This is a genomic window from Candidatus Binataceae bacterium, from assembly GCA_036495685.1.
In the GTDB taxonomy this organism is placed as follows: Bacteria; Desulfobacterota; Binatia; order Binatales; family Binataceae; genus JAFAHS01.
The window spans coordinates 1-56,126 of the sequence record DASXMJ010000090.1 but is presented as its reverse complement, the minus strand read 5'-3'; the positions used below and the strand labels follow the sequence as shown (position 1 = coordinate 56,126).

Genomic DNA, 56,126 nt, shown 5'->3' with positions numbered 1-56,126 from the left:
CTGCCAGCACGACTCGTCATGGTCGGTGCACATAGGCAGTTCTTTACCATAGCTAATCGTGGAGATACGGCTGCCTTCAACGCCGAGAGTTTCCAGATAGTCTTTCGCCGCCTGGGCGCGCTTGGCGCCGAGTGCGATATTGTATTCTTCCGAACCCCGCTCATCACAATGACCCTCGACCTGTACCCGGGTTCTTGGATTGGACTGCAGCCAACTCGCATTCTGCTTCAGGACCGATCCGTCCTGCGGCTCGATGTTGTAGGTGTTGTAGCCGAAGTGAATATCGCTGAGCGGGCCACTCCCGCTGAGCGTTCCGGTATTCTTGAATTGTTCGAGGGAACCCTGGGAACCGATGTTGCTTTCACGGCCGACCCCGCTGCCCTCACCCTGTAGCCCTTTGGTCTTGGAGGAACATCCGGGGGCCAGAATGAGGCCTAGCGCGACCAGCCCTCCCAGGCTAGCTGCTCGCCAGCCTCTATTCACCCAACCACCACGACCACGCTGGTGAAGTGTCATTACCGTTTCCCTCCGTTAGAGACCCGATCAGTTTGCCTGTCTGAACCATCATAACAAAGATGTGGGGGTGCCCTTCGCGAGTCGAACTGAAGGCAAGGTAGCGTCCGTCCGGCGACCACGAGGGTGATTCGTTGGTCCCTCCGCCCTCGGTGAGCTGAGTTGGATCGCCGCCGGCGCTCGGGATCGTGAAGATGTCGAACCGCCCGCCGTTACGGCTTTGGTAGGCGATGCGATCGCCCTTGGGCGAAAAAGCGGGATTAGTGTTGTAGTTGCCCTTGTAGGTGATGCGCTGAGGCGATTCGCCGGAAAGCGGCATCATGTACACTTGCGGAGTGCCCGACCGATCCGAAGTGAACGCCAGCTTCGACCCATCCTGTGAAAAGTTCGGCGTGCAATTGATGCCTCCGGTGTCGGTGAGCCGCCGCATTTCGTGACCGTTGCGGTCCAAGAGGTAGAGATTGGTCGCGCCGGCGCGCTCGATTGATGCCACGACGAGCTGCCCGTCGGGAGAGAGCGCCCCGCCGATGATAATCCCGCGATTGGTGGTGATGCGCGATTCCACGCGTTGCTTGAGATCGGCCAGGTAAAGACCCGGCTCGCCGCTCTTGTACGAGAGATACAGCAGGAAGCGCGTGCTCTGATCCCAATCGGGAAACAGGTTGATAGTCGAGTTGTGGGTCTGTTGGTTCAAGTCCTGCCCGTCGATGCTCTGGGTATAAACCTCCTTGAATCGGCTCGTGCCGGTCGAAACGAAGGCGAGCTTACTGTCAAACGGCCCGCGCTGCCCGGTCATCGCCTCCAATGCCGCGTCGGCGAACCGCCGCGCCATCCGCGGCACCTCGTCCACGGCGCCGCTGAAACTCTTGCCCATCTTACGGCGCTGCTGCGCAACGTCGTACAAGTATACCGTGAGCTGGACCTTGGCACTGTTGACGGTGACCGCGCCCTTGACCAGGAAGTCGGTGTTTATCGAGGTCCAGTCCGCGAAATTGAACTGACCGAGCTCGTAGCCCGATTGCTGCGCGTCCTCGACGTAGGCGTGCGGATCGATGATGCGAAAATAGCCGGAAAGCTCAAAGTCCCGCGTCAGCGTTCTGGTGAAGGCGTTGGAAGCTTGATGATTGTCGTCGCCGGAAAGGTTCTTGAGCGGCGACACCGCCATCGCATACTGCCGCTCCTGCCCGATGATGCGCATCTGGATCTGCGCGCGAGCCGCAATCGGTAAAAACAGCGCAATCACCCCTGCCAGCCATGCACACAGATGGGGTAGGGTTCGCCGCTCGATATTTCGCCGACTTAGAGGCAATCGGGTAGGACTGCCACGCCACCGCGTCCGCACAACCTCACCTCTCCCGTTAAGGCCTAGGATCTAAGATCCCCAAGAGCGAACTGCGCTTCAATGCCCTGCATGAATTCGGAGCGATATTTGTCAGGCGGCGCGGGGAATGGTGCCGCGCGCCGAATTGCGCGGATTACCGACTCATCGAAGGCGGAATCTTTAGAGCCCGCCGCCAGCTTCACACCCGTCAGCGCACCATCCGGACCGATCGAGAAGTCGACCGTCGCGGTCAAATCCGAGGAGCCACCCATGAAGCTCCAAGCCTTCTTAATCTTATCCTGCACAGCCTGATAGTACAGTACAAAATCGGGGTCCTGCAGCATTCCTTCACTTCCAGCGCCAGGACCAACCCCGTAACCCTTGCCCTCACGCGGAATGGAGCCAACCACCGGGCCCGCGCCCGCGGGGCCGGACGTCGGCGGCGATGCGGTATCGGTGTCTTCGTCCTCGTCGTCGGTGTCTTCGTCCTCCTGGTCCTTGGACCGTCGCTTGAGCGATTCCGCAAGAAGTTGCGCGCGCAGCTTATTGAGCCGCTGCTGAACGCTCGGGGTCGGCTTTACCTCCACCTTGGCCATCAACATCGGTGTCGGGTTGGCGTTGGGGTGCCTCTTGGCCGTAGTTGGAACGGGAATCGGGTGTTTCCTGGGCACCGCCGTATGAAGCGCCGACGGCGCTTTGGTCGCTTCGACCGTCGGCACGGGGGTCGGTTCCGGAGTGGGCGTCGGAGTTTCGGTCGGGGTCGCTTCCTGGCTCTTCGTGTTGAGAGCGATGGCGTTTTTATCTTCGTCCGCCGGGGTTTTCTGCTCCGGGGGCTTTTGCTCCTCGACCGGGGGTTCCTCCTCGAGGGCTTCAGGTGGCTTGATCTCCGCGGTCCTGCGTGCGAGCCGCGGCAAATGACTACCCAGATCGCCCGCCGGCAGCGCATCAACGATTTTTACCGTGTACGCGGGCGGGGTCCGGTCTTCGGAATGGAGCCAGCGCGGCGCGAGGAAAAACACCACCACGAACAGGCCCACGTGCCCCAGCGCGGAAACCAGAATCGCTACTAGATAGCCCGCCCGCCCGGGGGCCTCAGTACGACTATTGGTCGGGCTTGCCACTGGTGTGTTGGTTTGCAGAAGAATCCGACGCGGCTTCTGTCGCAGGTTGCGTTACCATCCCGACGTTTTCGATGCCGGCTGCCTTGATCGCGGCCATCGTGCGGATCACTTCGCCGTAAGGAACCTGCTCGTCGGCGCGGATGAAAACCTGCCGGTCGGGGCGCTCTTTTGCTATCGCGGTCAGCTTGTCGGTCAAAGCGACCGCCGTGAGCTTGGTATCGTTCAGGTAAATCTGGTCGTCACGGGTGATCGAGACGACGAACTGCTCTTCCTTCCCGGGCAGCGCTTCGGCCTTGACCTTGGGCAGCGCGACCTGCACGCCTTGCTGGATAATTGGCGCGGTCACCATAAAAATCACCAGCAGCACCAGCATTACGTCGACCAGCGGCGTAACATTGATCTGCGATACGAATTGACCGCGCTGTCCGGGTTCAAAAGCCATTGGGGGCACTATGACAGGAAGTGGCGTTCGGCAATATTCAGGAATTCGGACGTGAAATTGTCCATCTCGGTCGCCAGCACGCGAATCCGCGCGACGAAATAATTGTAAAACATCTGCGCGGGAATGGCGGCGACCAGACCAACCGCGGTCGCGATCAGCGCCTCGGCGATGCCGGGTGCTACCGCCTGGATATTCGAAGAATGCGCCGCCGACAGGCCAATAAACGCGGTCATGATTCCCCAAACCGTGCCGAACAGTCCGATAAACGGACAGGTCGATCCGGAGGTGGCGAGAAAAGTCGTGCCGTATTCGAGCTTGGTCAGTTCGACGTTCGATTGCCGCTTCATCGAGCGGGTGACGTTTTCGATACCGCCCAGATCGGTGGAAAACGAACCTTCACCGCCGACCACCTGCTTCTTGGCACGGGTGAGCTGCAGCAGCTCTTGGTAGCCGGCGCGAAACACCTGCGCGACCGGACTGTGGCCGAAGCCAAGGCTCGCGGTGTGGATGGCGTTGAGGTTCTTGGATTCCCAGAAAATCGTGATAAAGCGCTCGGATTGGCGCCGCGCGCGGGAAACCTGCACCAGCTTGTAAAGAATGACTCCCCAGCAGCCGACGGAAAAAGCGATTAGAATCCACAGCACGGCCGCGACGACCGGCCCGGTCCCCACCACCAACTGCACCACACCCAGCTGCCCGGTCGCCTCGCTCATCTGAGGAAGCATAGCACCGCCATTCCGAAGATGCGGTTATTATAGGGTTTTCGCCCAAATCAAAACCAGTGACCCGAAGCAACCCTAGCCTGAGTCGATAAAACCAGGCCAAGATGAAACTGATAGCAGACTTGAAGCGAATGCCCCTCCTTATCTAAGGTTCCGGGCAGCACTTTCCGCTGAGTCTCGGAGGCAAATCACGTGGCGAGCAAGATTGGAATAAACGGCTTCGGCCGGATCGGTCGGATGTTCTTTCGGGCAGCGCTGGGTAAGCCGGAACTCGAGGTCGTCGCGGTCAACGATATCACCAATGCCGCGACGCTCGCTCATCTTCTCAAGCACGATTCGATACACGGCACCCTAAAGCAGGAGGTCAAGACCGAAGGTACTAGCATCGTAGTCGATGGTCGCCCGATCCAGGTGCTCGCCGAACGCGACCCCGCAAAACTGCCGTGGGCGAGGCTCGGGGTGCAGGCGGTGGTCGAATCGACCGGGCTGTTCACCGCGCGCGACAAGGCCGCGCTTCATATTGCTGCCGGCGCGAAGAAGGTCGTGATCAGCGCACCGGCCGATGGTGCCGACGTCACGCTGTGTCTCGGAGTGAACGAGGAGACTTACGACCGCGCGAAGCACGATGTCATCTCCAACGCATCGTGCACCACCAATTGCCTGGCTCCGGTGGCGAAAGTCCTGCACGAGAATTTCGGTGTCATCCACGGGCTCATGACCACCGTGCACAGCTACACCTCCGATCAGATGCTCCAGGACGGCCCGCATAATGATTTGCGACGGGCCCGCGCCGCCGCGCTGTCCATGGTTCCTACCTCGACCGGTGCGGCACGCGCGATCGGGCTAGTGCTGCCCGCGCTCAAAGGCAAGCTCGATGGAATTGCGGTGCGGGTGCCGACCGCGAACGTCTCGGTGGTCGACCTGACCGCGACCATCGAGAGGGACGCCGATGAGAGGGCGGTCAACGACGCGATGAAGAAAGCGGCCGAAGGCCCGCTCAAGGGCATTCTCGCGTACAGCGAGGCGCCGCTGGTGTCGGTCGATTTCAACGGCAACCCCGCATCGTCGATCTTTGATGCGCCGCTGACCAAGGTCTTGGGTGGCAAGCTGGTGAAAATTTTCTCCTGGTATGACAACGAGTGGGGATACTCCAACCGGCTCGCCGACGTAACGGCGTTTGTGGCGGCCAGACTCTAGCGGTCGCTTTCCGGGAACGTGAAGGAATCCGCTTTTTCGCCCGAGGGGCGCCGTTCGTTCTCAGCCGTGAACGAGGGGGCGGGCCGCGCACCTGGTAAACGGCGCTCCAACTCGAGCATCCGGTGCGGCCCATACCCGAGCAGCGATTTCAGCAACCAGCTAAGCCGCGCGCGGGTGCCTCACGCCGGCGCCGCAGTCACGGACGTGGGAAAAGTCAGGGTGCCTGTTCGCGGCCCGCGGCGGGCAGGTTAGGTCGCGGCCCATGCCGATATCATCGATCGCGCAGCTCAAACTCGCCGGCAAGCACGTGCTGTTGCGCTTCGACTTCAACGTGCCGCTCGCCGACCGCACGATTTCCGACACCGGTCGAATCGATGCCAGCCTCCCCACCATCCGCTACGTGATCGAGCAGGGAGGAAGCGCGGTGCTGTGCTCGCATCTTGGCCGCCCCAAGGAGCGCACTCCCGCGCTCTCTCTGAAACCAGTCGCCGATTACCTGAGCGAGGTCCTTGCGCGCAAGGTCGCGCTGGCGCCCGATTGCATTGGCGAGGTGACGGGCCGGATGATCAATGCGCTCAAACCCGGTGATGCGCTCCTGCTGGAGAATCTCCGCTTCCATGCTGAAGAAGAGGCCAACGATCGCGATTTCGCGCACGAGCTGGCGCGCGGCAAGCAAGCGTATGTGAATGACGCATTCGGCACCGCTCATCGCGCGCACGCATCGACCGTGGGCGTGACCGCGTTTATCGCTGAACGCGCGGCGGGCTTCCTGATGATGAGGGAGCTGGAGGCTCTTGGCGCGGTCATCGAAAATCCCGCGCGCCCCTCGCTCGCGATCATGGGCGGCGCCAAGGTGTCTGACAAAATCGGCGTGATCCGCAATCTGCTGACCAAGGTAGACGCAATCCTGATAGGCGGTGCGATGGCCTATACCTTCCTCAAGGCCAACGGCATCGTCACCGGCCGCTCGCGCGTCGAGGAAGACAAACTCGAACTCGCGCGTGACCTGGTTGCCGAGGCCGAGCGTAAAGGCGTCCGGATCATGCTGCCGAGCGACCACGTGGTCGCTTCGGCGCCCGAGGCCGGCGCCCTTATCCGCACGGTGACCGACATTCCAGGCGACCTGATGGGACTGGATATCGGGCCTACCACCATCGAGCAGTTCAAGAGCGAGATCGCGCACGCCAAGACGGTAATCTGGAATGGCCCGCTAGGATTCTTCGAACTGCCCGAGTTCGCGCACGGCACCCTTGCGGTCGGAGAGGCGCTGGCCAACACCGACGGCGTCAAGTCGATTATCGGTGGTGGAGACACCGCGGCAGCCCTAGCGCATGCACCGTGGGCCAGCCGCTTCACGCACATCTCGACCGGCGGCGGCGCGACGCTGGAGTATCTCGAAGGCCGTGTGCTGCCCGGGGTCAAAGCGCTGGAAAGCTGAAGCAGGGAAAACCGCGATGCGCAGGATATTAATAGCTGGCAACTGGAAGATGAATCTGACCGCGCTCGAGGCGCGTGCGCTGCTCGCAGCGTTGCGGAAGGATATCGATCGCGATGCGGCCGCGCTCGCTCGCGATCGCGACGTGTTGATCGCTCCACCCGCGGTGCTCATTCCGGCCGCGTCGCAAGCGCTCGCCGGCGCATCGATCGCGTTGGGGGCGCAGAACATGCACTTCGAAGACCAGGGCGCCTTCACTGGCGAAGTGTCGGCTCCGATGCTCAAGGGATTCGGAGTTACCCACGTCATTCTGGGCCACTCCGAGCGCCGCCACGTTTTTCGCGAGAACGACGACCTGATTAATCGAAAAGTACTGGCCGCGGCTCGTCACCGGCTGACTCCCATCCTCTGCGTTGGCGAAACCCAGCAGGAGCATGACGCGGGCCGCGCGCTGGAGGTTGTACTCACCCAGTTGCAAGCGGGGCTCGCGGGCGTGTACCCGCAACACCGCGGAGAGGTGACGGTTGCTTACGAGCCGGTATGGGCGATCGGCACCGGGCGCAACGCCACCCCGGAGCAGGCCGAGCATGTCCACGGCGCCATTCGCGAATCGCTCCGCGACCTGGTTGGGCAGGAAAAAGCCGACTCGATAAGGATTCTGTACGGCGGAAGCGTTACCGCCGAGAATGTTGACTCGCTCGTGTCCAAGCCGAATATTGACGGGGCTCTGGTCGGCGGGGCAAGCTTGAAGGCTGACTCGTTTGCCAGGATTGTTCGAGCCAAGGTCGGCTGACGCTCAGATGGCATCGGCAGTAATCACAATACACGTGCTGGTCAGCCTCGCGCTGGTCATCATCATTCTCCTCCAGCATGGCAAGGGTGCCGATGTGGGGGCAGTTTTTGGCGGGTCGAGCCAGACCGTCTTCGGCGCCGGCGGGGCGGGCAACGCGTTGACCAAGGCGACCGTGCTGCTTGCGACGATTTTCTTCGTGACCTCGCTTTTCCTGGCCTATGCGTCCACGCGCCGCGTCACCGGCAGCATCTTCTCGGGGCCATTCTCCGGCAGCCGAAGCGTGATGCCGGCAGCGCCGGTGTCGAAGGCGCCGGCACCGGGAAATCCGGGGGGTAGCGCGACGCCCGCCCCGGCCAGTCATTAGACCTGAGTCCGGGCAAGTGCGACGCTCCCTCAAGGATCGCCCGGATCTTTTCGATGTGCGCGGGTGGTGGAATGGCAGACACGCTAGTTTGAGGGGCTAGTGGTAGTGATACCGTGCGGGTTCAAGTCCCGCCCCGCGCACCAAACTTTTCCGTTCCTGCAAGTTACCACGTTCCCACAAACCGCACCGAGCCTGCTCGGGGATAGCGGCCATTTTTGCTGGCTCCCCTTCTGGGAAAGGCGCCCATCCACACAACCGAAGTCCACTTGCGGGGATCGCTCTCTACTTTTCCGCGAACTGGATGCTCTTGAGGAACGCATACGCCTCAGCGGTGCCCTCGGGGGTGCCGCCGGTCTCGCTGCGCTGCGTGGTGATGAACCTGACCAGCAGTCCAGGCTGATGCGGGTCGATGCATTCGAGGCTGTCTTCGTCGGTCGCGATCTGATTGGACACCGGGTTCGGCGTGTTCGCGTAGTGCAGGGTCATGAACGAGCGGCCGTGATAGCGCACGCAAGTCGCTCCGTGCCCCGGCGCCGGCGCAACCACCTTGTCGGCGTCGGGCAGTTCCTGGGCCCATTCCATCAGTTCATTGGAATTGGTGACGCGGCCGTCCGGATGAAATCCCAACACCAGGATCTGCGCTTCCCATTGCGGGCCACGCTTGGTGAATTCCACGATGGTCGGCGGGTCGCTCACATTCTCGAGGTACCATCCCTCCCCCTGCGGTCGTTCGAAGGAAAATTCTCCCACATGCATCTTCTCCGGGAGAGCCTCGCCGCTGGTCTGAAACGCATGTGTACACGCCACCGTCGTCGCCATCGCGAACAGCGCGACTAACACCCTCCTTAGCTCCCGACGAAATTCAATCATCCGCATGCTGTTTTCAGTCTGAGCGCATCCCTTCGCGGGAGTGCCCAGAAGCGACGCAGTCGCGACGGCTATATAACCCGAGCAACGGGTCGGAGCAATGAAGAGAAGGTTAAGTGGTGGGAGAGGGCGAGCACCCAATCGTCCTTAAGTGGGCACTGCTTGAGCCCGCGTTCCTAGAAAAGGCAGCAGGACCCGCCTGAAATTCCAACTAGGAACCAGCTACTAAACTCAACTGCCTGGGAACTTGCGCCGCGGGCCGAATCGCCACATTGGCCGACTCGTCGCGTTCCCGCGATAGTGCGAAGCCGTGCCGCTGGCGCAAGCGATCGAAGATCGCTCGCATCCGGTCGTCGTAAGCCGCGGGTGCGTAAACGTGGCGCCCGTAGAACTCATCGATACGCGGCGCGAGCTGCGGAAATCGTTCCCGGACGAAGGGAATGAATCTTCGCGCTGCCGCGGGCTTAAGATATAGCGACCGCCACCACAGACCGTCGGCACCAGCGCGCTTCGCTGCGCGAATCACGTTTTCGATGCGCGCCGGCTCGTCGGTGAGGCCCGGAATCATCGGCATCATCAGGATGTTGCAGCGGATGCCGGCGCGCGCGAGCTCATTGAGCGCGCGCAGCCTTAGGGCAGGCCGCGGTGCGCGTGGCTCCAGCAGCCGCTGCAATCGCCGGTCGAGCGTTATCAGGGAGATATTCACCTGCAGATGCGAACGCCGGTTTATCTTCATCAGCAGGTCAAGGTCGCGCGTAACCAGCGCGGACTTGGTGGTGATCGAGAGATTGAGCCCTGCCAGATTCGCAAACACTTCCAGCATCGAGCGGGTGAGCCGGAATTTGCGCTCGGCTGGCTGATACGGATCGGTCGCCGTGCCGATCGCGATGGCGTCCTCGCCGATCGGCGTGCGCGACAGCGTGCGCGCCAGGACCTCAGCCGCCATCCGCTTGACGAAGATGCGCCGCTCAAAATCCAGCGGATCGCGCAGCTCGAGGAAGTCGTGGGTGTAGCGCGCGTAGCAATAAACACACCCGAACTCGCATCCGCGATAGGGATTGATGGTCCAGCGAAACGGCATTCGCTCGCTCGTGCATCGGTTCAAAATCCGATGCACCGGCATCTCGATGAATTCCACTCCGCGGGTCTGTTCGAGTTCGCCCTCGGATTGTAGCTGGAGCGGCAAGGTGTCGGCGGCCTTCATAGACCTAGTTTCGCTTTTTTTTCGTCCCAGTCAAGCAGCACTCACTTGGCAGTGGCCACACCGGGTGTTCAGGTATCCCGAGTGTCCGTGTTGTCCGGGAAATCGAGTGTCGGGGGAAATCGGCTAAATCGGCCGAATATGGGCGTCTACTTGCTCAGGACAGAGCTACCAGATCGTAGGCAGGTGGCAACTTCTCGGCGATCGCCTTTACGCTCGCGCATTGCTCGGTAGCGCGAATCACGTAGCCGTCGTTGGTGACCCCAAGAAACCCGCCGCACTCGGGGTCGCACCGCAGGCGCATGATCATGCCGCGGCCCCACACATGTTCGGCCAAAATTGGCGTGAAGCTCTGCCCATGATCGGTGCTGCGAAAAAGCATCGCGTCGGCGCCGGCGTGTCCTATGGACCAGGTCGGCGGAGGTCCCGCCGCTGCGGCAGTGAAGATCGTCTCTGCATCAGTTCCCGCGATCAGCAGTGGCACCGTGTAGCTGCGATCCATACCGTCCGTGATGTGCTGCCAGGAGCCGCCGGCATTGTCGGATCGATAAAAGCCGTCCCCGGTAGTTGCATACAGCCGGCGCGAATCGCGCGGATCGATCGCGACCGTGTGAATATCGTCGTAGAGTCCCTCGTTGAGCGACTCGAAGTTGGCGCCCGCGTCGCGGGAGCGATACACGCCGCCTTCCTCGACCCCGACATACATCGTCGACGGGATGTGCGGGTCGAAGCTTATCGAACGCACGTGCGGTATGTGAGGCGGTGGGGGAAAGGTCCACCGGTCCCGGCCCGGAATTCTCAAAAAACCTGCGCACTCGCGGAACGACCGGCCGCGATCATCACTGCGAAACAGCCGCGCATGTGACGTGCCTACGAAGACCTGGTCCTTGACCACTGGCGACGCCCCCAGGGCCCAGACTTCCTCATCGCGCGCACCGCCCGGCGTGATATCGGTCCACGACCTGCCGCCATCGACCGAACGGGCCAGGGTACCGCGTCCGCGCACGTGTTCGGTCGCACCCGCATAGATCACCGCAGGTTCGGCGCAGTCCTGCGCCATACACCAGACAGCCGTGGGATCGGCCAGCACCATCAGCGGCAGCGGGCCGCGCGCCGGATCGAGAATGACCACTCCCTTGGAGGTTCCTACGCAGATTCGCATGGTCAGCCACCGTCATTCCGCGCCGAGCATTTGTGACGCAGTCGTCGAATCTCGCGAGCTGTGGACACACCTCGCTTGGACCAGTCTCGGCCACCGATTCTACGCGATGTCAAGACATGCGACAAAGCCAGTCACTTCAACTGTGCACGGGCCCGCAGTTCGCCCAGCTCGCCGGGCGCAACCTTCTTGGGGCTGGGGTCGATGCGCGCACGCTTGACTGCCAATTGCGCACCATCCCCCAGCGCGATGCGCATCGCGTCCGCCGCGATCGTCACGATGGTACCCGGCGCTCCGTCCGCGGGCGTGGCCTCCAGCGCAGCGTCGTATAGGCGTACGCGTTTGCCATTGAGCTCGGCATACGCACCTGGCTGCGGGTCACACCCGCGAACCAGGTTGAAGACTTCTCGCGCGGGTCTGGCAAAATCAATTTTTGCATGTTCATCGCGGCACGGTGGTTCGTAGGTCGCCTGGCTCTCGTCCTGCACCAGCGCCGGAGCTTTGCCCGCCTCGATCAAATCGACCGCCTCGATCATCGTTTCTATCCCCAGCGGGAAGAGCTTGTTGAAGTAGATCGAGCCGGTTGTGTCGCCCTCGCTTATGGGGACGCGCTTCTGGATCAGGATAGGCCCCGTGTCGATTCCTGCGTCGGGCCAGAACCAGGTGACGCCGGTCTCGCGATCGCCTTTTATGATTGCCCAATTGATTGCGCTCGCGCCTCGACGTCGCGGCAGTAGTGAAGGGTGGAAGCAAATCGACTTATGGCGTGGCAGATACAGGATTGGCTCCGGGACGATGATGGTCACGAAGGCGAGAATCGCGAGGTCGGCGTTGAGCGCTTTGAAATGTTCGAATGCCGCCGGGTCTCTTTTGAACGACCCTGGCTGTGACAGCGGAAGACCCAGCTCGAGGGCCTTCACCTTGAGTGGGTCCGCCCTGCCCGCGGGCGGGTCAGGCGGCGCGAACACGCGTACGATCTCGTCGCCATGTTTGACGAGCGCCTCGAGCGCTTTCTCCGCGAAAGCCGCCTGTCCGAGCAACGCTATGCGCAACGCACCTGCCCTCCGCAACCGGACGACCACGCTACCAAAAGCTGCGCGGCACTTGAAACCGCGGTCAGGGCTGCCTTTCCGCCCGATAAGCCGACCTCCCCAGAAATCGCGCGCTCTCGCGGGCTGAAAAGCGCATGGCTGCGCTCAGCGCGATCGCGACTGGCTCATCTCTCAATGCGTCCGCGATCTCCCGGGTCACCGGAACACGGCGCGCTCCCGTAAGGCGGGTGAGCGGGTCGCAGGAGACGGCCGTCACGACCCTTCAGTTGACTTCACCGTTAGTCACCCGCTTTGATGCTCTGACCCATGAAGCGGTTTCTCTTGCTCGTGCCCCTGATTCTCGTCGGCCTGTTCGCTCTAGCCGACGGATTTGCATCCGCGCAGAGCCGCGGGAATCCACGCCTTTTCATCGTGGTCGTTTGCGACGGCCTGCGGCCCGATTCAGTCATCCCGCGCGACATGCCTCATCTTTATGATCTCGCACGCGAGGGGGTTCGCTTCGACCGCCAGCATTCGCAATTCCCGACCGTCACGATGGTCAATGCGGCCACTCTGGCGACCGGCGCTTCGGCGGGAACCACCGGTATTCTCGGCGACACGATGTATCTTGGCCCGGCACTCGCGCAGCACGGTGCGAACCTCAGCCAAGAGCCGCTTAAGACCCTCGCGCAGGTCGTCGACCTAGAGGACACCCACACGCTTTCAGCACTGGATTCCCCGGGCGGGTTTGCCGGTTATCTGCTCGGGGTCGACAGCGTGGCACAGCAAGTGGAGCGCGAGAACGGGTTTCTCGCGATTGTCGGCAAGCGCGGACCGACTTTTCTGTTCGACACTCGAGCGGACACGGTCGTCGACGGACGCGACTTGCTGCGGCTACCGCAAGCCAACTACACGTTCTTGAGCGATGACGCCGCGTTCCCGCCGGTCCTCGACGACGTGCGCAATGCATTGCCGCCGACCACCCGTGAGGGTGTTTCGGATCGCGAACGCGACCGAGCGTTCGCGCGGTTCGTCGCGGACCGCGCGATTCCCGCCGCTAAACAATCCCTCGAGAACGGCCATCCCGCGCTGGTTACCCTGTGGCTGCACAATCCCGACGTTACCCAGCATCGCGCCGGGCTCGGCACCCTCCCCGCCATGGAAGCGCTGCGGGCGGCCGACGAAGATCTGATGACGGTCCGTGCGGCGGTGGCGGCTACAAGGCTCGACAATCGCACCGATATGATGGTGGTGTCGGATCACGGCTTTGCGACGATTCGCCTGCGGGTGTGGCTGGCCGCGCTACTGGTTTCAGCCGGGCTCAAGAAAGCGATCGACTCCAACGATGTGGTCATCGCGCCCAACGGCGGCAGCGATTTGCTCTATCTTTCCTCCACAGCATTCCCGACTCGCGAGGCAATTCGCGAGCGCTTACAGAAGATCGTCGATTTCTGCGAGGCGCAGGAATGGTGCGGCCCGATCTTTTCGCGGGAGTTGGCGATCGTTGCGCCCGCCGCCAAGCATGGTCGCCGGTACAAACCCGAGCCGCCTTACAAGGGCTGGATTGATGGGACCTTTGCGCAATCGGCGCTTGGCCTTCTGAACCAGGCTCGCTCGCCGGATTTGATTATCTCCTTTGCGGAATCCGCAGACACCGACAACAAGGGTCTCACCGGTCCCAACAACCTCGCGTTCGCATTGGCACTCAAGGGCCAGCAACCGATGCCCAACAAGTCGCAGGAATTGGTGCATCCGGTTAGGGGCCTGGTCTATTCGGATACCGGGAAAATCGACGGTTTCACGACCGGAATGGGTATGCACGGCGCGGCTGGGGTGCGCGAAATTCACAACTTTGCCGCGGCCATCGGTCCCGACTTCAAGCGGGGGTTTTCGGATGAGAATCCCACCGGAAATATCGACGTCGCCCCAACCATAGCCTCGGTACTCGGTTTGTTGCCCAACGTGGGACCCGGCTCGATCTCTCCCAGCGGGCGCGTCATGCGCGAAGCGCTCAAGGGCGAAAGCTCATACGCCGGCCCTGCACACGGGTTCACCATGAAGACCGAACTGGAACTGCAGGGTGTGAGGACGACCACTACGCTGCGTTTGACACGGCTCGGCGATCATCTCTACTTCGATGACTCCTCGGTAGAGCGCGAGCCCCTCGGCAGCTCGCCGTAGCGTCGGGATCGGAAGAGAGTGGTCTACCCGCTTTGCGCGCTGACCCTGGCTCAGAGCCGCCACTAACCGTGAATGCCTGTGAGGAAGGCGTCAGGGGTCGGGGTGAACGCGGCTCGGCGCGACCGCCCTGTCGAGTGCGGTAATGCGCCGGCCCCGCGTCTCCGGCAGCGTCCACACCATTGAAGCGCCTGCGGCCGAGAACACCGCGCCCAGCGCGAGGGTCGGGGCAAACCCCACCCGTGCGCCCATCGCCGCGATGAAGATCGGGGTGAAAAATTGAAAACCGCGGGTGACATTGAGCAGTAGCCCGAGCGCGGTATTGCGCACCCGCGTGGGCAACATCTCAGAGATCATCGGTGCCACGCCGCTCCATAGTCCGGTGCCGAAGCCCACCATGAACATCGCCACCGCGATCAGCCCGCGCACTCCCGACGCCGCGTCCCAAAAGATCGTCGGCGGCAGCAAGCCCACTGCCATCAGCACGCCGAACACAAAGTACGTCGGCCGGCGCCCGAACCGATCGGCAAGCAGACCAAAGATCGCATAACCGATAACCCCACCAACCTGCATGAAGATGACCAGCGCACTCACCCCTGCTGCACTGAGCCCGCGCTTCAGTTCCAGGTAGCCAGGCATCCAGGTGTAGGTGAACCAGTAGGCCTCCGAACTGAGTAACAGGGTGAAAAACAGCAGCGTGAATATCCGGCGATGTTCCCGGAGCGCGGAGGTCCAAGAGTCATCCACTGCGCCACCCCCGGTCACGCCCTCGGCTTTCGCGACGGCACGGATATGAAGCCACACATCGCTTTCCGGCAGATAGCGAATGACCGCCACCGCGACGATCAGGGCAGGCGCGGCAGAGAGCATAAACGTCGCGCGCCATCCGATGATCGGTGTAACCTGGCCGCTGACGACCGCCGCGAGCAGAATTCCCAGCGGTGCTCCAGTCTGCACATATGCGGCGTAGCGCGCGCGATACTGCGCCGGAACGCTCTCCGCGATCAAACTCTGCCCCGGTGCCCATCCACCACCCATCCCAAGGCCGGTGATCGATCGATAAACGATCAGTTCCACCAGCGAGCTGCTCGCGGCAGATAGCAGAGTACCAATTCCATAAATCGCGACGGTCACGACGATGGTCGGCTTGCGGCCAAAGCGATCGCCGGCGAAACCGAAGATTATTCCGCCCGCCGCCGTCATCAGCAGCGAGCTTCCGAGCGCCAGAGATGAAGCGCCCGGGCTCAGGCGCAGCTCCCGGGCGATTGGCACCAGCAAGAACGAATACAGAATCAGATCGTAGAAGTCGAAAATCCAGGCGAAGAAGCACAACACGATGATCCTGACGTGCGTCCTTCCCATCGGGAGTTCGTGCAGCAGAGTGTGCGGCTTTAAGGCGGTCGCCATGGTTGTGAGATCGTTCCCCCGCCGCGAGTCAAAACTCAGTCTGGCCCCGTTCCGACAGGTGTGGTTGGCTATCTTGCAGGGCGCTGGTTACCAAGGGAATAGGGAGCGCACCCGCCTGGCCGCCCCCATATAGCGCGTGGCGCAACGGAGAGTTGAATGCTGAAAAGAATTTTCCGCTGGTTCGTGCGGACCATAATTGTGATTGCGGTGCTGTTCGTGATCGTACTCGCCTCTGATTACGTCGCGCATCGAGTGCCCGCTGGCTCGGTGCTGGTCGTGACGCTGTCGGGACCGGTGGCCGAGCGCGGCTCGAACGGCGTATTGGGTCTGCTGAATTCGAATGGAACCCCGCTGAACTTTGTGCGACGCGCGATCGATCGGGGCGCCAAAGATCCCAGAATCATCGGTCTGGCGATCAAAGTCATCGATCCTGAAATGGAACTCGCGCAGGCGCAGGAGATTGCCGCAGAGGTTAGGAAGTTTCGCAAGACCGGCAAGTGGACCGCAGCCTACATTGAAACTGCGGGTGACGGCGACCCCGGCAATTTGCCCTACCTGGTCGCCGCCGCCGCGGATAATGTCTCGCTGATGCCGCGCGGCGAGTTGAATCTGATCGGGGTCGGATTGAGGGAGTTCTTCGGACGTGGAACGCTGGACTGGCTCGGCATCAAACCGAACATCGGTGCGATCGGCGAATACAAGACAGCCTTTAACGTCTTCACGAACAAGGAATTTACTGAACCGCAGCACCGGGACGATGACGCACTGGTCGGTGACCTGTTTGATCAGATCGTCGGGCAAATTGCGGATGAGCGCCATCTGGATGCGGCCACGATCAAGACCCTGGTTGACCAGGCGCCGATCAACGCAGCCAATAGCCTCAAGGCCAAACTGGTTGACAAGCTTGCCTACGAAGATGAGTTCACGGAGAAACTCAAGAACTGGGGCGGAGGACATCACCGGCTAGAGAACTACGACGACTACACCCGCGCGCGGCTGCTTGATGGGTTCCGCGGTGGCGACAAGATAGCCGTCATTTATGGGTCGGGAGCGATCGAGCATGGCGAGGGCGGGTTCGACCCGCTGCTTTCGCCCGACAGCAATTCCATGGGTTCCGATGAAATCGTCGATGCATTGAAGGATGCCCGCGAAGACGATGACGTCCGCGCGGTCGTCTTCCGCGTCGACTCGCCGGGGGGATCGACCCTGGCATCTGAGTTGATTCGCCGCGAGGTCGAGTTAACCGCGAGAAAAAAGCCGGTGGTGGTGAGTATGTCGGGCTACGCGGCTTCAGGCGGCTACTGGATTTCTGTGCCGGCCAAAGCAATTGTGGCCGAAGCGGGAACCATCACCGGTTCTATCGGCGTGTTGGGCGGCAAGTTCAATATCGCGCCGGCAACCGAGAAGTTCTATCTCAACTCGGGGTCGGTAACACGCGGTGCCAACTACGAAATGTTCGACTCCTTCACGGACTTCACGCCCGCGCAACAGAGGATTTTCGAGGAACAGATCCTCGGCGACGACTACGCCTATTTCCTGAAGGTGGTCGCCGCCGACCGGCACATGACGATCGGGCAGGTGAATGACGTAGCGCAAGGACGGGTGTGGACCGGCCTTAGGGCGAAGGAGCTCAAGCTCATCGACGCGGTCGGCACATTCGACGACGCGCTGGCGAAGGCGAAGGAATTTGCCGGAATGCCGGCCGGCGCGGAAGTAAAAATCGAAGAGCTTCCGGAACAGCCCGGGTTCCTCGAATCATTGCTCGCAGGCAGGGTCGCGGCGGCGTTCAGCCCAAGTCCGGCGCGGGCTGTAGCACCTGTCCTCCGGATGTTCCGTTCCATGCTCTTAGGCTACAGCCGCTTCCGCGCGGCGTACTGCCCGGTAGTTCCGGTGATGTAGATGAGCTTTCATACGGGCACTAAGCCCCCCTAGGAAGCTGCCACCACTCGGTCGCGGCGAGCTCCCTTTTAGAGCGCCGTCGGGATAAGGGTAGCCAGACGGATGGTTAGAGTCGCTTCCAATTCCCTCTTTACGAGGTAGCCTTGGCGTTCCGCTGGCGACGGGGGACGTCTATCTGGAGTAATGCCGATGGAAAATCACGTCGAAGAATTTCTCAACGGGCTGGGAGACGCCGAACGCGCAGGCGGGCGCGTACTTCACGAACTTACCGGGCAAGCCAGATCTCTGGAACTCAAGGAACTGCTCAAAAAAGTCGCGCATGACGAAGGTTACTACGCCGGCGAGCTGTCGCATCACGTGCGGCGGCTGGGCGGAAACGCATCGAACAAAACCGGCGACTTCGTGGAGAAGGTCAGAGCGGTCGGTGAGTTTCGCGGCAAGCTCGAGCTGCTAAATCGCGGCCAACGATGGGTTATTCGCAGGATCAACGAAAATCTGGCCACCGTTTCGGACCCCGAACTGAAGGCATTCCTGGTGGTGATGGCGCAAGGTCATGAGCTGAATATCGGTGCCCTGGAGCAGGCGCTTAAGGCCGGCGCCGCCTGACTATCACGGGGGGAACGTGCGGCACACGATTATCGGACTGCTAATGGTGGTGCTGACCGCGCTCGGCTTCTATTGGGTTGGGCGCCGCCGTTACAAATGCCCGTTCTGCGGCCGTGGCGTGCAGTGGAAAGATATCAATTGTCCGCACTGCGGCAACGATATGCAGCTGCGCCATCGTGCCGGCCCGGAAGCACTCCCCCGCGCGGCCGCCGACCTGCGGCGCAAACGCCCCCCGCACGGGTAGTTCTCTTCAGCGAGACCCAGGGTTCTACCATGCGGTGGATTTTTGAACCGCGCGTGATTCGGTCCCGAGTGCGATCTCTCTACGGACCTCGTTTCGACCCGCGCGGAGCATGACATCTCAACGGTTGCCAATCATGGGCAAAGTTGAAGAACGCCGCTGCGCCTGGCGGGTCATCCCTTGAGCGCCCGCGCCGCACGCGCAAGTAACCTTTCCACCTCAGCGCCGCTATTCACCGGAAACCGGATGAAGTCGTCAGCCACCTTCAGGTCAGCGAAAAATCCTGCCGGGTCTTCATGAAAATGCAGAAATGCCGACGAGCCGCGATAGAACGCTCCACGCTTGCGCTCGCGCAACCCGTCGAGTTTGCGCAACTTAGCGAGCACTGGTTCCAGTTGGTCCAGCGCCTCGGGTCCTGCGTGCTTCATCCGTTCCCCAATTCGATGACGTAGCCGTCCGGGTCGGAAAAATATGCGTATGGAAATCGGCCGCCATGCTTGCCTCGGCTCAGCAGCTGGCCACCAGCTCGTCGGAACTGGTCCACGGCTTCATCCAGATTCCCGGCCCCAATTGAAAATCCGAAATGCGACACTCCGCTGCCGCCGATCGGTTCGCCCGCACCTGCCTGGCAGAGGGTGATGGTATCCTGTGCGCCGGGTGAATGGAGGAAAACCATGGTCTTGCCTTCCCAGAATCCAATCTCCAGTCCCAGCGCTTCCTGGTAAAAGCGTGCCGAGCGCTGGATGTCGCTGACGTTCAGGTTGATGTGATTCAGCATGCGCGCGGTGACCATTGGGAGTTACCTCCTGGCCAGTCGCTAGACCGCCGGTGTTTTACGAGGCGGCCGCCGGCGAAACCGGCGCGGCCAGCAACACCTGCTCGCGATAGAGTTCCTCAATTTCCGCGGCCGTCATTCCCAGCACTTCGGACAGAATCGCCGTGTTGTCCGCACCCACCCGCGACGCTTTCAGATCGGTGCGATCCGGCCATCGCGAGAATTTCACCGGCATTCCGGGTAGGTCGAATTCTCCAAGTGCGTCGTGCTTGATCCGGCGAACAGTCTTCCGCTCGCGCAGATGCGGTTGCGCCATCGATTCCTCGAGCTTGAGCACCGGGGCGCACGGTACGCGCTGCGCATCCAACTCGCGCAGAGCAGAATCCCGATCCGGAAGGGACTGCAGCCACCGCTCGATAATCTCGCGTAGCGCTTCTTGGTTCTTCACTCGATCGCGATTGGTTTTGAAGCGCGAATCTTCGGCGAGGTCGGGACGCTTCATCGCGCGCCACAGCCGGGCAATCTCGTGTTGCTGGACCACCAGGAAGACGTAGCCTTCCTTGCTCCGATAGACCCCGGTCGGCGCGCCGGTCGGATGGAGTGCTCCATTGCGCTTCGGAGACCAGCGACCGGGGCGCAGTGACACTACCGGCACCGACAATTCGTGCATGTGGAAGTAGGTATCCAGCAGCGACGCATCCAGATACTGGCCTTCGCCCGTGCGCTCGCGATCGAGTAGCGCGAATCCCACCGCCATCGCGGCTGCCACCCCGGTCGAGATGTCGCCAATCGCCAGGGGCGGGGTGATCGGCGTGCGATCCGGTTCGCCCAGCTGATCGATTACTCCGGCGTATGACGCACCCAGATAGTCGTACCCGGGTTTATAGCTGAGTGGTCCGGTCTGGCCCGCGACCGAGACCGAACACATGACGATACGCGGGTTGATCTTGCTGAGAGCTTCGTAGCCGAAGCCCATTTTCGCAATCACGCCCGGTGCGAAATTTTCCACCACCACATCAATTTTCGGGATCATCGAGAGCAGCAGATCGCGTCCCCTTGGCTGGCGCAAATCGATCGCGAGGCTGCGCTTGGAATGGTTGTGCTGGACATAGTAGGTGCTGATTCCATCCCGCACGATTCCCAGCGCCCGCACACGGTCGCCTTCGGGCGAGCGCTCGACTTTGATCACATCGGCGCCCATCTCGCCAAGAATTCGGGTGCAGGTCGGCCCCGCCACAAAGTGGGTGAAATCAAGAACCCGATAACCCTCAAGCATCCGTGGCTTTTCCATGCATCACATCCTAGAGCCTGGGCTCCCACGATGTCCAAAGGCTCCGTGTTTCGGGAAGATCGGCTGTTTCTTAAACGGCGCCGCAGTCGCGGCGGGTCTGCCCCCTTCGTCTCTGCTCTTCGAAGTTGTGCTACTTCACGTACAGAAAGATCCCTTCGTAAATCAGCGCGGGCCTATCATTGCCAACCACGTGTACCGCCGTCTCCTGGGTTACCTGGGTAGCCTGTGGACGTGCCTCCACCGCGACCAGACGCGAATGCGCATGCACCTGCGCTCCCGCGGGAACCGGCGAGATGAAGCGCAGCTTGTTGGCGCCGTAGTTCACGACGTTGCGGAACCCGACCACCTGCCAATCATTCGAGTATTCGAACGCAGGGAGCAGGCTCAGCGTCAGAAATCCGTGTGCCACCGGACCCCCGAACGGACTCTCCTTCTTGCAGCGCTCGATATCGATATGAATCCACTGATGATCGCCGGTAACGTCGGCGAACTGGTTAATCTTCTGCTGGCTTACCTCGATCGGTTTGCACCAGCTGCCATACTCCTGGCTAATCTTCGACCGCAGCTTTTCCACATCATCAAAGCGTATGGTTTCCATTAGTTTTTCCCCTGGTCGATTTGTCACACGTGCGAAAGAACTTGCTCGTAAAGCGTGCGGGTCTGCGCTTCGTCGATCCCCATCGCCGTCGCGAATATGAATTGAGACACGCCCCAACTTTTGGCACGGCGCTTTAACTCCGCGATACACTCGTCGGGGGTACCAATTAGCGACATCGGTGATTGCAGCATCGCTTCGCCGCTGGGCATCCCAAAACCGGCCGCCATCATTTCGGCCGTCTGGCGCGTCGCTTCCTTCGAATCGGTTATCATGTAGTTGAAGATAAAGTTGCTGAATTTGATCGCCGCGAGATCGCGCCCGTGGCGTTTTGCTTCCTCGCGCACGAAATCGATCTTCTTGCGAAAGGACTCGTCGGTCATCTTCTTGACGTTGTCGAGCGAGATTTTTCCCTGCTTCCCTGCGTCCGGGATAAGGTTGACGTTGTCCGCGTACTTGGCCGCGATGCGCAACAGGCCATTGCCGCCGCCCCCGATGATAATCGGTGGATGCGGTTTCTGGATGGGTTTGGGCCACAGAATCGCATCGCGGAGCTGGTAAAACTCACCGCTGAAGGTGGTCCGCTCATTCCCCCACAACGACAGAATGCATTCCAGCGACTCGTCCAGCATCCTCAACCGCTCCCCGATCGGCGGAAACGGGATTCCCGTCATCTGAAATTCGGTCTCCGTCCATCCGGTACCTAGACCCGCGAGCAATCGGCCGTTGCTGATGTGGTCGAGCGCTACCAGACTCTGCGCGGTGATGGCGGGATGGCGAAACAGATTGCACAGCACCAGGTGGCCGATCTTGACCTTGCTGGTGGCCTCGGCCACGGTCGCCGCCACGATCATCGCATCGTACGCCAGCGCATGCGGGTCGTAGTGCCGCTCGGGACCCTCGATCACGATGTGATCGGGGAAGACGATCAGGCCGTAACCGAGCCCCTCGGCCGTTTGCGCGATGGAGCGCAGGCGCGCCGGTTCCAGGTTGGTTAGTTGCAGTCCAAACTCCATTGGATTTACTTCTCCGCTACTACTGGACCGTCTCGACCTCGATCGCGATCGACACCTCGTCACCGACCAACACGCCTCCCGTCTCCAGTGGCTTATTCCAGACTATGCCGAAATCCTTGCGATCGATCTGGGTGGTTGCCGATGCCCCGGCGCGAGTATTGCCAGTGGGGTCCTTGATCGGTGTGGCGGTTTCGACCTCGAGTACGACCGGTTTGGTCACGCCATGCAGCGTCAGGTCGCCGGTGACCTTCCATTTGTTGGGTCCGTCGGGCTCGACCTTAGTCGATTTGAAAGTGATGGTGGGATACTTGTCCACCTCCAGGAAAGCCGCACTTTTCAGGTGGGCGTCGCGCTTTTCGACCCGCGTATTGATCGAAGTCGCGTCGATCACAGCATTGATCTGCACCGAGCCGGGGTCATTGCCGCTGGCGGCGATCGTACCGGACACTTTTTCGAACTGACCTTTTACGTTGGAGATCATCATGTGCCGCACCGAGAATTCGACCGTCGTGTGGGCCGGATCGATATTCCAGGTCTCGGCGCGCGCGGCCGCCGCCGCGGCAACCAGACCAAGAAAAGCCAGCGCAAGGGATCTCCGCCAGGCCTTAAGTCGCATACCGACCTCCGTGTGCATTTGCCGCCCGTGACTCTAGTCGAGCGCGCTGCGCTTGACGAGAACCAAAGTTGCTTTTCGATACTGGCGGCTACCCGGGCAACTCCGCCGATGTGGCTGCGGAAATTCTCCGCGCTCCGGAGAGCACACCGCTACCTAATCTTGCGGCCCGGAAAGTGTCGCTCTCCTCACCGCGCCGACGACGCGCGGCCGACTGGACAGCGCCTCGGCTGCGAGGTGCGTCGTTGCGGCGGTAGGTCCAAGACGCGCGCCGCACCCACCCGACACTTTCGTTCGGGGCGAGAACCAGCCGTCCACCGGGTTCAGCCCGGGCGCCTTCCCAGGCCGCAGCGGCCGCCGCTACTTGCTTTGCACGATCGCGCCCTGCGCGCGAAGCCTTTCCAGCTCCACGCTGCTGAAGCCCCAATCACGCAGCGCTTCTTCGGTATGCTCGCCGGGACTTGCGGGTGGCCGCTGAATTTCCCCCGGCGTCCTGCTGAAGCGCGGGGCAGGACCCGGCTGGACCACCCCTTCCACTTCGACGAAAGTACCGCGCTGCCGGTTATGGGCATGCTTGGGCGCTTCTTCCATGCTCAGCACGGGCGCGAAGCACACGTCGCTGCCTTCCATAATCTTGCACCACTCGTCGCGCGTTTTGCTTTTGAAGATTTTCGTCAGCTGATTCTTCAGCGCCGGCCACGCGGTGCGATCCATCTGATTGGGCAGTTCCTGGCCCTTGAGCCCGGAAAGGTCGAGCAGCTCTTCATAGAACTTGCCTTCGATCGATCCGATCGATACAAACTTTCCGTCACTCGTCTCGTAGACTTCGTAGAAATGCGCCCCCGTGTCGAGCAGATTCTCGCCGCGATTGTTGGTCCACATTCCCGCCGCCTTGATCCCGTAGATCGCCGTCATGAGCGAGGATGCGCCATCGACCATGGCCGCATCCACCACCTGTCCTTTGCCCGACTTCTGCGCTTCCAGTAGTCCGGCGACTACGCCGAGCGCTAGGTAGAGAGCGCCGCCTCCGAAGTCACCGACCAGGTTGAGCGGCGGCAATGGCCGATCACCGGTACGCCCGATCGAGTGCAGCGCTCCGGTGAGCGCGATGTAGTTGATATCGTGGCCCGCCGCTTCGGCCAGCGGCCCTTCCTGGCCCCAGCCCGTCATTCGTCCGAACACCAGCCGCGGATTTCGCGCCAGGCATTGGTCGGGACTCAGTCCCAGCCGCTCCATGACGCCGGGCCGAAATCCCTCGATCAATGCGTCGGCTTTTTCGACCAGGCGCTTAACCGCGTCAATCGCCTCGGGCTTTTTGAGATCAAACGCAACCGAACGCCGACCGCGGTTGAGGAGGTCGAACTTCGTCCGCATCGAAATTCCGAGCCCCGCCGCAGACGTCCGGTCGATACGCAGGACGTCGGCGCCCATATCCGAGAGCAGCATCGCGCACATCGGTCCCGGCCCGATACCCGCAAATTCGATTACTCGATATCCGGTTAATGGTCCCATGATTCACCTCTATCGCGGCCCTAGCGGCGCGACAAATCGTCACCGTGTGCGGTACTTAGCGTGCCAGCCGCAGGATGAAAAGACCCGTAGAGCCGGGCGCTTCACCCTCCTTCAATCGGCGACTTCAACGTCCCGCGCCGTTCGCACAGTTCTGGAAATCGCGACCGAGCCGCGGCGCCCACTCACTTCCGCGCCGGCGTTTGGATCGAGCCACAGATAAATGAGTGAAGATCCGATCGCGAGGATCCCGGTGATCACAAACGGCAGCGTGAAGTCCTGCCACGACAGCGTTGCGACGCTGCGCCCGTGCAGGCTTACGTGAAGCAGCAGGGCCGCGGTCGCGACGCCGAGGCTGAGGAACAATTGTTGCGCCATGCTCGACGCGCTGCTTGCGTTGCTCATCAGTATCGGCGGGACGTCCGCGTAAGCGAGCGTGCCGAGCGCGGTGAACTGAAGGGAGCGAAAAAATCCACCTACCAACAGTGTAGCGATAATCAGCGAATGCGGCGTTGAAGGACGGAACAGCGCGTAGCTCATCATTATACAGGAGCTTACCAATCCGTTGCCGACCAACACGTTGCGAAACCCAAACCGCCGAATAATAGGCGGTGCAGTCGGCTTCATGAACAAGGCACCCGCCGCCCCGGTGAACGTGATCATCCCCGATGCGAACGGAGTAAGGCCAAACACGAGCTGCAGCAACATCGGCATCAGGAACGGCAGCGCGCCAATTCCCATCCGGAACAGCCCGCCGCCAACTGTCGCCGAGCTGAAAGTCGGAATCTTGAGCAACGCGAGATCGATGATCGGAAAGCGTGTACGCCGCGCGTGCAGCACATACGCTCCCGAGCACAGTCCACCTCCGGCGAGCAAACACATCACCAGGCCCACCGGGAGCACTCCGCGGCCCAGCATCTCGAAGCCGAAAACCAGTCCCGCAAGCCCCAGGCCGGTGAGGATAAAGCCGCTCAGGTCCAGCGGCGGGACATCCTCCTCGTGGATATTCTCGATGAACATCGTGACCAGCGTGATTCCCACGAAGCTGATGGGGACGTTGATGAAAAAAATCCAGCGCCAAGAGTAGTAGGTGACGATAAACCCACCCACGGGTGGCCCCACCACCGGGCCGAGCACCGCGGGCACCGTCAAATACGACATTGCCGCCACCAGTTCGGACTTGGGAATCGTCTTGAGCACGATCAGACGTCCGACCGGCACCATCATTGCCCCGCCGAAGCCTTGCACAATGCGCGCGGCGACCAGCTGTGAGAGCGATTGCGAGACGCCGCAGAGGATCGAGCCGAAGGTGAAAAGCACTATCGCGGTGCGGAACACTGTGCGCGAACCGTAGCGGTCCGCCATCCAGCCGCTGATCGGAATGAATACCGCCAGGCTCAGCAAGTACGACGTGATCGCGAGGTTCAGCCGGATCGGATCTTCATGCATGGAATGCGCGATCGCGGGCAAGGCGGTGGAGATAACCGTCGAGTCGAGCATCTCCATGAAGAGCGCGCAGCCGACGATAAGCGGCGCCAGAAACTGAAACGTGTCCGGGACCGGCTCTTTCGGACTTGCGGGTCCAAAAACGTCGCGCATTGCGACAGGGGCAGAATTAGCGTCATCCAATGCCACTAAGGTAAAAATCTCCCGGACGCGGCGGCCATCGCGCAGGACGCCACCGGCGAACGACTTCGAAAACCATATCAGATCACGCAGATACGAGTCGCACCGCCGCCCCCTCTCCGGACCGGGTCCGCGCCTAGGGCGCGGTCCGTTCGCACTCAGCTCACTGCAGATTTATTCAAGTCCGCCACATCAATCGCTCGATGCGACTATCGAGCGCGCCGAATCTGATCAAGCACCTTTGTGCCGGCGGGCGGATCAAGGTCAGTGCGCGTCGTTTCGGTTATTCGCGCCGCCGTCATGTAGAAGCCGATGGTCATGATCAGTTCGACAATTTCGCGCGGCGACAAAAACCCCAGTGCCTCCCTAACCACCGGCTCATCAGCCCTGACCTTTTCCACCACCTGCTCGGTTAACTGAAGCACGGTCCGTTCCAGATTGCTGAAACACGACCCCAATAACTTGCGATCCGCAATCGCATCCACCTGCTCTTGCGTCGCCCCAACCGAAATCGCGATTGGCACGTGCTGCACCCATTCGTACTCGCCGCCCTCCATCTTAACTGCCAGCAGGATCGCCAGTTCGCGCAACTTCGAGTCCAGCTTCTGCCGCCCCAAAATTGCCGCGCCCAGCCGCGAGAACGGAACGAAACAGGTCTCCGCGTTGGCCATCATCTTGAAAATGTTCAATTGCACCGGCGCCTGAGCGAGCGCGTTGTGCACCTCTTCGGGCAGCTTTCCGATGTCAGGGTATGGAACCAGACTCATAGCTTACCTCCGCGCTTAAACCTTCTGTCGAACTCGTCTGTAGAAGAAAGCTGCGAGATTGTAAAACAGCGGCGGTCCTCTCCTAACCAACCGACCTCCAGCCCGTCGAGAACTTCATTGAGAGGTTTTACAGCGTATCAATCGGATACACGGTCACAAGTAACCCTCGCAGCCGAGCGACCAACCAGACATTCGTTGGCGCTTGCACGAGGACGCAGAAGGAGTAAGGAGGAAGCAGCGCCGCGCTGGTCAAGGAGGTTTTCATTCATGGGTCTTCCTAACGGAGTTCATCACCTCGCGATCTGCACCAAGGACATCAAAGGCCAGATCGAATTTTTCACCCACGTCGTCGGGATGGAGCTGGTCGCGCTGTACTGGATGCATGGCGTCGACAACACCTTTCACGGTTTCCTCAAGTTGAACGACAGCTCTTCCATCGCATTCGTGGAATCGCCGGAGATCGGGGAGATCCAGGGCATCAACGGTGTCTCGCACGCGGGTTCTCCGGCAAGACCGGTCGCCGCCGGTGTGATGCAGCACGTCGCGCTCAACGTCGACACCGAAGAGGACCTCCTCACGATGCGTGATCGAGTGCGTTCGCACGGGCACTGGGTGATGGGTCCCCTAGACCACGGCTTCTGCAAATCGATCTATCTAGCCGCCCCCGAGGGGATCATGCTTGAGTTCTCAACCTCCGAGGGAAAAGCCATCAACGCAGATGCGTGGCTCGATCCAGAGGTGGTGCGCCTTGCCGGAATCACTCCGTCCGACCTGCGGCGTTATCGGAATCCGCCGCCGTTCCAAGGCGAGGGCGGCAAGGTCGCGCAGCCGCCGCCGAATTCGGGCAAGCCGATGATGGAGGGGATGGAGCGGCTTTACAACATGAGCGACGCGGAAGTCACCGCCAGGTTAAGTCAGTCGACCCCGCCGGTCGACGTGACCAAATAGCCGCTCTTGTCCCAACCGAAAAGGGCCGTGCTGAATGCTCCGGCAGCATCTGCACAGCGAAGGGCGATGACTTGTTGACGACGCTGGGGCTCAGCGTTTAGATTCATCCGCTTTTCACAAATCGGATTGAGCATCGCCATCTGCTATCCTGTAGAATGAGGCGGGAAATCGATGGCACGTCGGATGCTTGTTGGCGTGGAGAGTGGGTGCCCAGCCTTATTTTTTTGATGATGGGAAGGTTTGAGGATGATGAGAATTGATAACGAAGCAGCAGTGCGCGAACGCGCGTATTACATCTGGGAGCGTGAGGGGCGTCCGCAGGGGCGAGAGTTGCAGCACTGGCAGGCCGCGGTGCGCGAGCTGAGTCTCGAAGCGAATTCCTCGAACGGCAACGGCGCCAGACCGCGCGCTTCACGAAAAAGCCGGATCGGATCGATGGTGGCGAAAGCTAAAGATGCGCTCGACGGTACACCGACCGCCGCCAAGCCAGCACCGCGTAAACGCAAACAATCGACCAAAGCTAACAGCGATCCCAGCAAGCGATCGCCGCAGGCGCCGTAGTCCCGGCGACCCGCGACGCATTTGCGCAGGGCCGGCCGCGTAAACGGCCACCCGAGGTCGCCTCCCAGAGGCGCGGATGGCTCGCCGGCCCGCCAGCCGCCGCCTGCATACCCGCAAGCACGCGCGTCAGCGGCACGAAGACCCATTCCCGAAATTTGGCGCGACGTCGCGTGCGCTTTACAAAATTCAGAACACCACCGGCAATTCCAGGTACTCGCGATAAATGAAGTCGCGATGCTCCAACAACCCTTGCGAAAGCGCCGCGGTTACTGCCGGGTTAGTTTCCCTATAGAAGTCGCGAAAGCCGGTCGCCATCGGGCATAGCTCGGGCTCCAGCGGGCGCAGCAGGGCGGCAAACGCGGCCCAGTAGATATCCAGCGCTGACAATCGATCGCTGACCAGAAAGCGACTGCCTTTCGCCTTCTGCTGGGACAATCGCGCATCAAGCAGACGCAAAATCTCGGTCATCCGTGGAGGCGCAGCTTGCGCCGCTGCTGCGCTGTAACCATATTTTGTTCCAAACTTGAGCCAGAACCCTTTGACGTTATCGGGCGTAGCGGGATTGGTCACGGTTGAGTTAATCATCGTGAGTCGCTTCGACCATCCCAGGCCGTTCTCACCGCACAGCTCGTTTGCATAACCGAACATTAGCGTGCGTTCTTCGATCGAAGCGGGAACCAGCGGAGGATTCGCCGCAAGCCGTTCGGCAAGGTAGAGCTGCTCAATCCAGGTCGAACGCGGCCGCTCTTCATTCCAGATTGCGACCGGTGCGCTGCTTTGCGCCGTCCAATCAATCAACTCGCGATCGGTCCCATCATCGCCAACCGCCGCCACCGGAACATACGGGACCTTCTTGACGTAAAAGATTCCCTTGCACGCCTCGCGCCACGGACCGGGAACCGCGATCGCGCCGAGGATGAGCCGTAGTCCCGACATCTTGCGGGCTTCGGCGATGGTGGCATATTTCAAATTCACACTGTTGATCGCGATCTTCTCCGCCATAACCACACTCCTTGCGGCCGAATTCGACTCACAGAATAATTTCCGGCTTCGAGGTTTCGAGCAATGACCCGCCGACCGCGCGCGCCACCTGGTCGGGCGTCATGTAGGCGTGCGCCATCGCGGCCTGGAGGTCCTGGAAGCGCTGCTGTAACGGATGATCCAGGAAAACGGTGCGGCCGGTGGCGGCGTGAAAGAGCTCCGCGACCGCCTGACCGACCAGCTCGCATCCCCGGTTCAAGTTCCACCGCATCCGCGCCCGCAGTTCCATCGGTGCCGCTTTGCGTGCCTCAGCCATCTGGCTCAACTCGATCGCGTCGGCCCGCATCCGCATGATGGACGTATCCAGGTACCAGGTCGCCTCCGCCAGACGTTTCTGCATCAATGCGTCGTCGGCCGCGCGTCCACCGAAGCTCAGAGTGCGATCGCGCGTGTGCGCTATCCACAACTCCACAAAGCCGCGCGCTGAGCCGAGCGTCGCTGAGGCCAGCGCCATGTGGAATACCACCGACCACGGGAGGCGGTACAATGGCCCATCGTTGAGCTTCTGCCCGGGCAAGGGAAGGTTCGTCGCGTAGTCAAAGTGAGATTGGCTGCGATATTCGGGGACAAACGCCTCTGCGACCACGATATCCTTGCTGCCGGTTCCCTGGAGCCCAGCGACGTGCCAGTTGTCATCGATTTGGTATTGGTCGCGCCGCAAAAGAAACGATCGAAAATCGCGGACCGGTTTCCCCGCGACCTCGCGCGATCCGCAGATCGCTCCTAGCATGACCCCGCGGCAGTGATCACAGCCGGACGAAAATGACCAACGCCCCGAGACCTTGTAACCGCCGGCAACTTTCTCGGCCTTGCCGGTCGGGTTGTATGACGACGAATGCATCGTCGCCGCATCCTCGCTCCACAACTCGCGTTGAGCTGCATCATCGAAGAGCGCGAGTTGCCACGGATGCACTCCGATAACACCGGCCACCCATCCCGCCGCGGGTGAGACGCGCGACAGTTCGAGCATCGCGTCGACAAAGTCGATCAACGAAACCTCACCGCCGCCCCAGCGGGCCGGCTGAAGCGACGCACGAAACCACCGTCGAGCAGAATTTTCCAGGTCTGATCGCTGAGCCGCCGCAATTCGCGATCCACGGCGGCCGTTTCCGCAAGCTGCGGCGCGAGCCGTTTTGCCTCGGAGAGCAAATTCATGGTTCAGCCCTCATCGTACTAGCCGAGCACCTGCGGGAAAAAGCGGCCGCTCAATTTGTCACCGCGAACCAATCCATGACCCTTGGGCAGCGGCATCCGCGCCTTGACTGGCGCATAGATCACATCGCCACCCAGCCACCGGGTGGCAAACGCGCGCGGCCGTCGCGGCGATGAATTCCCGCGCGAGCCGTGTAGGGTCAGTGGATAGAAGAGCAGAACGTCGCCCGGCTCCATGTCCCAAATTGACCAAATCGTAGTCCGCACGGTGCGCATCGATGTCCGGCGGATCTTCCAAGTTGCTGGCCAGCAGCGCCGGATGATAGTCGGGTGAGACCGCCTTGAAGCGCCGGTTCCAGCGATGCGACCCGCGCACGTATTCGAGCCCGCTCGACTCCCGCGTGACCGGATCTACCGGCACCCAGATTGAACAAATCTGCGTGCCCTCGATCGGCCAGAACGTCAAATCGTGATGCCACAGGGTTGGTAGGTTGGTGCGGGGTTCCTTTACGAAGACCTGGTCGTAAAAGAAGGTAACCGTCCGCGAGCCCATGACCTGTTGCGCGAGCCGCGCGGCCGGCGATTCGAAGAGAAACCTGCGGTATCCGTCGTCGACCAGCCACACGAAAATGTCGTTCAGGTATCTTGGCGCGGGTTTGGACAACACCTTCCCGGTCTCGCTCGGCGCTTGTTTAGTGCGTTCGATCGCCGCTGCCGCAACTTCGATCCACCGTGCCGGCAGCATCTGGCGGACGCAGATGACGCCATCACTACCAAATGCTTCGACCTCGTCTTTGCTCAATGCACGAACCGGCTCTTCGGGGAGTGACTGCACGGCTCAGATTTCCGTCGCTCGGCAGTTGCGCTCAGGAAAGCGGCTCCGCAAGGGCGACTGCCTCGATCGCACCGATACGGTCGATTTCCACCCGCACCTTGTCGCCCGGTTTGAGAAACTGCGATGGGCTCATCGCCATGCCTACTCCCCCCGGAGTGCCGGTGAAGATCACGTCGCCCTGCTCGAGGGTCATCGCGCGACTGAGGTGCGCGATCTGATCGAAGACGTTGAAGATCAGGTGGCGGGTATTGGAATTCTGCCGACGTTCCCCGTTGACGAAGCAGCGAATTCCCATGGTGTGCGGATCGCCTAGTTCCTCGGGTGTGACGATCCATGGACCAATCGGCGCGTGTGTATCAAACGACTTGCCGAGCACCCACTGCGTCGTTTGGAGTTGCCAGTCTCGCACCGAAACATCATTACCCGCACAATAACCAAAGATTACTTCCGAGGCGCGCTCTTTGCTCACGTGCTTGCAGCGTCGTCCGATGATCACGACCAACTCAGCCTCGTAATCGGTCTGCGCGGAAGCGCGCGGAAGTTGAATCGGATCAAACGGTCCGTTGATCGCGGTCACCGCCTTGGTAAACCAGATCTGATGGGGCGGCATCTTCTGTCGCGCTTCCTGCACGTGGTCGGCGTAGTTGAGCCCGATTGCCATGATCTTGCCCGGCCTCGCAATCGGCGCGAGCAGATGGACGGTCGCCAGCGATTCATCCGGCGCCGAGTCAGCGAGCAGTTGCGATACCGTGGAACCGACCTCGGGCCACATCTTGATCAGATCGATGATGTTGTCAGCCACCGCCGGCAATCGCTTGCCAAGTTCGACGAGGCCATCGCCCTTGACTGCACCCAGTTTGATTTCTCCCTTGGCCGAATACCTGGCGAGCTTCATTGTTCAACCCTCCTGGTCAGCTCACCATGGGCGGCGCCGGCGGCCCCCACTGCGAGCCCGCTTTGTCTTGGACCTTCATACCCACGCGAGCTCCTCGCCGTCTATCCAAGAATCGTTTCGACCGCCGCCTTCATGATGCGAGCCGCTTTGGAGCGGTCCACTCCGAGTCCGCGCAGAGGTCTCGTGCGAATGTAGCGGTCCGGTCCGGCGTCAGATCCATCACACGGTTCAAACCCGCCATGATAACGCCGACGATAGCCGCGATCGCGCTAGCTTCCGACGGGGCCCCGATGCGGCGATGGTTGAGGCCTGCTGCGACGTCGCCGCGGACGCCCGCATTCACCGGCGCCGCGGGATCGGTCGCGTGGGGAAAAAACCGCATCATGGCCGCAGCCTGCTGCGGCTCGCGCAGCCCAAAGCGCATCACGCAACAAAGCGCTCGCGCCACTCGGGCGATCGGGTCCTCGACCTGGGCGTTGGCCCGCGCGATTTCAATCTTCCATCCGGACCCGGCCGCGCTGCAAGCTCGCGCGCGAGAGCATCCTTGTCGGCGAAGTAGTTGTAGAAGGTACCCTTGGCCACATCCGCTCGCATCGCGATCTCATCGACGCTGAGCGCGTCGAGATTGCGCGAAGCCAGCAGCGTGTGGGTCGCGTCAAGCAGTGCCTGGCGCGTCTCAAGTTTCCGGCGATCCCTGCGGCTGAGAGTGGAGCGCCGACTGCTTACTCCCGAGCCTTTCAAGGTTGATGCTAGGGCCATTGCCTGGGTTCGTGACGTCACCGTTCAAAGTGGACGATATAGTCACTTTTGGAAATAGTCGTCATCAATGTCAAGCGCCAGACCGCCGATCACACGGTACGAATTCCACGGAGCGCCCTGCCTACGCTGAGTGCATGCGGTCCGACTAGGTAGAAGTGTGCTACTGATCGGGTCCAGTGGATCAGGAAAACGATAAATTCGTGGGTCGTACGTATCTGGGGCGGGAGCCCATTCTGGTGACCGCCGAGCGTATCGCCAGTTTCTGCGCCGCGGTCGGCGAGACCAATCCGCTCTACGTGGACGAAGCGGCGGCGGCCAGGGGACCGTATGGCGGGATCATCGCGCCCCCTGCATTTGTCGCCGGCTTCCGCTACGGCGACGAGGTTTTCGAGCGGATTCCGGTTTTTAGTCGCGGTGGGTTGATGGCCGGAATCGATTTCGAACTCGAACAGCCGCTTCGGCCGGGCGATTCGATTCGGGTATCATCCGTGGTGAAGGAAATTTACGAAAAAACGGGGCGTACGGGCACGATGGTGTTCGCGGTGGTGCGCTCGACACTGATCAATCAAAAGGGCGAGGTGGTCGCGCGCATTGACCATCGCATGATGAACCGGCCGGGCCGCGAAAAAAGCGGAACCGTGATGGACGAAAAGTAACTCGAGTCCGTCCCTTTCAGGTACGCTCTGCCGGCGCGATGGGCAGAAACCGTGCGCGAGGTTACCAGCGACCTTGCTTGCATCGCGGACCGGCACCAGGAGCGGGCCGCTATTCTTCAATCAAAGTGATCGAAAGACTCCCGAGCATCGCTTGCGCCTGGGTTCTGCTGCCCACGCTGTTCTGTGCCAGCACGGCATTCGCCGCATCGCCTCTCAAGCCGCCTGGCCACTACTACCTACCCGACGCGGCCGCATCCGAGACCGTCACGGTTAGCAAGCCCGGAACCGAACAAGCCGAGATCATCGTCGTTACGCAGCCAGTCGCGACTAAGGAAAGCGGGCCACAGGAAACGATCAAGATGTTTGGCGAAGTCTATGCGTTCTCACCACAAACGATCGTTGTTCATCGCGATAAGCCAACCGCAATTACGTTCTGGAATCTCCAGTCTGATGATGATCACGACTTCGCACTACTGGGCGCCGATCTGAGCATCCTAATGTACGTCGACTTGCCGCCGCTCAAGAAAACCTCCTACGTGTTCACGTTCCATCGCGAGGGCTTATTCGACTTCAAGTGCATGCAGCATCAACCCACAATGGGCGGACAGATAATGGTTCTGCCGCCTGCAAGAAGCGAGTAGAAGCGGTGATCAGTTTTCCGAGAATATTAGATCTCAACTGGAGGAAGCGGCAGGTTACGCGGTCACCTTGGATTCACGATCGGTGAGTTTTGGTGGACCGCCCACCCTTGGATGGCCGTCGTCGACCAGTGCCAGGGATACCTAGGCGCGATGACACGACGCCCTTTTCGAGGCTCGCGCGGTAGCCGATGACCGGATGGTAATGACGCGCCGCTTCAGTTCTCTCACCTGCGTTCTTTGCAGCTTCACTCCCCCTTCATAGTCGTTTCAGGACACACCTTGAGCAACGGTAGCGTCGGTCGGACTCTGACCATCCTCTTCGGCGGACACCGCCAAGCTTTCTGAAAGGGAACCGGGCCCAGATCTGACGTCGTTAAGGGTGACCATTCTGCAAGAAAAATCTTAAGCCACATGAAGTCTGGCTAACACGCCATCTCAACCCCGGTGAAATCTTCGGACACGCGTTCGTGTAAGAATCGCCGCGACGTGCACCACGCCAACCTAGGTGCCGTTCCCCCCTCCGCCCTTTCGCCATTTTTCGGTAAATTTTACTAGGTGACGATCTCCTCACCTTACGTTCCGTGTTCTGAAGGCTCGCCTACGCACGCCTGTCTCGTGCCAAACTGGCGACCGAATCCATGGCACGTCCGATGCTTCTCTATCCAGCGTCGAATCGTTCACAGGAGTGGTTTGATGGATGAAAGCAAACGACCTGCGCCGACGCGCTGGAAATTTGAGAAAGCGGAGAGTGCCCGAGAGGAGACCCACTGGAATACTGGCGTCGGGGCGAGGGCGGCGGCAGCTTGCGCCGGCCGCCAAGAAGGCAAACGGAGGCGGGCGACGGTAGGTAGATAGAACGATGAACTCCGGCGCGCTTAATGAATTTGCAAGAGTCGGGCGAAGAAGCGTGATGCGGGAGGCTAAAAGATGGTAGCCAAACTCAATTTTCTGGCGATTGTCCTAGCCACATTGGCTTTAACGGTCGCTGCATGTCAGAGCGGACAATCAATCGTTCCACACAAACTCGTCGCAACCGGCAACAGACATTCCATAGCGTTGTATCCCGATGAACAGACCTATGTGAAAGTTTCGCGGATGCAGCAGCAAGGCGGAATCGAAGGAATGGCCGGCGATGTGCGCAAGAACTTTACCGCCTTGGACATCGATGACCAGACCCCGGTGACAATTGTATCGAGTGACCAAAACGGCGCCGTTGTCGAAATTGCCCAAGGGCCAATGAAAGGCCAGTCGGGGTTCGTGGCGAAACGAAACGTCGACTAGCCGTGTCGGCCCGTGGATCACTTTGCCCAGAACCTAAAGGAAGGAATGATTACCGATGCGCTACATGATTGCATGGCTGCTGGGAGTACCGATCTCGGTGTTGGTCCTCTGGTTCCTCGTGGTCCATATGCTCTGAGTGACCAGTCCCCCGAGTAGATCGATATGTCCTCGGTACTAATGTTCGTATTTGTCGCTCCTACTAATCGCGATACTCATAGGGCCGTGCAATTTCAGCTGGGTACTACCCGTCAGGAACCCGCGGCACGGTCCTGGTCATCGTCTTGATTCTGGTTCTTCTCGGCACCATCTAGGCGCACAGTATAGGGCGTCGTGGCGCGGCCTGGGCCGAACAACGGCGTCGCGATCAAGAGGCCGCGCTTTTTCTTTTCCCTCTCCTTAGTCTCTGCCATCCTTGGCGGTGAACTCGCGCCGTGGAGGATAGCAATGACCAACAAGCGAAAGGTCTTGATCGCTGGTGCATCCGGTCTGGTTGGCTACGGCGCGGTGAAGCATTTCGGCGCGCGCGACGATTGGGAGGTCATAGCCGTCTCGCGTCGTCCCCCGCTCGATCGCCACGGCGCGGACTTCATTTCCGTAGACCTGATGGATGAGAAGCGCTGCCGCGAAGTCTTTGGCGCGATGGGCGATGTGACCCATGTTGTATATGCCGCCCTGTTCGAGAAAATCTCCACCGGGTTGATCCGCGGATGGCGCGAGCGCGATCAGATGGAAACCAACTTGACCATGCTGCGAAACCTGTTCGAGCCGCTCTCCGGCGTTGCGCGTGATCTGCGCCAAGTGTCCCTGCTGCAAGGCACTAAGGCCTACGGTGCGCACGTCGCGCCAATTCCAATACCGGCGCGGGAGGGCAATCCGCGCCACCAGCACGAAAACTTCTATTGGCTGCAGGAGGACTACCTGCGCGCGAAGCAAAACGGGAAGAACTGGAGCTGGACGATCCTGCGCCCGCAGATCGTTTTCGGGGAGGCGATCGGCGGCAATCTTAATGTCCTTCCCGCGCTCGGGGTTTATGCGGCGCTGCGCAAAGAAGCCGGGCTTCCGTTGTCGTTTCCCGGCGGCACGCCCGGGGTTGTGGAAGCGATCGATGCCGACCTCCTTGCACATTCGATGGAATGGGCAGCGACCAATCCTGCCTGCGCTAACCAGATTTTCAACATCACCAACGGCGACGTGTTGGTGTGGACCGAAGTCTGGCCCGTCATCGCGGACGCGTTCGGCATGCGGGTCGGTGCGCCGGAGCCGCATTCCCTGCGCGAAGAAATGCCGGCGCGCGCTGCCGAGTGGAGCGCGATAGTTAACAAATACAATCTGCGCGCGCCCACGGATCTCGCCGCTTTGGTCGGCGGATCTTTTGAGTTTACTGATTCGGTGTTCGCGTATGGTTTCACTCAGTCGCCGCCTCCGATGCTCGTGAGCACCATCAAAGGCCGCCAGGCGGGATTCAGCGAGTGCATCGACACCGAAGCAATGTTCCGCAAATGGATAGGCCGCTGGCAGGACCTCCGCCTCCTCCCGCCACGCTAGCCGTGAGAGCGCCTCCGGTCGGCGAGGAGTCGAGGTCGTCCTAAAGGAGCCTCCAAGCGACGCGTTGTTGGAGTCTCTTGGGAGAAAGGCATCGCGGCGTACGGAGAAATTGCCCCACACCCCGTCGGAAGCCACTCTAACGCGGCATGCCCGCGCGATGATGCCCCCAAATGCTGGGCGCGTGATGTTTCTGAACGTGCCAGATGCGGTCGTCTATTTCGCGTCCGCCCCATCCGTACTCCACCTCGAAACCCGAGGGTGTCCGCATGTAGAAAGACAGCATATGGTCGTTGGTGTGCCGTCCCAGCGAGGCCGCGATTTCGATCCCCGCCTCCTGCACCAGGTACATCGTCGCCCCCACGTCATCGATCGAATGGCATTGCAGCATGAAGTGCAACAGTTTTTTCGGCATCGGAATCGGAATGAGAGCGAGCGTGTGGTGGCGCGGGTTGCAGTGCATGAAAGCCATCGAGAATCCGAACGCGCCGAACTTCATGTCGATAAAATCGCTGACTCGAAACCCCAGGGTGTCGCAGTAGAAGCGAACGCTTTTGTCGACATCGCTGGTCGCAACTACGATATGTCCAAGGCCTTGCGCGCCGGTTTTGAACCCTGAAATCGCGCGTGGCGAATGGAACGGTTTCTCGAATTCAACTGACGGCCCGTAGAATGCCTCGCTGGCGATGCCATTCGGATCGACAAAGCGAACCAGCTCCGCAACCCCGCGCGATGCGGTCAGTTCAGCCGACGCGGATTCCACCGTGACGCCCGCGCTGCGCAAGCGCGCGGCGATTTCCCGAAGCGCCGCTGCATCGGCGACCTCCCAACCGATATAGGCCAGATCGTCCGCGTCATCGCGATGGAGTGAAAAGCGGTATGCGTACTCATCCATCTTGAGCCGTAGCGTACCGTCCTCCCTGATGCCCGCGCTCTGCAGGCCTAGAATCTGCGTGGCGAATTTCTCCCATCCGGCCACGTCTCTCACTCCGAGTCCGAGATATCCAAGGCTACTGATTCCGCTCATACGATCGGTCCTCCGCACCGATTGTCTACCCTAAATCTAGCAATATCCAACTGCTGCAGACGGACTGGCCCGACACCGTCCTCTCCGGCCACGCCTCGAAGCAACAGAGTGCTCCGGGCGGGCCGGCCGAGCCAGCAGCCGAACTAGCTAAGGAGCGCGCGGACCTGAAACCACGCGCGGCTTGCAGCGCTTTACGGCGGTCTTAGAGATGCGCAACAGTGCGAAGACGATCTGAGTGTTCAGGAAACCGGAGAAGAAGCCATGGATCTCAAGCTCAAGGGTAAGAAGGCATTGGTTTTCGGCGGCAGCAAGGGAATCGGACGCGGTATCGCCGACGCGCTCGCGGCGGAGGGGGTGGACGTGGCGCTGGTCGCACGATCGAAAGAGACCCTCGACAAGTCTGCGGGCGAAATCAACGCGCGGGGTGGCGGGCGCGCGTTCGGATTACCGGCCGATCTCGCGGATTGGCCAAGTGTCGAAAGCGCGGTTCGTTCCGCACGTCAGCAGCTCGGAGCCATCGACATCCTGGTGAACAATTCCGGCGGGCCGCCACCCTCGGGCGCGCTCGGCGTGAAGCCCGAGGTATGGGAAGCGCAGTTCCGCGCGATGGTGCTGGCGCTGTTTCGTATCACCGACCTGCTGGTCCCTGAAATGCGCGAGCGCAAATGGGGAAGAATCCTCAACGTCGCGTCGTTCAGCGTGATCGAACCGATTCCCCACCTGGGAATTTCCAACTCGCTGCGCGGTGCTGTTGCCGGATGGGCCAAAACGCTCGCGAGCGAAGTCGCGCGAGATGGCATAACCGTTAACATGCTGCTGCCAGGAACCATCGCGACTGACCGGATGATCCAGCTCAATCGCGCCGCGGCCGAGCGCGGCGGCATCTCAACCGAAGAGGCGGTCAAGCGCGCCGGTGCGGCGGTTCCAGTCGGGAGACTAGGAACGGTCGAGGAATTCGGGGCTGTGGCGGCATTTCTCGCTAGCCCCCTGGCATCATACGTAACCGGATCGATGATCCGAATCGACGGCGGCCTGGTGAGGTCAGTGTAAGAGCAGAGAATCCGCGGATTCCGGAGGTCCAAGCTTTCCGCACCACGGAAACTTGGGAATTTTACTGCTGGCTTGATAATTCGGCATTTTCGGACTAACCATCCGGCAGGCCCGACGCGAAGGAGACACATCATGCCGCTTCCCCAGGACATTCGCCCGTTCAATTCCGAGTTGATGGACACGCTAGTCGAAGCAGGAAAGATGGATTGGATTCCCTCCGCCGATGATCCCAAACGGGCGTTCATGAAAATTCTCTGGACCGGTTCGGAGTCCGGCACCTGGGCGGTCTTGCTCAAATGGCTCAAAGGCTACGTCGCCCCGCAGCACAAGCACCTCAGCCCGTCGCATACCTTTATTCTCTCGGGCAAGCTCCAGGTCCGTACCGGACTACTGAACGCGGGCGACTACGTCTACGAGGCCAACGGGATGGTGCACGGCGCGACCACCGCCCTCGAAGACACCGAATATCTGTTTATCTGCAACGGCCCGGTGCTGTTCTTCAACGACAATGGCTTCACTTCCTACCTTAGCTGGGAAGAACTGCGCCGTATCCAGGCGCAATACGATGCCGAAAAGAAGTCTGCGGCGTAGGACCATAAAAGTAAGATCCGCGGACTAGGATTGGTCGCGCCGCTCTCCGGGTTGGCGCCGAATTCTCCATTCACAAATCGCTACTGGGTCGTAATCGGAGTGCCTATTGCTGTTCTGTCGCAAACCGGCGTCGCCACTGCGGGATTACGTCGGGATTGCGAAGGTAGGGTGGAAGTTCTCCCTGGAGGATTCGCGAGACGTTTTCGATCGCCGCCGTCGGCAATGCGTTGATGCTCTCCTGGGTGTGCCCGATCGCGTGCGGTGTCAGAATCGCGTTCGGTAGCGCTCGCAAGGCACTGTCTGGTGGCAGAGGCTCTTCCGCAAACGTGTCTATCGCGATTCTCAGGCTGGGACGCTCGCGTGCGACCCGCACCAGCGCCGCCTCATCTACAATTCCGCCGCGCGCCGTATTAATCAGGACCGCATCAGGTTTCATCAGCCGCAAGCGCTCGAAATTAAGCATGCCCCGGGTCTCGGCACTAAGCGGCGCCAGCACGCAAACCACATCGCTGGTCTGCAACAATTCCTCTAGGCTGACCCGTTTTACCCCGGAGGGCAACGGGGTACGCACTCGCGGAACGTAGGTCTGCACTTGAATTTCCCATCCAGCCAGACGCGCTGCGATCCCGCGGGCAATCTGGCCGCATCCAATCATTCCAAGCGTCCGGCCTCGTATCATTCTGCCCGGAACCTGCGCGGGATGGGGCCGGTTCTCGTGTAACTGCTGTTGCCACCAGTGCAGGGAATAGAACGAAACCAGGATAAGCATGATGGTCGATTCGGACATGCTGAGGACGTTTTCCGGCACCTGGCCATTGGCGACCATGATTCCGAGCTCGGTCGCCGCAACTTCGTCGATCCCCTCCGTTCCAATGAATGGCGACACGATCCCGAGCAGTTGCGGGGCTTTCTTCATCAGGGCCTTCCCGCACGGGAAGTTGCTGAGCACTACGAAAGCCTCGGCATCTTTCAACACCGCGTCCGACACCCGGTCGAATTCCGTGAAGTCGGTGAAATGAGTAACCTGATATCCGCGCGCGCGCAGTCCCGCGACAATCGGGTCGAAAATGAAATTGAGCCCCGCCGGAGCGAGTGAAACAACCTTGCGCTGCCTGCTCATGTCCCCCTTTGTCTAGCAGACCCGGGAGGCGAATCTATACCGAGCGGGGGTTCGCACGCGCTCGGAAAAGAAATCAGAGCCCCGGCAACCTCGGGGTCTCCTGCCAGGCGCGACGCGCACGGGTCGCATCAAGGTAAGCGTGTACCTTCGGAAAATCGGCGAAGCTGAAGCCGGCTTTCTCGAGCACGTTGAAGGTCGGGCCGTAGTCGCAATCGACCAGCGAGAAATCCGCGCCGAGCATCCATTTGTGGTTGGCGAGATGATGCTCGACGACCTCAATCGTGGGGGGCAACGCCTTCTCGCCGCGCGCGATCGCGGCTTCATCGGGTGTCCCGCCCGCCAATTTTACTGCGATCCGATTGTACGCTACCTCGGTGGCGGGGGGAGAAATCGCGCTGGTCAGGAAGAAGAGCCAGCGGAGCGCGTCCGCCCGCCCCGCGGTGGTAGTAGGCCACAGCCTCCCCGTCTTTTCGCCCAGATAAGCGAGGATTGCGTGCGATTCCCACAGGTTCAGATCCCCATCAACCAGCACGGGTACCCGCCCGTACGGATTCAGGGCGAGGAATTCGCTCGTGCGCTGCTCGCGCTTGATCAGATCGACCGGCACCGTCTCGCACTCGAGCCCAAGCTCGTTGAGCGCAAAGCGAACTTTTTGCGGGTTGGGTGATGGAAAATAGTAAAGTTTCATAGTGAATCGCCTCCTGGCGGCCTAATACGTAACTCTCAGGTTACGTGTTTGTCAACCCCTGCTCCGAGCTCATTCCTTTGAAAAGCCCTTCGAAGCTTCCGTTCGGAATGGAACCAGCTGCATCTATCACGGCCCGCTCCATAAAGGTGCTTGGTTCGCGCGACCCAGTCCCTACCGCCTGACGATCAGCGACGTCCCCTCAGATTTGGGCCGGATTCCCGATTTACCTGGAACCCGGGTCTATCCGGAGGAAGGAGCTCGAATTTCCTAGGCGTTCGCTTATGACCTAAGAACTTAAGCGCTGGTCATGGCGGGCCCGAGACCAACCAATCCGAGCCTCCACCTACCAGACAAACGGAACCATCCGGTACCGCACTTGACGCGTATAGTCCTCGTAACCAGGCAACTCGCGCCGCAAGAACTGCTCCTCGAAAATAATCCGAACCGCGACCAACACAATTGGTACGATCGAAAGTAACGCGGCCGCGTACGAACCAAGCCAAATCGCCATTCCCGGTGTCAGTAGCATCACGCTCGTGTACATCGGATGCCGCACGATCGCATAGGCCCCGGTCTTGATCGTTTCCTGATGCCTTTCCTCCTGGTGCTTTACCACTGGCGCGGCAAAGGTGTTCTCGCGCATCGCGATCGCGATTAGCAGCCATCCGCCCACGAACAGACCTAGGCCCGCGAAAGCGACGATGGGCGGCGGTGGCGGGAGCGCATGAAAGCGGAACACGTCCAATGGGATGAACAAAATCACCGCGAAAAACGAGAGCACAAAGATGTTCGCTACGATCTTATCGGCCAACGGCTGTCCCTTCTGAAGCGGGCTGCCGTAGCGCTCGTTGAGCAGCGCCTCGTTGGTCGCGAATACCCACACCATGGTTGCCGCACTGCAGGCCAAGACCACCGCGAGAAAAACCCAGGCTTGCCACCACGCGACCGTTCCGGCCGGCAGGAAGAGCAGGGCACCCCAAAGAATCACGGGTGCGATCGCACCGCCGATCAATTTGAGTATTAACATTGTGGACCTCACTGCGGAGGGCGTCTCACAGGCTATGACGCCAGGCCGAAGCCCTGGGTGAAAATGCGGTACAGCGCCCAGACGAACAGAACCGTCAGAAACGCGAGCTCGCGCCACGGCTTCTCGGGATTTGCCTGAATCGCATACGACATCAGCTTGATCGCCGACACCGGCGGCTCCGGCGCTTTGTCCGCAGGCAGGGGCGCGCAAAAACGATGAAAATAGACCTGGATCAGAGTGGACCCGACCAGAAGTCCCGTCGTACAAGCTCAGGTACTCAACGCCCGACCAGAACAGCAGCGCTACTAGGACCACCATGAGAACCAGCACGACGCTATCGAACGCCTTGATGGCGCGCGCATCATTCGCGTACGCGGAGCGAATCGCGCCGATCCTGCGCTCGTAGCTTTGATAGAAGAAATCGAAAAACTTAAGCAGCGCGTATGCGATATACAGAGCCAGCAGAATTTTCATTCTCAACAACGCCACGACGGTCACCTCCGCTTGATTGCTCGAACGGTTCTTCTGCCGCCAAAATTCAGATGCCGCTTACGTTCGCGCCAACGGTCGAGCAGCGAATGCAATTCCGCTTGGATAAATTCGAAAAACGCGAGCGTCTCCGCCATCCGCGCGCCCGCTCCCGTGTTGCGGCCCAAGAGCTCGATCCCTTCCCGCAGGCTCTGTTCGCAGCGCGACAGCACCCGGTCACGCCGCGCCATCGCCTCGTACCAGACGTCGCTGTGAACCCGGTAGCGCTCGCGCCGTGACCCCGGCTCGTGCTCGCGGCTGACTAGATTCACCTGCGTGAGATAGCGGACTGCTCCGGAAATCGCGGCCGGACTGATTCGCAGCAACCCGACCAGTTCCGAGGCGGTCATCGTTCCGGAATCACTGGCCAGCAGCGCGGCAAATAGCCGCGCGGGCATACGCGGAAACCCGCTCTCGGTAAGCACCGCGGCAAACTTCTCGACGAATTGCGAAACCACCTCGGCCTTGCGGGTAGACGGGACTCTAGAAACCACGGTCTCTTCGATATCAGATTTTTATAACTTTCACAAGATTGTGAATATCATAAAGCTGAAACCTCCGTGGACGACCGTGCCGCCGGAGCCCTAAGGAATTTCTCTCGGGTCTCGCGCTCTCAACGCGCCCAAGTGTGGTAAGTCTTGGAAGAGGGCCGATACTCGTCGATTCGGTGGTTGCCGGTATCGACCAGTAGAATGCGATCCGGCGAGTCGACCGCAATTCCCGCCGGCTCGCGGCTCGGCACGCAGATTGGATCGACGCAGGTAAATTTCCCGCCGTCAAAATCTGCGACCATCCGGGTGTCCAAATCCAGCGCACGGATCGTACTGTTGTAGGTGTCGGCCACCAGCACCCGGTCGCCGTCGCAGGCCACCCCCAGTGGATGTTGCAAGCGCGCGTGCCGAAAGTCACCGTTCACCCATCCGAAATCGAACAGGCCCGCTCCCACCAGCGTGATCAGGCGCGGATCATCTGAAAGCGTGATCACGCGCAGCGCCGAGCTCTCGCTGTCTGCGAGGTAGAGATTCTTGCCATCCGCGCTGAGCGCCAGTCCGCTCGGCTGCGCCAGGGCCGCCTCCGAGGCGCGTCCGTCCGTAAGCGCTTCCTCGCCGGTGCCGGCAAAGCGCGCCACCTGGTTGGTCTGCAGATCAAGCACACCTATCTGATGAGTTCCGGCATTCGCGAAAAAGAGCTGGTTGCCCTTGATTTCCAGATCCCAGGGCGAGGCGAGGGCCGTGGTAGGCCCCGGCCGCGCTTTTCCCAGCGGCAAACCTCGCCTTCCAGTTCCCGCCAGTGTCGTCACCGCGCCACTCGCCAAATCGATGCGCCGGATCGCGTGATTCTCGGTATCCGCCACGTAGAGTGTGTCGCTCGAAGCTGCCAGTCCCTGCGGATGGTTTAAACGCGCCTGTTCCCGGGCTCCATCCAGCAACCCCGCCTGGCCGCTCCCATAGCGCCCTAGCTCTTTGCCACTATCGTCGAGCAACACGATCTGATTGTGTCCGCCGTCAGCCAGCGCCCAACGCTTCTGCCCGCCGGGGACCTTTTTTAGCTTTCCGGGAAAAAGAAAACGCCCCTTGGGTTCTGCCACCAGCTGGAGGTCCAACCTTGCCGGTTTCAAGGTTCCGCCCTGCTGATCGTTCTTCACCAGGTTGTCGATCGCCTCGAGCAGCCGATCCGGATCAGGCTCGCCGGGTATTTTGCCAACCACCTCGCCGTCGGCGCCAATGACTATAAGGGTGGGCCACGCCTGGACCCCGTAATTGCGCCAGATCGTCATTTGAGGATCGTGAATAATCGGATGACGAATCTCGTAACGGCTGATCGCATCTTTCACGCTGGCCGCGTTCTTCTCGTTGGCAAACTTTGGCGAATGCACCCCGATAACCACGACCTGCTCGGGGAACTTCTCTTCCACCCGCCGCAGCGTGGGAATGATATGCATGCAGTTGATGCATCCTTCGGTCCAGAAATCGAGAATGACGACCCGGCCGCGCAGACTTGCTATCGGCAGCGGCGCTGCGACGTTGAACCATTCCAGGCCGGGGCGTGCAATTTCGGGTGCGCTCATGTCGCCGTAGCCGCGGTTTTCGCCATTTGCCATCGCAATCACCAACACCAGTAATCCGGACAGCATCCGGACCGACGGTCTCACAGCGCTAATCGATTTTTGCACTTAACGCTCGACCAGGCTGCAGGAATATGTCTTGAGCACCAGCCACACCGGCCGCTGAGGCGCGAGCTTAAGTTCCTCCGCGGACGCGGGCGTTACATGGACCTCCAAGATTACCCCGGAATCGACCATCACGACCACCGTAACCCCCGCGCGGCGAACCTCGATGACCCGCCCTTCAAAAGTGTTGCGCGCACTCAGGCGATGGGGACGCTCTCCAGCCAACATTATATCTCCCGCTCGGACCGCGATGCGTACCGGGGCACCGACCGCGGTGCCGGTCAGGGGCACTTCAAGAACCAGTTGATTTCTTCCCACCCGGCACAGCATGGTGCCCTGCGCTTCGCTCAAGGAGACGACGGTTGCATCAAACACATTCTCGAATCCCACTATCTGGGCGATCGTCTCGCTGCGGGGCCACTTCAGGATCTGGTGCGGCATTCCCTGCGCGATCAACTTCCCGCCTTCCAACACGAGCACGCGCTCGCCCAGCGCGAATGCTTCCTGCGGCGCGTGGGTTACGTAGAGGATCGGAATGCGATGCGCCGAGTTCCAACGTCTCAAATCATCCAGGATTTTCGACTTGGTCGAGAGATCGAGCGCCGTCAGCGGTTCATCCAGCAGCAGCAGCACCGGGTCGGTCACCAGCGCGCGCGCCAGCGCGACCCGCTGACGTTCACCCCCGGAAATCTCCCCCGGCTTTCGGTCGCGCAGCTGAGTAATGCGAAACGATTCGAGCAGCGACCGCATGCGGCGCTCGCGTTCGGGCGCGGCGAGCTTAGCTATCCCGTACTTGACGTTTTGCTCGACGCTAAGGTGGGGAAACAGCGCGAGGCTCTGAAACAGATAAGCGAGCCGGCGCTGCGCCACGGGTATATCGATTTGCGCGGCGGCATCGAACAGGACACTTTCACCAATCGCGATTCGCCCCGAGTCGGGCCGCGCGAACCCTGCGATGCAATCCAGCAGGGTCGTCTTGCCACTGCCGGAAGGTCCCAGAACCATCGTGAAGCCGGGACGGGCCTCGAAATCTGCCGCCAAGGAAAAGGTGCTCGAGGTTCTCCGCGCGACGTTGACGGACACAACCGAGTCAGGAATTTGCAAACCCTCGCCCGCTAAGAACGTTTACTGTCGCCTGCCGTTTCCTCCCAGAGAACGGGTCAGCGGATAAATTTAGTCGCCTGTCGCTGGATTCCATCCCGCTTTTGCGCCAAGTCGTGCACAATACCCCTCAACGATGCAACGGCCACACCGCCCAGACCCTGCGGTTGAGTGCGTAGGTCAGCGACAAGGCGATGAAGGCGAAGGCCAGCAGGAGCATGGCCATGTGGTTGGCCGCCGAATAGTTCAGTGCCTGCACGTTGTCGTAAATCGCGATCGAAATCGTCTGGGTCGCACCGGGAATGTTGCCGCCGACCATCAGCACCACCCCGAATTCGCCCAACGTGTGCGCAAAGCTGAGCACGATTCCAGTCACCACACCGCCCACTGACAGCGGAAGCACGATCCTGAAGAAAGTACGCCACCCTGATGCCCCCAGGATCGATGACGCGTTGATCAGGCTGCGGTCCACCTGCGCAAACGCGCTGGCCATCGGCTGCACCATGAAGGGGAGGCTATAGATGACCGATGCGATCACGAGCCCCGTGAAGGTGAAAGGCAGTCCGTGTCCGAAAATATCGCTATACCATCGTCCGATCGGGCTGTTGGAGCCGAGCGCGACCAGGATGTAGAAGCCGAGCACGGTCGGCGGCAGCACCAGCGGCAGCGCAACAACCGACTCGACCATGAATTTCCAGCGCCACTTCGTAAAACTCAACCACCATGCGATCGGTATGCCGATCGCGAACAGCACGCTGCACACCACGGCCGCCAGCTTGAAAGTCAGAACTATGGGACGCCATTCGATCATTTCTGATGCCCGGGGTCCGCCACGGCGGTCGGTAGGACAAAGCCATATTCTTCCATTTTCGCGACGGTTGCGGGTTGTTTCATGAACTCCAGGAACCGCTTCGCCAATGCTAGCTGCTTGGTCGCCCTGATTACGCACGCAGCTTGGATAATCGGCGGATAGTAATTGGGTGGAATTATCACGAAGTGTCCGCGCTCCCTCATTGGCGGCGCGAGTGCGAGCGAAAGCGCCAGAATTCCCACGTCGGCATTGCCCGACTGCACGAACTGGGCCGTCTGCGCGATATCTTCACCCATCACCACTTTGCCCTGGACCTTGTCATAGATAGCGTCGTGCCGCATCGCGGCCACCGCCGCCCGCCCGTAGGGCGCATGCTCGGGGTTCGCGATCGCTATTTTGCGTATGCTCGGGTCCAGCAGCGCGTTGAGACCGCGGCCCAGGTCGACCTTCGAGGCGGCAGGCACCCAGATAACGATTTTACCGGCGGCATACTTGTAGATGGTTCCTGGCTCGACCAAGCCAGCCGCTTCGAGCTTTTGCGGGTATTGGACATCTGCCGAGAAGAAGACGTCATAGGGAGCACCGTTCTTGATTTGGGAAAAGAAATTACCCGACGAACCGTATGAGATGCGCAGTTGGTCCGTGCTCTGCTGCTGGAACTGGGCCGACACGCCTTTGAACGCGAACGTGAGATCGGCAGCGGCCGCGACCGTGAGAGTCTCGGCGTGCGCTGCGAGTGGAGACCAGCACAGCAGGATCACGCCGACGACAAGGATCATCATGCGTGGCAATCGGAATTCGTTATTCTTCATGTCAGACTGTCACAGCGCTCCGTAGCGTTTCGCGCGATCGTCACCATATGCCATTATTCTTGCGATGTGACAATTATGCTGGCCCAAACGCACAGGAGGAATTTTCTATGGCACTCAGTGCGCGCAATCATTTGAAGGGTGAAGTCACCGAGGTCCTGCTCGGGACGATAACCGCGCTAATCACGGTCAAAGTCGGAGACAACCTCGTCGAATCGGTCATCACCAAGCACAGCGCCGAGGAGATGAAGCTCAAAAAGGGCGACAAGGTCACCGCGGTGATAAAGGCGACCGAAGTGATGATTCAGAAAGACTGAGGTGCGTCCTGCCCTCATGCGAACCGCGCGCTGCGCGACGGTCCTCCTGATCGTGGCGTGCGCGACGGTGGCGGGGTTCGCGCGCGGCGCGTCCGCTCCGTCACTCGAGGTCAGCAGCGACATCCACGCCCCACTCGCACTCGGCGCGGCAGATTTGGCGGCGCTGCCACATGCGAAAGTCAGCGTCAGCGACGAGCACGGAACCAGGGTCGTGTATGAAGGCGTGCCAGCAGTGGAAATTCTTAGGCGCGCAGGAGCTCCATTGGGCAAGGAGCTGCGCGGACCGAACATGACGATGTGCGTCGTCGCAGGCGGCTCTGACGGCTATCAGGCCGTGTTCGCGTTAGCGGAATTTGATCCCGGCTTCACCGACCAGGTCATTCTCGTGGCCGACAATCGTGATGGCCAGCCGCTGAATTCCCGCGAAGGCCCGCTACGTCTGATCGTGCCCAGCGACAAGCGTCCCGCCCGCTGGGTTAGGACCTTGACAACCCTGAGGGTGAAGAACGCTCGCTAGAAATTGCCGCTGGAGATCCGCCGTGGAGAACGACACTCCCCGCCGCGGCGCGAAGCGTCTCTTTCGGTTCTTAAACTTGGTCGCTGGATGGCTGGGTCTTCGTTCGTCAAGCAGCACTGCCTGGCTACTAGCATTGCCGGACAAAGCTCACGACCAATTCGATTGCGGTGCGAAGATTCTCCACCTCGCTGCGGCCGCTGCTCTTGCGCGGCTTGAACGAATGATCGCCGTCAGTGATCCATTCAATCCGTATTTCGCGTGACAACTTGTACCGCGCAACTTCCTCACGACCTCCGAAACTGTCGCGCTCGCCCTGCACGATCAGCGCCGGAGTTGTCAGTGCTTCCAAGTGCTTGGTGCGCATCCTGGCGGGATCTCCCGGCGGGTGAAATGGGTAGCCGAGGCATACCAGCCCGCGCACCGCCACTTCATCCGCGAGCATGCTGGCGATCCGAGCGCCCATCGACTTCCCGCCAACTATCAGACGGTCAGGCCCTCCCAGCTCTTGGATCGCGTCGCGCCACGATTGAAGTAGAACCGCTGGCGTATCAGGGGCGCCGCGTCGGCCTGTCTCGCGCCGCCGCCGCATGTAGGGAAACTCGAATCTCGCCACCCGGATTCCGGATGCGGCGACTCCTTGGGCCACAATCCGCATGAAGGGCGAATCCATCGGTGCCCCCGCGCCATGCGCAAGCGCGAGCGTCCGACCGCCGGTCATCGGGCCGTCGAAAAGGAAATCCAAGCGCGTCGGCGCTAGCTCTTCCGCGGCTCAGTCACTTCGCGAAACGCGCGGATCGCTTCCACCGCGGTGGGCACGCCGCTGTATTGGGAGAGATGGAAAATGAGCTCCTTGATCTCCGCCAGCTTGATACCCAGGTTCAACGCGCCGCGCATATGAATTCGCAGTTCGGGCCCGCGTCCCAGCGCCATGAGCGCGGCCATCGTGATAAAGGATCGGGTTTTCACCTCAAGCCCGGGGCGGGTCCAGATCCCGCCGAACAGCTGCTCGTTGAGAAAATTGGCAAAGTCAGCGTCGAACTCCTTCAGAAATTCGTGCCCCGCTTGCGCCTGTTTCTCGCCGAAGAGCTTGGCCCGCAATTCGAGCCCTTTCTTTTCAAGTTCGCTCGCCATGAGTGACTACCTCCTCACTTTTTCGATCGGGTGATCAGCCCGCCTGCTTCGCACCTTCAGCGCCATCCCATTTCGTCATCCTGAGCGGAGTCCGCCGAGTCAAGGGATCGGGGCCGCGCCCGTATGTGAACCACACTTTGCGGTGGACGAAGGAGCAACGCACCCCGAAAGCCTTGTGTCAGAATTTGCCCTACGGAAGATGTTTTGTTGCCCGGGCGGTGAGAACCTTGTCTCTGATACCGTTACGTCCGAATCTTTACATTTGCGCGGTTCTCCTGCACAGTCACCGCCACCGTCATATCTTTTTCGCCGAGCCCGTTTGCGATTGCCGATAACAGGTCCTGCTCGACCAGCGCCGCAATCGGCATCGGGACATTGAGCTCCCTCCCGATCTCGGTCGCCAGCCCCAGGTCCTTCTTGGCCAGCCGCAGCGCAAAGGTCACGCGATCGAAGTTGCCGCGGAAAACCATCCTCGGCATTGTCCCCTTAAGGAGCATGCCCTGGCCATAGGCGCCGTCCTGCACGACCTTTAGCAACGCCTCCGGCGCGACCCCTGCCTTAATGCCCATAGTAAAGGCCTCAGCCAGCAGCTGGGTTGAACATAGCGCGATCATGTTGTGCACCAGTTTGGCGACCGCACCGGAGCCGTTCTCGCCGATGTAAGAAACCTTGTCCCCAATCGCGTCAAGCGCTGGCTTGATCCTCTCAAACGCCGCCCGATCCCCTCCGACCATCACCGCGAGCGTAGCGTTGCGCGCACCGGGAATTCCCCCGCTAACGGGCGCGTCGAGTACTTCGATGCCCCTCGCTTTGAAGGCGGCTCCAATCCGGCGAATCACGGTGGGCGAGTTGGTCGAGAGATCCGCATACACCGCACCGCGCGCGAGTTTGGTCAGAATTCCGCCTTCGCCGACGGCGACTTCCTCGACTTCCTTGGGTCCCGGCAGCGACGTGAATACAACTTCGCTCTCAGCGGCGACGGCCGCCGGCGAGTCGGCCCATCTTGCCCCAGCTGCCAGATGCGGATCTGCAACCGCGCGCCGGATGTCATAAACGGTCAACGAATGTCCAGACTTTATCATGTTCAGCGCCATCGGGCCGCCCATGTTGCCCAATCCGATGAATCCGATTCGCATCTTCGCGTCTCCTTGGAAGTTGGCGGACTCCGTCGATCAAGAACGGAGGGTTGAGTTTCTTTTAGCGGAAGATGCCTGCCGCCGTCACGCGCTCAGCGCGGCGATACATTGCTCGCGGATCCGCCAGATCTCGTCGTAGTCGTACCCCACGACATTGCGTCGCTGAGCTAGCCATCGACGGATAAAATCTTGGTGGAGGTGCACTTTATATTCTCCGACCTGCGGCGGAGTGATCTCCTCCTCGTATAAAAAATGCACGATCGGTTCGGCCGGCCCTTCGGCGAGAGCGCGCGTTACATCGATACGAATCCCGTGGTAGCGCAGATAGCAATGCGCCTCCGGCACGCACCCAAGCGAATACTTTGCAAGCACGCGGCCCACCCCGGGCGTATTGCGCTCGCTCATCTCGTAGATTCCCACGACCAGCGCAATTTCGATCTGCTGCTCCATCGCCAGCAGCTTGAGCAGCGCGTGCTTGGTGCTGCACGTGCCGCGGCTTTCGCGCAGCACCCCGAGCAGGTCAGTCCGGCTGGAGTTGCGGCCATAGGGAAGCTGATTTAGATAGCGTGCAGCGCCCCGATACTCGCGCAGTCGCAGTTTGATGAATTCTTCCGTCACCTGCCCCGCAGGACCGAGAAGAGCGTCAGGCAGTGAGTCCCAGGATCGCATGGCATGAGGGTTTTGGTTGGGGGTCCTATCGCGAAAGAAATACCGGGCAGGGTGCGTTGCGCAAAACATACTCGGTGGTCGACCCGAGCACCATCTCGATGATGCGGCTATGCCCATATGCCCCTATGAACAGCAGGTCGGCCTCATACTCCCGGATGAACTTGATGATTTCCTCGTTGGCGTGTCCAGAGAGTAACTTGAACTCCGCGGGCAGAGAGTATGGCTCGAAATACTTGCGCGCTTCTTCGAGCGTCCGTTCTCCCGGCTTTTGATCGCGCGCCACCGTGACCACAGCGATCGGGGTTCCCAGCCCGCTGGCGAACTCTGCCGCCGCGCGCATCGCGCGGGAAGCCCGCTCGCTGCCGTCGTAGGCGAGCACCAGGCGACGAACCTCCCGGAACTTCATCGGCGAGATGAATAGCGGACGGGGACATTTGCGCGCCACCGCCTCGGCCGTCGAACCGAGTAGCCCGCTGGAAAAGCGCTCGTTGACGCCTCGATGCCCAATCATGACCAGATCCACGCTCTTGGCGCGCTCGCAGATCTGATTGGCCACGATACCCATGTCCAATACCGTCTCGACGGGTAATTTCTCGTGGCCGGCGGCGGCCGCAAAGTCCTCCAGCACCGTCCGTCCGCGGGCGGTTAGGACCTCGCGCATTTTCGTGGAAAAATCGAGATATGGTTCCAGACCCAGCGAGCCTGATATATCATGAAAGAACGAACCCTCGATCGACACGATATCGACCACGTGCAATCCGATCAGACTGGCATTGAGGCGATGAGCGATATGGAACGCGTAGGCCTGCGCGTTGCGGGAGTGCTGGGAGGTATCGATGCCGACCAAGAGTTTCTTGATCATCTGGGGCACCCTCATGGTCTGGAATCCGCGATACCACGGGCCTAGGGTTTCCTCAAGAGGCTCTGAGAGATGGGCGAGCAGAAAGAATCGCGAATGCTAAAGTTGGTGGATGAATTGTGCGAGGCAGCCGAGCGGGTCGGGCTGGTGGTTAGACGCGAGAAAATTCTGCGCGAAATCGGCTACCGCGTGCGCGGCGGAGCCTGTAGATTGCGGGAAAAAAACCTGGTGATTATCGACCGCGATATGGCACCGGCCGACCAGCTCGAAGTACTGGCCGACGCCCTGCGGAGCCGCGATCTCGAGTCCCTCTATCTATCGCCCGCAGCGCGGCGGGTCGTGCAGCCCGGTACCCAGTCCAGCTAGGCTTTTGCGATGCCGCGTGCAGAAGAAAGCGCCGCGACTGGCCGGACGGTCGTCGTCCGCAAGCCGCATATCAACGCGGAACAGCGGATGGCCACCCTGCACTCCCGCCTCAAGGAGCGCGGACTCAAATCTACCGGCCAGCGTGACGATATCGCACGCGTCTTTTTCGGAATCGGGCGGCACATTAGCGCCGAGGAGCTCTACGCCGAGGTCAAGAAAATTAGCCCTCACGTCGGCTACGCCACGATCTATAGAACCCTAAGGCTGCTGCGCGAATGCAACCTTCTGCAGGAGCGGCACTTCGACGACGGTCAGGCCCGCTATGAAGCCGTCGATGAACATCATCACGACCATTTCATATGCGAGCGCTGCGGTAAGATCATCGAATTCGAAAACGATAACATCGAGCGCCTCCAGGAAGCAGTCGCCCGTCAACTCGGCGCGCAACTCCGCCGGCACAAGATGGAGTTATATGGTGTCTGCGCCGATTGCCTGTCCGGCCGCACCCATTAGGTAAAGGCTTCGTCAACTGGACCTGGCAGGTTCCGCCGCACAAGAATCTCGCGCTTTTTGAGCGGACGTCGATCCTCTCCCTTGCCGCAGCTGAACCCCGATCGGAGTATGGAGCGGCCTTTTCGGGGCAGCGGTGGTGGCGCGCAACTGTCGTGCTTGGTCGTGTGGGAAGGGCTCAGATCTTAGGTTGCGTTGCACTTACGCCGCTAGCTGAGGGCGCCGCGGTGTTTCTGCCTTGAGCCGCAACACCGGACCGGTGCGCAATCGACCCCAGTCGCTCGAAATCCACGTTGGCCCCCGATGCGATCGCGACAGCAGGCCCCGCCGGAACGCCACGCGAGCGCGCGAGCTGCTTGAGTCCCGCTATCGCCAACGCTCCCGCGGGCTCCAGGATTGCTCGCGTATCCACAAACACGTCCTTGATGGCGGAGCAGATTTCGTCGACGCTGACCGTGATGCAGTCATCGAGGTAGTCGCGGCACAGCGCGAAGGTGGTTTCGCCCACCATGCGCACTGCGGCGCCGTCGGCGAAACTTCCCACCCGCTCGAGCGCGATGCGCCGCCCGGCGCGAATCGATCGTGTCATCGCGTCGGAATCGTCCGGCTCGACGCCATATACCTTGATCCGGGGCGCCACAGCCTTGATTACAGAGGCGATTCCGCCTGCCAATCCGCCGCCACCGATCGGCACGAAGATAGACGCGAAATTGCTCGCCGCCTGCCGCATAGTCTCCAGGGCGATTGTCGCCTGACCGGCGATTACTTCCGGATCGTCATACGCATGGATGAGCGTCATTCCGATCGTGAGCCCTGGTTTCATGTCCGATTATTATACAAACCGAGGCAGCAAGCGTAGACTAACGAGAGCACGTTGCAGATCTGGAATCAGAGACCTTCTAGTTTAGACCCTTTCATCTCAAGCCAGAATGAGCCGCCCTCGGTAAAGGGAATGTCTCGGCTACCGGCCGACCCTGCAAAAATGCGCCTCGCGGTTGCGCCGAGTGCCTCGTCTTGACCGATGAAGGCGATAGGTGCGAGGACTCGGAACGGCGGTTGCTCGCACATCAGCATTGCTGCCAGAAGATACTGTTCATTGTAGAAGCGGTGCCCCCAGGTCGCTGGGTAGTCACCCGGGACGAAGATGTCGTGAATATGAACGATAACGCCTGGTTTGAGTCTCGGCATGACCTCAAAGAAGAAGACCACTACATCGGAGTTTGGAAAGGCGCGGTGGGAGCCGTCAAAGAAAAGGATGTCTCCGGCCGCGAGCTGGTCAAAGATCGCGAGATCGCATGATTCCAAGGGGTGGCGGATGACTCTGTCGCAAAGGCGATCAACGTCCTGTCGTGGCGTCGGATCGATAGAGGTAATCTTGGTGCCCAGGTTAAGGGCTTTGATGGTGTATTTCGCGAAGCGAGTCGAATGACCGGAGCCGATTTCAAAATACTGCGTGGGTCTCTTCCACGCTATGAAATTGACGAGCGATGCGGCATCCAAGCCCAAAAACCATTGATTGTTCCAGAAGGGGGACTCGAAATCTCCGTTAGTTGGCTCAACAGAAATGCCACGGATAAGACTCGCGTTGTCCTTCAGGATATCGAGAAAGGTCTGATATTCGGCACGATTGCGCTCCAGTTGCCGACATATCTGCGCCTGCGGCGCCTTTCCTTTGTGCCATCGGACCGCTGGCGTGACAGGGTAATACTCGTCGACCGTATGGCTCCAGCGAAAATCATCCGAATTTGCACGGAAAATATCTAATCCTGCGTAACGGCCAACCCGCTTAATAAGTCTTAGCACCGATTCTCCTCCGAGCGAGAGTGCCCTTTGCCGCTCTTGATGCTTTCCGAAGAATGACGAGCCAAAGGAGCCTATTGGAGAATGGTCGGTGAACGGCCGGCTCTCAAATTTTCACTCAATAGGGACGCCTGAAGCGAGCGCAAAGAGCGGAAATCACTACCTCCGTCTTTATAGCTAACTCGGACATGCTACCGGAGACACGCCACTCTTGCCAAGAGGAGATAAAGAGATCGAGCAAGCCAGATCTTCCGAACTGTGATCGCAATGACCCTGGCCGAAGTAGGAATCTTAATTCCGATAACCATCCTCATTACTGCCGCGAAGCGGGGAACGATCACTCGCACCGTACCAGTCGGTCGGCGCGGCTCCGTCACCTCGAGGGGCCGGGCTGGTGCCGCCGGCGCCAGTGAGTGAAGCGGCACTTTCGTTGTCTGTTTTTGTCTCCACAATCATCGCGAAGACGGCAGCGCTAGCAACAAATACGAAGCATACTGCTCAGATTTCCAGCTAGATCGGTCCGAAGCCCAATATTCCCGGCCAATCGCGGCGGCGAACGCGGTGCGCTCGCTCTTAAGTATTTCGCTCGCAGTCGTTCAAGCTCATGTGAATCGATGTAGCCAGATTCTCGCCTTGGTAGGGCACGCTCTGCATGCACCTGCTGGTGAAAGCTTATCCGATCTCTATTCGATAACTCGGAACCATCATAAGAAAATAATCTCCCAGCTAACTAAACGGCGAATGTTTCGTCTAAGGGTGATCTCGTCGTGGGAGGTTAAACTAATCATCTCCTAGCGAACATCATTCAAAGTAAGGTTGTCTAGAGCACCTCTCCAAAGCGCCAGTTTGTTTAAAATAACGTCGCCGAACGGATCATTAGTAATAAGACTGCGGCCTGG

The 56,126-nt window shown here is 60.5% G+C and carries 63 protein-coding genes and 1 tRNA gene (1 of these 64 running past the window's edge); 21 read left to right on the top strand and 43 right to left on the bottom strand.

Features of this window, described 5'->3' with window-relative positions:
• The 5 genes in view from pal to VGI36_09630 are tightly spaced (at most 56 nt apart) and all read right to left on the bottom strand, a layout consistent with a single transcriptional unit that may run on beyond the window.
• A protein-coding gene (pal, locus tag VGI36_09650; GenBank protein ID HEY2485401.1) for a peptidoglycan-associated lipoprotein Pal crosses the window boundary here: on the bottom strand, positions 1-483 show its 5' portion. Its footprint begins 36 nt before the window's first position; the window shows 483 of its 519 coding nt (coding positions 1-483); it begins with the start codon at positions 481-483; its stop codon lies off the left edge, out of view.
• The gene (locus tag VGI36_09645; GenBank protein ID HEY2485400.1) at positions 476-1,822 is read right to left on the bottom strand and encodes a DPP IV N-terminal domain-containing protein; all 1,347 of its coding nucleotides are present in this window, start codon (positions 1,820-1,822) and stop codon (positions 476-478) included. Before VGI36_09645 ends, pal begins: the two co-directional genes overlap by 8 nt.
• A gap of 56 nt (positions 1,823-1,878) precedes the next feature.
• Complete coding sequence (locus tag VGI36_09640) at positions 1,879-2,955, bottom strand: TonB family protein (GenBank protein ID HEY2485399.1); 1,077 nt, start codon at positions 2,953-2,955, stop codon at positions 1,879-1,881.
• Positions 2,936-3,397: a protein TolR gene (tolR, locus tag VGI36_09635; protein ID HEY2485398.1), complete on the bottom strand. Its 462-nt coding sequence runs from the start codon at positions 3,395-3,397 to the stop codon at positions 2,936-2,938. The genes VGI36_09640 and tolR overlap by 20 nt, the downstream gene beginning before the upstream one ends.
• Before the next feature lie 8 nt (positions 3,398-3,405).
• Entirely contained in the window at positions 3,406-4,110 is a 705-nt protein-coding gene (locus VGI36_09630; protein ID HEY2485397.1) for a MotA/TolQ/ExbB proton channel family protein, read from the bottom strand.
• A gap of 201 nt (positions 4,111-4,311) precedes the next feature.
• On the opposite strand from VGI36_09630, the gene gap reads away from it, so the two are divergent.
• The 5 genes from gap (at position 4,312) to VGI36_09605 (ending at position 8,051) form a co-directional block, all read left to right on the top strand.
• Entirely contained in the window at positions 4,312-5,316 is a 1,005-nt protein-coding gene (gene gap / locus VGI36_09625; protein HEY2485396.1) for a type I glyceraldehyde-3-phosphate dehydrogenase, read from the top strand.
• Positions 5,317-5,578: 262 nt separating this feature from the next.
• On the top strand, positions 5,579-6,754 hold the full coding sequence (locus VGI36_09620; protein HEY2485395.1) for a phosphoglycerate kinase: 1,176 nt from the start codon (positions 5,579-5,581) through the stop codon (positions 6,752-6,754).
• A gap of 16 nt (positions 6,755-6,770) precedes the next feature.
• Complete coding sequence (tpiA, locus tag VGI36_09615; protein ID HEY2485394.1) at positions 6,771-7,544, top strand: triose-phosphate isomerase; 774 nt, start codon at positions 6,771-6,773, stop codon at positions 7,542-7,544.
• A gap of 7 nt (positions 7,545-7,551) precedes the next feature.
• Positions 7,552-7,908, top strand: a complete 357-nt coding sequence (gene secG, locus VGI36_09610) for a preprotein translocase subunit SecG (GenBank protein ID HEY2485393.1) — start codon at positions 7,552-7,554, stop codon at positions 7,906-7,908.
• Between the two features lie 57 nt (positions 7,909-7,965).
• Positions 7,966-8,051: transfer RNA gene (locus VGI36_09605), tRNA-Leu, on the top strand.
• 139 nt (positions 8,052-8,190) lie between these two features.
• Here VGI36_09605 and VGI36_09600 read toward each other — a convergent pair.
• The 4 genes from VGI36_09600 to VGI36_09585 all read right to left on the bottom strand — a co-directional run bounded on the left by VGI36_09600 (position 8,191) and on the right by VGI36_09585 (position 12,187).
• A complete protein-coding gene (locus VGI36_09600; GenBank protein HEY2485392.1) occupies positions 8,191-8,784 on the bottom strand; it encodes a hypothetical protein in 594 nt (197 codons plus the stop codon).
• Positions 8,785-8,986: 202 nt separating this feature from the next.
• Positions 8,987-9,979 carry a radical SAM protein gene (locus VGI36_09595; protein ID HEY2485391.1) on the bottom strand — a complete coding sequence of 331 codons (993 nt, stop codon included), beginning with the start codon at positions 9,977-9,979 and terminating at the stop codon, positions 8,987-8,989.
• Between the two features lie 154 nt (positions 9,980-10,133).
• The gene (locus tag VGI36_09590) at positions 10,134-11,138 is read right to left on the bottom strand and encodes a hypothetical protein (GenBank protein ID HEY2485390.1); all 1,005 of its coding nucleotides are present in this window, start codon (positions 11,136-11,138) and stop codon (positions 10,134-10,136) included.
• Positions 11,139-11,269: 131 nt separating this feature from the next.
• Positions 11,270-12,187: a methionyl-tRNA formyltransferase gene (locus tag VGI36_09585; GenBank protein ID HEY2485389.1), complete on the bottom strand. Its 918-nt coding sequence runs from the start codon at positions 12,185-12,187 to the stop codon at positions 11,270-11,272.
• Between the two features lie 306 nt (positions 12,188-12,493).
• Here VGI36_09585 and VGI36_09580 point away from each other — a divergent pair, with 306 nt between their 5' ends.
• A complete protein-coding gene (locus VGI36_09580) occupies positions 12,494-14,347 on the top strand; it encodes an alkaline phosphatase family protein (GenBank protein HEY2485388.1) in 1,854 nt (617 codons plus the stop codon).
• Positions 14,348-14,437: 90 nt separating this feature from the next.
• Here VGI36_09580 and VGI36_09575 read toward each other — a convergent pair whose 3' ends face one another.
• On the bottom strand, positions 14,438-15,751 hold the full coding sequence (locus VGI36_09575) for an MFS transporter (protein HEY2485387.1): 1,314 nt from the start codon (positions 15,749-15,751) through the stop codon (positions 14,438-14,440).
• Positions 15,752-15,907: 156 nt separating this feature from the next.
• On the opposite strand from VGI36_09575, the gene sppA reads away from it, so the two are divergent.
• From sppA to VGI36_09560, 3 genes are all read left to right on the top strand, one after another.
• Positions 15,908-17,650: a signal peptide peptidase SppA gene (gene sppA, locus VGI36_09570; GenBank protein ID HEY2485386.1), complete on the top strand. Its 1,743-nt coding sequence runs from the start codon at positions 15,908-15,910 to the stop codon at positions 17,648-17,650.
• A gap of 189 nt (positions 17,651-17,839) precedes the next feature.
• Positions 17,840-18,256, top strand: a complete 417-nt coding sequence (locus VGI36_09565) for a DUF6306 domain-containing protein (protein HEY2485385.1) — start codon at positions 17,840-17,842, stop codon at positions 18,254-18,256.
• Entirely contained in the window at positions 18,219-18,500 is a 282-nt protein-coding gene (locus VGI36_09560; GenBank protein HEY2485384.1) for a hypothetical protein, read from the top strand. The genes VGI36_09565 and VGI36_09560 overlap by 38 nt, the downstream gene beginning before the upstream one ends.
• 170 nt (positions 18,501-18,670) lie before the next feature.
• Here VGI36_09560 and VGI36_09555 read toward each other — a convergent pair whose 3' ends face one another.
• The 9 genes from VGI36_09555 to VGI36_09515 all read right to left on the bottom strand — a co-directional run bounded on the left by VGI36_09555 (position 18,671) and on the right by VGI36_09515 (position 26,689).
• Positions 18,671-18,925, bottom strand: coding sequence for a hypothetical protein (locus VGI36_09555; protein ID HEY2485383.1), 255 nt, complete (start codon positions 18,923-18,925; stop codon positions 18,671-18,673).
• Positions 18,922-19,290, bottom strand: coding sequence for a VOC family protein (locus VGI36_09550; protein HEY2485382.1), 369 nt, complete (start codon positions 19,288-19,290; stop codon positions 18,922-18,924). Before VGI36_09550 ends, VGI36_09555 begins: the two co-directional genes overlap by 4 nt.
• A gap of 40 nt (positions 19,291-19,330) precedes the next feature.
• The gene (locus VGI36_09545; protein ID HEY2485381.1) at positions 19,331-20,563 is read right to left on the bottom strand and encodes a CoA transferase; all 1,233 of its coding nucleotides are present in this window, start codon (positions 20,561-20,563) and stop codon (positions 19,331-19,333) included.
• Between the two features lie 130 nt (positions 20,564-20,693).
• Positions 20,694-21,161, bottom strand: a complete 468-nt coding sequence (locus VGI36_09540; protein ID HEY2485380.1) for a MaoC family dehydratase — start codon at positions 21,159-21,161, stop codon at positions 20,694-20,696.
• A gap of 23 nt (positions 21,162-21,184) precedes the next feature.
• The gene (locus VGI36_09535; protein ID HEY2485379.1) at positions 21,185-22,174 is read right to left on the bottom strand and encodes an LLM class flavin-dependent oxidoreductase; all 990 of its coding nucleotides are present in this window, start codon (positions 22,172-22,174) and stop codon (positions 21,185-21,187) included.
• Positions 22,175-22,193: 19 nt separating this feature from the next.
• The gene (locus VGI36_09530) at positions 22,194-22,790 is read right to left on the bottom strand and encodes a YceI family protein (protein ID HEY2485378.1); all 597 of its coding nucleotides are present in this window, start codon (positions 22,788-22,790) and stop codon (positions 22,194-22,196) included.
• A gap of 357 nt (positions 22,791-23,147) precedes the next feature.
• Positions 23,148-24,299 (bottom strand): CaiB/BaiF CoA-transferase family protein, encoded by a 1,152-nt coding sequence (locus tag VGI36_09525; protein HEY2485377.1) that lies wholly within the window; start codon positions 24,297-24,299, stop codon positions 23,148-23,150.
• 111 nt (positions 24,300-24,410) lie between these two features.
• A complete protein-coding gene (locus VGI36_09520) occupies positions 24,411-25,931 on the bottom strand; it encodes an MFS transporter (GenBank protein ID HEY2485376.1) in 1,521 nt (506 codons plus the stop codon).
• Between the two features lie 200 nt (positions 25,932-26,131).
• Positions 26,132-26,689 carry a carboxymuconolactone decarboxylase family protein gene (locus tag VGI36_09515; GenBank protein ID HEY2485375.1) on the bottom strand — a complete coding sequence of 186 codons (558 nt, stop codon included), beginning with the start codon at positions 26,687-26,689 and terminating at the stop codon, positions 26,132-26,134.
• A gap of 267 nt (positions 26,690-26,956) precedes the next feature.
• Between VGI36_09515 and VGI36_09510 the strand changes: the two genes are divergently transcribed.
• Entirely contained in the window at positions 26,957-27,637 is a 681-nt protein-coding gene (locus tag VGI36_09510) for a VOC family protein (GenBank protein HEY2485374.1), read from the top strand.
• A 246-nt stretch (positions 27,638-27,883) separates the two neighbouring features.
• Positions 27,884-28,198, top strand: coding sequence for a DUF2934 domain-containing protein (locus VGI36_09505; protein HEY2485373.1), 315 nt, complete (start codon positions 27,884-27,886; stop codon positions 28,196-28,198).
• Between the two features lie 186 nt (positions 28,199-28,384).
• Here the strand turns inward: VGI36_09505 and VGI36_09500 are convergent, their stop codons facing one another.
• The 7 genes from VGI36_09500 to VGI36_09470 all read right to left on the bottom strand — a co-directional run bounded on the left by VGI36_09500 (position 28,385) and on the right by VGI36_09470 (position 32,880).
• A complete protein-coding gene (locus tag VGI36_09500; GenBank protein HEY2485372.1) occupies positions 28,385-29,200 on the bottom strand; it encodes a hypothetical protein in 816 nt (271 codons plus the stop codon).
• A gap of 28 nt (positions 29,201-29,228) precedes the next feature.
• Entirely contained in the window at positions 29,229-30,230 is a 1,002-nt protein-coding gene (locus VGI36_09495; protein HEY2485371.1) for a hypothetical protein, read from the bottom strand.
• Positions 30,227-30,394, bottom strand: a complete 168-nt coding sequence (locus tag VGI36_09490; GenBank protein ID HEY2485370.1) for a hypothetical protein — start codon at positions 30,392-30,394, stop codon at positions 30,227-30,229. Before VGI36_09490 ends, VGI36_09495 begins: the two co-directional genes overlap by 4 nt.
• Before the next feature lie 58 nt (positions 30,395-30,452).
• Positions 30,453-31,226 carry a phytanoyl-CoA dioxygenase family protein gene (locus tag VGI36_09485; GenBank protein HEY2485369.1) on the bottom strand — a complete coding sequence of 258 codons (774 nt, stop codon included), beginning with the start codon at positions 31,224-31,226 and terminating at the stop codon, positions 30,453-30,455.
• Between the two features lie 31 nt (positions 31,227-31,257).
• Positions 31,258-32,121, bottom strand: coding sequence for a fumarylacetoacetate hydrolase family protein (locus tag VGI36_09480; GenBank protein ID HEY2485368.1), 864 nt, complete (start codon positions 32,119-32,121; stop codon positions 31,258-31,260).
• A gap of 130 nt (positions 32,122-32,251) precedes the next feature.
• Entirely contained in the window at positions 32,252-32,545 is a 294-nt protein-coding gene (locus VGI36_09475) for a hypothetical protein (protein HEY2485367.1), read from the bottom strand.
• Positions 32,545-32,880 (bottom strand): helix-turn-helix domain-containing protein, encoded by a 336-nt coding sequence (locus tag VGI36_09470; protein HEY2485366.1) that lies wholly within the window; start codon positions 32,878-32,880, stop codon positions 32,545-32,547. Before VGI36_09470 ends, VGI36_09475 begins: the two co-directional genes overlap by 1 nt.
• 200 nt (positions 32,881-33,080) lie before the next feature.
• Here VGI36_09470 and VGI36_09465 point away from each other — a divergent pair, with 200 nt between their 5' ends.
• From VGI36_09465 to VGI36_09450, 4 genes are all read left to right on the top strand, one after another.
• Positions 33,081-33,536 (top strand): MaoC family dehydratase N-terminal domain-containing protein, encoded by a 456-nt coding sequence (locus VGI36_09465; GenBank protein HEY2485365.1) that lies wholly within the window; start codon positions 33,081-33,083, stop codon positions 33,534-33,536.
• A gap of 125 nt (positions 33,537-33,661) precedes the next feature.
• Entirely contained in the window at positions 33,662-34,177 is a 516-nt protein-coding gene (locus VGI36_09460; protein HEY2485364.1) for a hypothetical protein, read from the top strand.
• A 927-nt stretch (positions 34,178-35,104) separates the two neighbouring features.
• Complete coding sequence (locus VGI36_09455; GenBank protein ID HEY2485363.1) at positions 35,105-35,458, top strand: hypothetical protein; 354 nt, start codon at positions 35,105-35,107, stop codon at positions 35,456-35,458.
• 444 nt (positions 35,459-35,902) lie between these two features.
• Positions 35,903-37,003 carry an SDR family oxidoreductase gene (locus tag VGI36_09450; protein HEY2485362.1) on the top strand — a complete coding sequence of 367 codons (1,101 nt, stop codon included), beginning with the start codon at positions 35,903-35,905 and terminating at the stop codon, positions 37,001-37,003.
• 136 nt (positions 37,004-37,139) lie between these two features.
• Here VGI36_09450 and VGI36_09445 read toward each other — a convergent pair whose 3' ends face one another.
• Positions 37,140-38,027, bottom strand: coding sequence for a VOC family protein (locus VGI36_09445; protein HEY2485361.1), 888 nt, complete (start codon positions 38,025-38,027; stop codon positions 37,140-37,142).
• A gap of 261 nt (positions 38,028-38,288) precedes the next feature.
• Here VGI36_09445 and VGI36_09440 point away from each other — a divergent pair, with 261 nt between their 5' ends.
• Together VGI36_09440 and VGI36_09435 are read left to right on the top strand one after the other, a co-directional pair.
• Positions 38,289-39,077, top strand: a complete 789-nt coding sequence (locus VGI36_09440) for an SDR family oxidoreductase (GenBank protein ID HEY2485360.1) — start codon at positions 38,289-38,291, stop codon at positions 39,075-39,077.
• Between the two features lie 132 nt (positions 39,078-39,209).
• Positions 39,210-39,668: a cupin domain-containing protein gene (locus VGI36_09435; protein ID HEY2485359.1), complete on the top strand. Its 459-nt coding sequence runs from the start codon at positions 39,210-39,212 to the stop codon at positions 39,666-39,668.
• A gap of 103 nt (positions 39,669-39,771) precedes the next feature.
• Here VGI36_09435 and VGI36_09430 read toward each other — a convergent pair whose 3' ends face one another.
• From VGI36_09430 to modA, 9 genes are all read right to left on the bottom strand, one after another.
• Positions 39,772-40,788, bottom strand: a complete 1,017-nt coding sequence (locus VGI36_09430) for an NAD(P)-dependent oxidoreductase (GenBank protein ID HEY2485358.1) — start codon at positions 40,786-40,788, stop codon at positions 39,772-39,774.
• 73 nt (positions 40,789-40,861) lie between these two features.
• Positions 40,862-41,476, bottom strand: coding sequence for a glutathione S-transferase family protein (locus VGI36_09425; protein HEY2485357.1), 615 nt, complete (start codon positions 41,474-41,476; stop codon positions 40,862-40,864).
• Positions 41,477-41,819: 343 nt separating this feature from the next.
• Positions 41,820-42,503, bottom strand: a complete 684-nt coding sequence (locus tag VGI36_09420; protein ID HEY2485356.1) for an isoprenylcysteine carboxylmethyltransferase family protein — start codon at positions 42,501-42,503, stop codon at positions 41,820-41,822.
• Positions 42,504-42,535: 32 nt separating this feature from the next.
• Entirely contained in the window at positions 42,536-42,673 is a 138-nt protein-coding gene (locus tag VGI36_09415) for a hypothetical protein (GenBank protein ID HEY2485355.1), read from the bottom strand.
• A 324-nt stretch (positions 42,674-42,997) separates the two neighbouring features.
• A complete protein-coding gene (locus tag VGI36_09410) occupies positions 42,998-43,525 on the bottom strand; it encodes a MarR family transcriptional regulator (GenBank protein HEY2485354.1) in 528 nt (175 codons plus the stop codon).
• A gap of 119 nt (positions 43,526-43,644) precedes the next feature.
• Positions 43,645-45,165: a thioredoxin-like domain-containing protein gene (locus VGI36_09405; GenBank protein HEY2485353.1), complete on the bottom strand. Its 1,521-nt coding sequence runs from the start codon at positions 45,163-45,165 to the stop codon at positions 43,645-43,647.
• A gap of 39 nt (positions 45,166-45,204) precedes the next feature.
• The gene (gene modC / locus VGI36_09400; GenBank protein ID HEY2485352.1) at positions 45,205-46,284 is read right to left on the bottom strand and encodes a molybdenum ABC transporter ATP-binding protein; all 1,080 of its coding nucleotides are present in this window, start codon (positions 46,282-46,284) and stop codon (positions 45,205-45,207) included.
• Between the two features lie 148 nt (positions 46,285-46,432).
• A complete protein-coding gene (modB, locus tag VGI36_09395; protein ID HEY2485351.1) occupies positions 46,433-47,113 on the bottom strand; it encodes a molybdate ABC transporter permease subunit in 681 nt (226 codons plus the stop codon).
• Positions 47,110-47,925 (bottom strand): molybdate ABC transporter substrate-binding protein, encoded by an 816-nt coding sequence (gene modA, locus VGI36_09390; protein HEY2485350.1) that lies wholly within the window; start codon positions 47,923-47,925, stop codon positions 47,110-47,112. Before modA ends, modB begins: the two co-directional genes overlap by 4 nt.
• Before the next feature lie 107 nt (positions 47,926-48,032).
• On the opposite strand from modA, the gene VGI36_09385 reads away from it, so the two are divergent.
• Both VGI36_09385 and VGI36_09380 read left to right on the top strand, forming a co-directional pair.
• A complete protein-coding gene (locus VGI36_09385) occupies positions 48,033-48,239 on the top strand; it encodes a TOBE domain-containing protein (GenBank protein HEY2485349.1) in 207 nt (68 codons plus the stop codon).
• Positions 48,240-48,255: 16 nt separating this feature from the next.
• Positions 48,256-48,756, top strand: coding sequence for a molybdopterin-dependent oxidoreductase (locus tag VGI36_09380; GenBank protein HEY2485348.1), 501 nt, complete (start codon positions 48,256-48,258; stop codon positions 48,754-48,756).
• Positions 48,757-48,883: 127 nt separating this feature from the next.
• Here the strand turns inward: VGI36_09380 and VGI36_09375 are convergent, their stop codons facing one another.
• The 5 genes from VGI36_09375 to VGI36_09355 form a co-directional block, all read right to left on the bottom strand.
• A complete protein-coding gene (locus VGI36_09375; protein ID HEY2485347.1) occupies positions 48,884-49,498 on the bottom strand; it encodes an alpha/beta fold hydrolase in 615 nt (204 codons plus the stop codon).
• An 11-nt stretch (positions 49,499-49,509) separates the two neighbouring features.
• Entirely contained in the window at positions 49,510-49,887 is a 378-nt protein-coding gene (locus VGI36_09370; GenBank protein ID HEY2485346.1) for a carboxymuconolactone decarboxylase family protein, read from the bottom strand.
• A gap of 242 nt (positions 49,888-50,129) precedes the next feature.
• On the bottom strand, positions 50,130-51,023 hold the full coding sequence (locus tag VGI36_09365; protein HEY2485345.1) for an NAD(P)-dependent oxidoreductase: 894 nt from the start codon (positions 51,021-51,023) through the stop codon (positions 50,130-50,132).
• Positions 51,024-51,107: 84 nt separating this feature from the next.
• Positions 51,108-51,641, bottom strand: coding sequence for a hypothetical protein (locus tag VGI36_09360; GenBank protein ID HEY2485344.1), 534 nt, complete (start codon positions 51,639-51,641; stop codon positions 51,108-51,110).
• Positions 51,642-51,717: 76 nt separating this feature from the next.
• Positions 51,718-52,554 carry a universal stress protein gene (locus tag VGI36_09355; GenBank protein HEY2485343.1) on the bottom strand — a complete coding sequence of 279 codons (837 nt, stop codon included), beginning with the start codon at positions 52,552-52,554 and terminating at the stop codon, positions 51,718-51,720.
• 69 nt (positions 52,555-52,623) lie between these two features.
• Between VGI36_09355 and VGI36_09350 the strand changes: the two genes are divergently transcribed.
• Entirely contained in the window at positions 52,624-52,917 is a 294-nt protein-coding gene (locus tag VGI36_09350) for a hypothetical protein (protein ID HEY2485342.1), read from the top strand.
• Between the two features lie 9 nt (positions 52,918-52,926).
• The gene (locus VGI36_09345) at positions 52,927-53,430 is read left to right on the top strand and encodes a transcriptional repressor (GenBank protein ID HEY2485341.1); all 504 of its coding nucleotides are present in this window, start codon (positions 52,927-52,929) and stop codon (positions 53,428-53,430) included.
• Positions 53,431-53,605: 175 nt separating this feature from the next.
• On the opposite strand, the gene VGI36_09340 is transcribed toward VGI36_09345, so the two are convergent.
• Together VGI36_09340 and VGI36_09335 are read right to left on the bottom strand one after the other, a co-directional pair.
• Positions 53,606-54,250 (bottom strand): pyridoxal-phosphate dependent enzyme, encoded by a 645-nt coding sequence (locus tag VGI36_09340; protein HEY2485340.1) that lies wholly within the window; start codon positions 54,248-54,250, stop codon positions 53,606-53,608.
• 65 nt (positions 54,251-54,315) lie between these two features.
• A complete protein-coding gene (locus VGI36_09335) occupies positions 54,316-55,230 on the bottom strand; it encodes a class I SAM-dependent methyltransferase (GenBank protein ID HEY2485339.1) in 915 nt (304 codons plus the stop codon).
• Positions 55,231-56,126 lie beyond the last annotated feature (896 nt).

Bases quoted from the DNA above. Each gene is read 5' to 3' on its own strand.
- VGI36_09600 (HEY2485392.1), bottom strand. From the start codon at position 8,784: ATGCGGATGATTGAATTTCGTCGGGAGCTAAGGAGGGTGTTAGTCGCG.
- VGI36_09355 (HEY2485343.1), bottom strand. From the start codon at position 52,554: ATGATCAAGAAACTCTTGGTCGGCATCGATACCTCCCAGCACTCCCGC.
- VGI36_09345 (HEY2485341.1), top strand. From the start codon at position 52,927: ATGCCGCGTGCAGAAGAAAGCGCCGCGACTGGCCGGACGGTCGTCGTC.
- VGI36_09550 (HEY2485382.1), bottom strand. From the start codon at position 19,290: ATGGTCACCGCGCGCATGCTGAATCACATCAACCTGAACGTCAGCGAC.
- VGI36_09510 (HEY2485374.1), top strand. From the start codon at position 26,957: ATGGGTCTTCCTAACGGAGTTCATCACCTCGCGATCTGCACCAAGGAC.
- VGI36_09540 (HEY2485380.1), bottom strand. From the start codon at position 21,161: ATGGAAACCATACGCTTTGATGATGTGGAAAAGCTGCGGTCGAAGATT.
- VGI36_09480 (HEY2485368.1), bottom strand. From the start codon at position 32,121: ATGAAGCTCGCCAGGTATTCGGCCAAGGGAGAAATCAAACTGGGTGCA.
- VGI36_09630 (HEY2485397.1), bottom strand. From the start codon at position 4,110: ATGAGCGAGGCGACCGGGCAGCTGGGTGTGGTGCAGTTGGTGGTGGGG.
- VGI36_09580 (HEY2485388.1), top strand. From the start codon at position 12,494: ATGAAGCGGTTTCTCTTGCTCGTGCCCCTGATTCTCGTCGGCCTGTTC.
- VGI36_09590 (HEY2485390.1), bottom strand. From the start codon at position 11,138: ATGCGAATCTGCGTAGGAACCTCCAAGGGAGTGGTCATTCTCGATCCG.
- VGI36_09620 (HEY2485395.1), top strand. From the start codon at position 5,579: ATGCCGATATCATCGATCGCGCAGCTCAAACTCGCCGGCAAGCACGTG.
- VGI36_09340 (HEY2485340.1), bottom strand. From the start codon at position 54,250: ATGAAACCAGGGCTCACGATCGGAATGACGCTCATCCATGCGTATGAC.
- secG (HEY2485393.1), top strand. From the start codon at position 7,552: ATGGCATCGGCAGTAATCACAATACACGTGCTGGTCAGCCTCGCGCTG.
- VGI36_09525 (HEY2485377.1), bottom strand. From the start codon at position 24,299: ATGGGACCATTAACCGGATATCGAGTAATCGAATTTGCGGGTATCGGG.
- VGI36_09565 (HEY2485385.1), top strand. From the start codon at position 17,840: ATGGAAAATCACGTCGAAGAATTTCTCAACGGGCTGGGAGACGCCGAA.
- VGI36_09595 (HEY2485391.1), bottom strand. From the start codon at position 9,979: ATGAAGGCCGCCGACACCTTGCCGCTCCAGCTACAATCCGAGGGCGAA.
- VGI36_09385 (HEY2485349.1), top strand. From the start codon at position 48,033: ATGGCACTCAGTGCGCGCAATCATTTGAAGGGTGAAGTCACCGAGGTC.
- VGI36_09505 (HEY2485373.1), top strand. From the start codon at position 27,884: ATGATGAGAATTGATAACGAAGCAGCAGTGCGCGAACGCGCGTATTAC.
- VGI36_09545 (HEY2485381.1), bottom strand. From the start codon at position 20,563: ATGGAAAAGCCACGGATGCTTGAGGGTTATCGGGTTCTTGATTTCACC.
- VGI36_09535 (HEY2485379.1), bottom strand. From the start codon at position 22,174: ATGGAGTTTGGACTGCAACTAACCAACCTGGAACCGGCGCGCCTGCGC.
- VGI36_09350 (HEY2485342.1), top strand. From the start codon at position 52,624: ATGGGCGAGCAGAAAGAATCGCGAATGCTAAAGTTGGTGGATGAATTG.
- modA (HEY2485350.1), bottom strand. From the start codon at position 47,925: ATGAAGAATAACGAATTCCGATTGCCACGCATGATGATCCTTGTCGTC.
- VGI36_09425 (HEY2485357.1), bottom strand. From the start codon at position 41,476: ATGAAACTTTACTATTTTCCATCACCCAACCCGCAAAAAGTTCGCTTT.
- VGI36_09430 (HEY2485358.1), bottom strand. From the start codon at position 40,788: ATGAGCAGGCAGCGCAAGGTTGTTTCACTCGCTCCGGCGGGGCTCAAT.
- VGI36_09490 (HEY2485370.1), bottom strand. From the start codon at position 30,394: ATGAATTTGCTCTCCGAGGCAAAACGGCTCGCGCCGCAGCTTGCGGAA.
- VGI36_09500 (HEY2485372.1), bottom strand. From the start codon at position 29,200: ATGGCGGAGAAGATCGCGATCAACAGTGTGAATTTGAAATATGCCACC.
- VGI36_09440 (HEY2485360.1), top strand. From the start codon at position 38,289: ATGGATCTCAAGCTCAAGGGTAAGAAGGCATTGGTTTTCGGCGGCAGC.
- VGI36_09515 (HEY2485375.1), bottom strand. From the start codon at position 26,689: ATGAGTCTGGTTCCATACCCTGACATCGGAAAGCTGCCCGAAGAGGTG.
- modB (HEY2485351.1), bottom strand. From the start codon at position 47,113: ATGATCGAATGGCGTCCCATAGTTCTGACTTTCAAGCTGGCGGCCGTG.
- sppA (HEY2485386.1), top strand. From the start codon at position 15,908: ATGCTGAAAAGAATTTTCCGCTGGTTCGTGCGGACCATAATTGTGATT.
- tpiA (HEY2485394.1), top strand. From the start codon at position 6,771: ATGCGCAGGATATTAATAGCTGGCAACTGGAAGATGAATCTGACCGCG.
- VGI36_09455 (HEY2485363.1), top strand. From the start codon at position 35,105: ATGGTAGCCAAACTCAATTTTCTGGCGATTGTCCTAGCCACATTGGCT.
- VGI36_09555 (HEY2485383.1), bottom strand. From the start codon at position 18,925: ATGAAGCACGCAGGACCCGAGGCGCTGGACCAACTGGAACCAGTGCTC.
- VGI36_09380 (HEY2485348.1), top strand. From the start codon at position 48,256: ATGCGAACCGCGCGCTGCGCGACGGTCCTCCTGATCGTGGCGTGCGCG.
- VGI36_09475 (HEY2485367.1), bottom strand. From the start codon at position 32,545: ATGCGCTTTGGGCTGCGCGAGCCGCAGCAGGCTGCGGCCATGATGCGG.
- tolR (HEY2485398.1), bottom strand. From the start codon at position 3,397: ATGGCTTTTGAACCCGGACAGCGCGGTCAATTCGTATCGCAGATCAAT.
- VGI36_09365 (HEY2485345.1), bottom strand. From the start codon at position 51,023: ATGCGAATCGGATTCATCGGATTGGGCAACATGGGCGGCCCGATGGCG.
- VGI36_09445 (HEY2485361.1), bottom strand. From the start codon at position 38,027: ATGAGCGGAATCAGTAGCCTTGGATATCTCGGACTCGGAGTGAGAGAC.
- VGI36_09530 (HEY2485378.1), bottom strand. From the start codon at position 22,790: ATGCGACTTAAGGCCTGGCGGAGATCCCTTGCGCTGGCTTTTCTTGGT.
- VGI36_09405 (HEY2485353.1), bottom strand. From the start codon at position 45,165: ATGCTGTCCGGATTACTGGTGTTGGTGATTGCGATGGCAAATGGCGAA.
- VGI36_09420 (HEY2485356.1), bottom strand. From the start codon at position 42,503: ATGTTAATACTCAAATTGATCGGCGGTGCGATCGCACCCGTGATTCTT.
- VGI36_09575 (HEY2485387.1), bottom strand. From the start codon at position 15,751: ATGGCGACCGCCTTAAAGCCGCACACTCTGCTGCACGAACTCCCGATG.
- VGI36_09450 (HEY2485362.1), top strand. From the start codon at position 35,903: ATGACCAACAAGCGAAAGGTCTTGATCGCTGGTGCATCCGGTCTGGTT.
- VGI36_09435 (HEY2485359.1), top strand. From the start codon at position 39,210: ATGCCGCTTCCCCAGGACATTCGCCCGTTCAATTCCGAGTTGATGGAC.
- VGI36_09470 (HEY2485366.1), bottom strand. From the start codon at position 32,880: ATGGCCCTAGCATCAACCTTGAAAGGCTCGGGAGTAAGCAGTCGGCGC.
- VGI36_09370 (HEY2485346.1), bottom strand. From the start codon at position 49,887: ATGGCGAGCGAACTTGAAAAGAAAGGGCTCGAATTGCGGGCCAAGCTC.